We start from the raw sequence: 56,709 nt of genomic DNA on the forward strand, positions 1-56,709 counted from the left end.
TGGATCAAGCAATCACTGCGTTGCGTTGACAGGCGCACACACTTCCAATTTTACGAGCCTTCACTATGGCCTTACCTGAAACCCTTGCAGAGCTGCGTGACTGTATAGCGGCCCAGCACGAACAACTGACCGGTCGTCTGCGCGATGCTGCCCGATTCCTGATCGACAACCCGCATGAGATCGCACTCAACACGGTGGCCGAACTGGGTAAGCGCTCGAGCATCGCGCCTTCCGCCTACATTCGGCTGGCTCAAGCCCTTGGCTTTGCAGGTTTCAAGGATTTGCAGCGGCTGTTCCGTGCACCGCTGCAACAGGCAGCCGACACTCACAGCGAGCGTATTCGGCACTACGGCGGTGAGACGTTGCTGGAGGACCCGAGTGACGTCGGCGGGATTCTGCGTGAGTTCAGCCAGGCCAATATCGTTTCCCTGGAACACCTGGCCGAAGGCGGCGAGCAGGCCAATATCGAAGCCGCCATCGCCCACCTGCAAGTCGCGCGCACTACGTTCGTCATCGGCATGCGCCGTGCCTTTCCGGTGGCGGCGTATCTGAGCTACGCATTGAGTCGTGTCGGCCGGCGAGCCGTGCACATCAGCGGTGCTGGCGGCACGTTGCCGGAGCAGGTCAGCGCCATTGCCGATGATGATTTGTTGATAGCCGTCAGCTTTCCGCCGTACGCCAAGGACACCGTCGAGGCTTGTCGTCAGGCGCGGGAAGCAGGCGTGACGCTGGTGGCGATCACTGACAGCGTTCTGAGCCCTATCGGGCAAATGGCCGATACGGTGATTGAGGTCAACGACGCCGAATTACTGGGCTTTCGCTCGCTCACCGCTTCGTTCTGTATCGCTCAAACACTGGCCATGGGACTGGCCTTCAGCGAGTGGCAATCGGACAGCACCTTCAACCATGACCGGCTGAAAGATATCGACTGCTAAGTCGCGACTTTCGCCACGCACTTATAAAACCCGTCACTTCAGGAGAATATCCCGATGGTTTCACCTGCACGCGATTTAGTGGGTTACGGTAGACAACGCCCACAAGGCACCTGGCCGAATGGCGCACGTTTGGCCATCAGTTTGGTGATCAACTACGAAGAAGGCTCCGAACGCTCGCTCGCCATGGGCGACCCGGACCAGGAATCCATGACCGAATGGGGCAGCTATTCAATACCCGACGGCACACGCAATCTGGCGATGGAATCGATGTACGAGTACGGTTCTCGCGTCGGGATCTGGCGAATCCTGGATATTCTCGACCAGCAATCGGTTCGCGCGACTTTTCATGCCTGCGCAGTGGCCTTTGAGCAAAACCCTGATGTTGCACGCGCTGCAGTTGCAGGTGGTCATGAAATTTGCAGTCACGGCTATCGCTGGGAGGAAGTGTTTCGCCTGACCGAAGAACAGGAGCGTGAACACATGCGCCTGGCCATCGAATCATTCGAACGCACCTGCGGCAAGCGTCCGGTCGGCTGGTATTGCCGCTATGGCGCCAGCGTCAATACCCGTCGGCTGGTCGCTGAAGAGGGCGGTTTTCTCTACGACTCCGATGCCTACAACGACGATGTTCCCTACTTTGTCGAGGTCGAGGGCAAGCGTCACCTCGTGGTGCCTTATACCGCTGACGTGAACGATTTCCGCTACTGGAATTCTCCGGGGTTGTCGCAGGCATCGGACTTTTTCGAATACATGAAAGAAAGCTTTGAGGTCCTTTACGAGGAGTCGGCTGAAGGGCCACGCATGATGTCGATCGGGCTGCATCCACGCATGGTGGGCCGTCCCGGGCGGGTCAGGGCTATCAAGCAATTCATCGAGTATGCCCGGCAACACGGCGGTGTCTGGTTTGCTACGCGCGAAGAAATCGCCCGTGCCTGGCTTGAACGAACTTGATTGAAGACACGCGCCGCCTGACCGGCTGGGGCCGGTTACTTCTGCAAGAGGCCTGATATGCAACCTTTTGATACGGTGATTCGCAACGCCCGCGTGGTAACCGCCTCAGACACGTTCACCAGCGATATCGGTATTCGTGATGGGCGCATCGTCTCCCTTGGCCTGGACCTGCCGCAAGGTCACCAGGAAATCGACGCGGCAGGCCGGCATGTCACCCCCGGTGGCATCGACAGCCATGTGCACCTCGACCAGCCGACTGGCGACGGCTCGGTGATGGCTGATGACTTCTTCAGCGGCACGGTCTCGGCGGCCTGCGGCGGCACCACCACCGTCATCCCGTTCGCCTGCCAGCAGAAGGGCGAAAGCCTGCGCTCTGCCGTCGATGACTACCATCGCCGGGCGGGTAACAAGCCGGTGATCGATTATGCCTTCCACCTGATCGTCACCGACCCCACCCCGCAGGTGCTGCGTGAAGAACTGCCGGCCTTGATTGCTGAAGGCTATACATCGTTCAAGATCTACATGACCTACGATGCGCTGAAGCTGGGCGACCGGGAGATTCTCGAGACGTTGTCGGTCGCGCGCCGTGAGGGCGCCATGGTGATGCTCCACGCCGAGAACAGCGATTGCATCGCCTGGCTTACCGAGCGACTACTGGCGGCCGGGCTGACTGCGCCGCGCTACCACAGCGCGTCGCGGCCGATGCTGGTGGAGCGCGAAGCGACCCATCGTGCCATCGCCCTTGCCGAGCTGGTGGACGTGCCGATCCTGATCGTGCACGTGTCGGGTCGCGAGGCCGTGGAGCAGATTCGCTGGGCCCAGAGCCAGGGGTTGAAGGTGTACGCCGAAACCTGCCCGCAGTACCTGTTCCTGACCGCCTACTCTCTGGGGTGTGACGACAGCTTCGAAGGAGCCAAGTGCATCTGCAGCCCGCCGCCGCGCGATGCGGCAAATCAGCAGGTGATCTGGGATGGCCTGGAGAACGGCTCGTTCGAGATTTTCTCGTCAGACCACGCACCCTTTCGCTTCGATGGCCCGAATGGCAAGAAGGCCCACGGAGAAGAGGTGTCGTTCGACCAGATCGCCAACGGCATTCCCGGTGTCGAAACCCGCATGGCGCTGCTCTGGTCCGAAGGCGTGCGCACTGGGCGCATCACCGCGCAAAGCTTTGTCGCGCTGACCTCCACCAATGCCGCCAGGATGTATGGGTTGTATCCGCGCAAGGGCAGCATCGCCATTGGTGCCGATGCCGACCTGGTGATCTGGAACGAAGGTGAGTCGGTGCACCTGTGCAATGAAATGCTGCACCACAACGTCGATTACACGCCTTACGCCGGCATGACGCTGAGCGCCTGGCCGGCCATGACCCTGTCTCGCGGTGAGGTGGTCTGGGACGGCGCGCCGCGCGGTGAGGCGGGTCGCGGCCGGTTTCTGCCGTGCGAGCGCCCGGCGCCCGCGCAACTGCGCCGACGCAAGACTGAGTTGCAATGGTGAGTGCGGTCGCGCAGGAGGCCAGCCGAAGCCGTGGCGCGGCACTTTAAAGATCATCGTTTTTGTGAAATCACATCGCCCATGTATTGATTCAAATCGCGCAGATCCTTAACGCTCCATGCATGCGGCGATAGCTTTACACCATTCTCGCGCAAGGTTCTTGGAATCAAGTCGCCATTTGGGCGAAGTATTATCGAAGAGACAATCACGCCCGGATAATCATTCAATCGTTTCTTGAAAGCGGAGGTTGTCAGATCAGGCGTAGGCGGATTGCTTTTATTGGCCAGCGGGCCTGTTGCCTTGATATCTGTTCCGTGGCACATGCTGCATCGCTGTAGATAGAGATTTTTTCCATTGGCATTCTCCGCGAAGGCCAGTGAAGTTTGCGTCAGCGATAAAATTCCCAGCGAAGCGATGAATACTATTTTCATTGTTTTTATCTTCCTTGAAGGGTTCAGCGTCGATTGGACGCGATTTGGTGCGCGGGAAAGATATCAGCCGTCGCGTCGGCACCCAAGCGCACTGATCGACCCTTGGCCGGGGTCGATCAGGGGAGTTTCTCAGAAACTCCAAGTGAGCATACCCGGGATGAAAGTCATTTCATGCCTGCTCTCAGGCCCCATTGTGTGTCCCGGGCCGAGCGGCCAATGGCGAGCGGGGCGTCAAGATGGCCAAGGCAACCGCTACGATGAAGAGCGCCGGCACGTCACCTGCCAGGTGCTGGCATCGTAAAGTGCGATGCCAGGTATCTGGATTTATCGTTTGTCTTGTGAACACGAATAATCAAATCCAGACGTCGTTCAAAGCCGTCCGCTCACCCCCTTCGTGACCGGTATTCAGAACCCCTCGCGGCTCGATCATCATGATTTTCGCTTCTCCGTGCGCTGCTGTCCTGTGCTCCACGCCACGTGGCACTACATACAATTCGCCCGGGTGTACATGAACGCAGCCCTGCGGCAGGTCGATGCGCAAAATGCCTTCGAGCACCAGGAATGCTTCATCCGTCTGTGGGTGCGAGTGCCAGACGAATTCACCTTCGATTCGCACGACCTTGAATTGGTAGTCGTTCATTTCTGCGACGACCCTTGGGCTCCACTGTTGCTCGATCAGCGAAGCCTTTTGGGCCAGGTTCACAGGGTGTGATGCGCGTTGCTGAGTGAAGTCGGACATGACGGATCCTCTGTAGTTGAAGCCCTCAGCCTATCGAACCAAAAGCATGCAGTTCTTGTAAGATCCTGCAAGTCAGCAGGTGGAACGCAAGCGTTCAAGCCAGCGCAAAGGCGACACGCCGTAGCTGCGAGTGAAGTGCCGGGTCATGTGGCTCTGATCGTGAAAGCCTGCGGCCAGGGCGGCATCGACCAGGGTGAAGCCATCGAGGATCAGCCGACGAAAACTGTCCAGGCGCCGAAGCGTGACAAAACGGTAGGGACTGGTGCCGTACAGTGCCCGGAAGTCCCGTGACAGACTCCACTGTTCGCGTCCACTGGCCTGTTCCAGCATCTCCAGTGTAATGCCCTGGTGAAGGTGCTCCATGATGAACGCCCTCGCGCGCTCGGCCGAGCGGTAATCGAGACGTTTGCGGCCGCGTGGCTTGCCACCGACCGCACGCAACGCCATCGCCAGGTCGTATAAGGCGTCCTGCTCCTCAAGAATTTCCAGAGGATGATCCAGTGCCTGCACGAAGGCTTCACTGGCGCGGTACAGACGCAGGTCGCATGACAGTCCGCCAGCAATGAAGGGCAACGGCTCACCGCCGAGAACGTTTTGAATAAGCGCCGGATCGATGTAGGCCATGCGGTAGCGAAAACCCGCATCAGTGCCCGCCATGCCGTCATGGACTTCGTCAGGGTGCAGCACAAGTGTGTTGCCCGGCACGCCGTGGCACAGCGCACCCTTGTAGTGAAAACTCTGCACGCCAGCGAGGGTGCGGCCGATCGAGTAGGTATCGTGGCGATGTGGGTCGTAGCCATGGCTGCCGAACCACGCTTCGATGCGCTCCACGCTGCCAGGTTGAGCGCTACGTATGACCCAATCCGAGGTGGCTGGCCGACCTGCTTTTCCGTTCATGATCAGACTTTTCCGCTGGTGCGTCATCTTGAAGGGTATACGGCATCTAACTTGCGGAACTATACCGCTGCCTCAGTTCAATTGTCCTTTGAGCGTTCGTTACGGGTCGAAATCAGCTTCGTTGAGCAGTGCCTCATAATCACTTGCTGCAGCGTTTCACCTCTACTTGTATCCTTGTTCAAGGACGAATGGCTGCCGCTATCGGCTTGGCCCAATAGTCGCTGGAACGGAAAAGCGGACTTTCCATAAGGTAGTAACGTGAAGCGTGATACCCATCTTGTTGTGCTTTTGCTGTTGGTTATCGGTTGCTCCCTGGCGTCACTGACTGTCTGGAAGGTAGTTGCCTCTCGAGATAAAGCTCTGGAGGAAGTGGATGTCCATGGCTTGAACCTGACCCAGGCACTTGCGACTTACTCCGAAGGCATTGTCCGGCAAAGCTCGCTGCTGTTGCTCGGGCTTGTCGAACGCCTGGAAACCGAAGGCAGCGGCCCTGCGCAGATTGAGCGGCTCAGTGCATTGGTCGATCGCCAGGTGCCGCTGATGCCACAGCTCAGTGGTATCACGGTCTACGATAATCAGGGACGCTGGTTGATGTCTTCCAACCGGCCGATTCCAGCCGGGGCGAACAGCACTGATCGTGCCTATTTCATTCATCACCGCGACGATCCCTCCCGCGAGATCTTTATCGGTCCGCCCATCCAGAGCCGTACCAATCACGAATGGGTGATCACCGTCAGCCGTCGTTTCAATGGTCCTCGCGGCGAATTTGCCGGCGTAGTGGCGGTCACCCTGGGGGTGGAAAACTTCCTGCGCCTGTTTGGCAAGATCGACGTCGGGCAGGAGGGCGCTATCGGCTTGTCCTACACCGACGGTACGCTGCTGGTTCGTTATCCTTTTCGCGAACAGGACATGGGGCGCAACTTTTCCAGGTCACCCATCTTCGCCAAGTACCTCGTCGATCGATCAGTCGGCACCGCGTCGTTTACCTCCAGCCTGGACGGTGTGGAGCGGCTATACGCCTTTCGCAAGAGTGATCAGTTGCCGCTGGTCACGACCGTGGCACTCGGCAAGCACGAAGTTCTCGCCGCGTGGCGAACGGAGGCATTGCTGTCCGCGGTGGTGGTGACGGGGCTGCTGGGACTGACCGGTCTCATCGGTTGGTTCCTGATCCTGGATATCCGTCGGCGTACCCGGGCCGAGGATCAGTTGCGCGGGGCCCAGCAGCAGTTGCTCTCATCGAATCGGCAACTTGAGCTGATTGCGATGAAGGATGCCCTTACCGGTCTGGCCAATCGGCGCTGCTTCGATGAGAGCCTTGCCATGGAAGTCCGGCGAGCACAGCGTGAGGGGACGACGCTGGCATTGCTCATGATTGATATCGACTACTTCAAGCGCTTCAACGACTCGCTCGGGCATGTGGCTGGAGACGCCTGCCTGCAGACGGTTGGCAGGATTTTCGAGGCGTGCGTAAGGCGACCGTCCGATCTGGTGGCACGTTATGGCGGAGAGGAGATCGGCATCATCATGCCTGACACCGACAGTGACGGTGCCGCGGCGGTGGCGCAACTTATCCTTGACCGTTTGCAGCATGAGAATATAACGCACCACTCCAGCCCGTTCGGACGGCTGACGGTGAGCATCGGGATTGCTGCTGGCGCGGGTTCCCAGCTGGACCCTCTGCAAGGCTTGATCGAGGTGGCAGACCAGGCTCTGTATAACGCCAAGGCGCTGGGGCGTAACCGGTTTGTGAGGGGGGGAGGGTGACAGGTTAAGCGGGCGTCAGGCCGTTGCTCCCGTAGGAGCTACCGTAGGCTGCGATCTTTTGATCTGGCTTTTAAAAGATCGCAGCCTCGTTGCACTTGGCAGCTCAGGTTTTGCGGGTGTATGTCGGGTTTGCGGCGCGACACACATCTGTAGGAGCCGGCTTGCTGGCGATGCGAGGGTGAAGCTGATGCCGTCTTCGCTGGCAAGCCAGCTCCTACAGGTTTTGCGGATGTATGTCGGGTTTGCGGCGCGACACACATCTGTAGGAGCCGGCTTGCTGGCGATGCGATGGTGAAGCTGCTGCCGCCATCGCTGGCAAGCCAGCTCCTACAGGTTTTGCGGGTGTATGTCGGGTTTGCGGTGCGACACACATCTGTAGGAGCCGGCTTGCTGGCGATGCGAGGGTGAAGCTGCTGCCGCCATCGCTGCGATACGGCGACCGACAAGCCAGCTCGAATCAAAGCTGGTATTGGCAAATCAGAAGCTGTATTTGGCCGTCAGCATGTAGTTTCTCGGATTGCCGTAGGTATCGGTGGAGCCCCAGGTCACGTCGTAGCCAATGGCCGAGTAATACGTGCGGTCAAAGATGTTGTTGGCATTGAGTTGCAGGTCAAGGTGCTTGTTGACCTCATAACCGGCCATCAGGTCAGTCACCGCATAGCTGCCTTGTTCAATGCGATAGCTGCCATCGGTGAGCGCCACATCGTTGTACATACGGCTCTGCCAGTAAAGGTTGCCACCGACGCGAAGCTTCTCGAGCGGGCCTTGCAGGCGGTAGACGGTCGAGAGTTTGAACAGATTCTCAGGTTGGTCCGGAGTGAAGCGCTGGTTGTTGTTCGCCGGATCCGAATCCTTCTTGTAGCGGGCACGGGTATAGGTGTAGCCGGCTCCCACTTGCCAGTTCGGGGACAGGGCACCCTGCAATTCCAGATCAAGCCCTTGGCTGCGTACCAGGCCGGAGGATTCATAACAGGTCATTTCCGGGCAGCCCGCCTGATTGTCGACGACGCTGGCGCGGTTCTTCTGATCAATCTGGAACACGGCCAGGCTGGCGTTCAGGGCACCGTCGAAGTACTCGCCCTTGATGCCGAGTTCGTAGTTTTCACCCACGATAGGGTCAAGCACCTTGCCGGAAATGTCCTTTGAGGTCTGCGGGGTGAAGATGTCGGTATAACTGGCGTAGACCGAGTAGTTGTCATTGAGTCGATAGATCAGACCCGCGTAGCGCGTGACGTTGCGGGTGACTTTGTAGTCGCCTTCGCCCGTCCGGTTGTCATAGTCATACCAGTCCAGTCGCCCCCCGAGGATCAAGGTCAGCGGGTCGGCAAGGCTCAGCCGCGTGGTCAGGTAGACGCCGTCCTGGCTGGTGACTTCGTGGCTGTCGCCGCTATGCACGAAATCCGGTTTAGGCGCGCCAATGGGCCACGACAGCGCATAGGGACTGTATTCGCGGGTTTGCAGATTGACTTCGCGTCTGCTCGCACCCACCACCAGTTCATGGGTACGACCGAAGGCTTCGAAGGGGCCGCTGGCGAACCCGTCGAACGCCGTCTGGTCTTCTTCGGGTTTCGATTGGTAGGCCGTGGTCGCGAGCGAGCCGGAGTAGCGCGACAGATAAGTGCCGGAGAACACGGCGTCCTGCCAGGATTTGGTAGCCGCCAGGTTCAGGCCCCAGCCATTGTCGAAGCGATGTTTGACTTCACCGTACAGGGTGTTGATTTCCTGTTTCTTGTTTTCCCAATCGGTGCCCGGGTAGGTGGAGCGTGGCAAATCCAGATGGTGGCCGTCAGTACCGATAGGAAGGCCGCCCCAGAAGAAGTTGGTCTGGTCTTCCTGACGGGAAAAGCTCAGGGTCGCGGTGGTGTCTTCGCTCAGGTCGGCCTCACCGATCGCATAGAACAAACCGTGATTGGATTCTTCCTTGTCGCGAAAACTGTTCGCATCCTGATAGGTGCCTACCACGCGACCACGCAGAGTGCCGTTTTCGTTCAGCGGGCCCGAAGCGTCAATCTGTCCACGATAGTCATCCCAACTGCCAGCCGCGCCGGTCAAGGTTACTTGCGGGGTCGCGGTCGGGCGTTTGCGCACCATGTTGATGGCCGCCGATGGATTGCCGCTGCCGGTGACCAGGCCTGTCGCGCCACGAATGATCTCGACCCGGTCGAACATCGCCAGGTTTGGCTGCACACCGACGTTCCATCCGGTGTACGAACTGGGCAGGCCGTCGTACATGATGTTGTCGATGTCGAAACCGCGCGAACTGTAGGTCTGTCGGCCAGGGCCACTCGACTGATTGAGGAACAGCCCCGGAGTTGCCTTGACGACATCGTTGACGCTGGTCATCGCCTGATCGTCCATGCGCTGGCGTGTGATCACTGTCACTGCCTGTGGGGTTTCTCGCATGGACAGCGGCAGCTTGGTAGCGGTCGACATTTCACCCGTGGTGTAAGAGCCCGTGCCCTCGGTGGTTTGACCCAACTGGTCGGCGCTGACGTTCACTGCGCCAAGCGTCAAGACATGCTGATCGCTGGATGGCTCATCGGATGCTGCAGTGGTGGTCGCTTCTTGTGCGACTACAAAAGGCGAGGCGCTTGCCAGGGCGACGGCAACGGCGAGAGGGCGGGGCCAAAAAAGTTGCACGCAGAATTCTCCTTACAAAAGGGATTGCAGTTCGTTGAGCAGGAAGTGGAATTTCAGCAGCGGCGGGTGAGCCGTTTTGCGCTACAAGGCGGAGGTGGGGCTTGCACAAAAGCTGATGAGATTACTTGTGATAATCATTCTCAATAGTGTGCCAGATTGGATCCTTGGAAAAAAGCCCTGCTTACCAATTGGTTAACGAAATTTTCACATTCGCAGGGTTTGTTGCAGGGGAGCGGCGAGGTCCAACACGTTATCTACAGGGGCGTGCGTCCTCATCTGTAGGAACTGCCGGAGGCTGCGATCTTTTGATCTGGCTTTTTAAAAGATCGCAGCCTCGTTGCACTCGACAGCTCCTACAGGAGGGAATGCGTATTCACCTGTAGACGGGAAAGTACGCGAGGGGAAAGAGGACCGGGAAAGCGGGAAAGAGGGGGAAAGGGCACGGATTTATTTTCCCGCTAGCCTAGCGGCGTTTCATGCAGGTAGATCCATTGGGCGTTGTGGTGATGCATGCCAATGATCGCCACCGAAACCCGTGAGCTTTCGTGCTGGCCGAGGCGATGGGTTTCCTTGTAGCGAATCGCCACGCTGTTGCCTTCCTGCCAGACCGTCTGCAGCTCGCTGATGACGATCTCCAGGCCTGGCTTGGCGCCAACTGCACCTTTGAACATCTGCTCGACCGTCGCCCGGCTGACAATGTCGGCCGAGGTGGTGACCATGGTGAAGTGCTCGGCAAAGGCCGATATCAGTGGTTCCAGCGTGGCCTGGCCCTTACCGTTTGCGTCGGTGAACAGGGTGTGGATCAGCTCGTGCACGTGATGAATGCTGTGGTGCGCCTGTTCAACTATTTTGTTGTGCATGACAGTCCTTTTTTAGTGTTCAACTGACTCAGTTGAAAGAGTGGGCACAGGCCCAGCAGCGCGGCGACGGCAAAGGTCATGTGGTAGGCCTGGGTGGTATCGAAATGCTTCGAGAGCAGGTTGAAAACCATCAGGAAGAAGGCAGCGCCGATGCTGAATGACATCTGTCGGTTGATGTTCCAGATGACACTGGCCTTGTGGGTGTCAAAGCCCTCGAAGTCCATCAGCGACGTGGTTTGTGCTGTGTTGGCACCGATGCCGCCGCCGATCCCCATCAAGCTGTAGGCGATGACGATCACCAGAGAGTCTGCGGAATCGTTCACCAGTAACAGGGTGGCAATGCCGGCACTGTGCAAGAGCATGCCGAGGGCAAACAGCCGCTTGGCGCCCATCCGGTTATAGACCCGGCCACAGATCAGCATCGCGATGAATGCGCCGAAGGCGTAGAGGATCATGAACATCCCTGTCAGTCGGGCGCTGAAGTGCAGGGTGTTTTGCAGGAAGAAGATGCTCATAAGGTTGACCCCCGTGAACACACCGGGAATCGCGTAATAGATAAAGATGGAGGTGCTGAGTTTTTTGCTTTTGAGCAGGCTCAGTTCAATGATCGGATTTTTGCAGTTGCGGTAGTGCAACCCGTACAGCACGACGAACGTAAAGCCTGCCATGACGAAGAGGGCGGCCAACCATGCCGCAGCGTCACCGCCGTACAACGACAAGCCCATCAGCAGGCTGCCGAGCGCGGCGCTGACCAGTAGCAAGCCCTTGATGTCGGGTCTGGGCAAAGTCGTTGGTCGCGCTTCGTTGATCCAGAACCATGACAGCCATGCCGCGATCAGTGAGAACGGGATATTGCTGTAGAACACCCAGCGCCAGGAGCTGCTGTCGACGATGATGCCGCCGATGGTCGGTGAAATGGCGGGCGCAATCAGGGCAACGGCCATGACCAACGTGGATATTTTCGCCCGCTGCTCGCCCTTGAACAGGTTGAACGTCAGTGCCTGTCCGACAGGAATCAACAGGCCGCCGCCAATCCCCTGGACGAAGCGCCAGATCACCAGCTCGATGAAACTGTTGGCCAGCCCACACATCCACACCGAGGCGGTAAACACGATCATCGAGACGGTGAGGATTTCCCGACTGCCACAACGACCGGCCAACCAGGTGCTGACCGGAATGATCAGTGTCAGCCCCAGAATATAAGCATTAGCCACCCAGGCAACGTCTGAAGTACTGACGTGCAGCGCTGCCGATATACTCGGTAATGCGACCGCTGACATAAAGATGTTAGTGCAGTCTATAAAAAAGCCGATCAGAAATATCAGTGCAACTTTGTAGCGGTAGGTCATGTTGTTTCCCCTTTGCCGCAAAGCATAGGGTCGGTGGACTTGAACTGTCGATGCGATTATCCTTGAAACAATGTTTGACGGGATTTGACAGTGAGCCCATATTTCCATGCACACTCATCTTAATCGGGTCCAGACATTCCTGGCCGTGGTCGATTTTGGTTCTTACACCAAGGCCGCCAATTACCTGAACATCAGCAAGGCCATGGCCAGCCTGCACGTCAAGGCGCTGGAGGACGTGCTGTCAGCGACCTTGCTAATTAGAAATACCCGAAATATATCCCTCACGGAAATCGGTCAGGACTTTTATGAAGAATTCAAAGGCATTGTTGCAGACATCGATAATGCCTTCGATAACGTATTGAAAGGGCATGATCGGGTGTCCGGCAAGTTACGCTTCAGTTCCACCAGTGAATACGGCGAGGCCTATATTCTTCCGTTGATGCCGCAGTTTATAGAGCGCTACCCGGAAATAAAAATCTGCTATAACTTCAACTCGTCACTCAATGATCTGGTGGCGGAAAAATTGGACCTGGTCATCCGTCTGGGCAATTTGGCGGACTCGGCTTTCAAGAGCCGTAAACTGGCCGATTATGAAGTTGTCATGGTGGCTACCGAGGCGTTTCTTGCCCGTCACCCGGTGCAGAATCCTCAGGACCTGAACTCGGTGCCGTGGATCGCCAACAGCAACCTGCAGGCACCGACCCAGTGGACACTGCGCCATCCGCACTTGGGGACTGTCGAGATCAACGGGGTTAATCAGTTTGAATCCAACTCTTCCACGGCCATCCGTTCCATGACCTTGTCGTCCCTGGGTGTCTCGGTGCTGCCCGCTTGGGTGGTCAAGGATGACATCGCCAGCAAGCGGCTGATCCGTTTGCTGCCCGACTATTCGTTGCCCTCGCAGTCAGTCAACGTGGTATTCCCCAATAGCCCGCATTTGCCCCATAAATCGAGGGCGTTCATTGATTTCCTGTTGCTGCATCTGTCGCAGTAAAGCACCCGATAAAAGCCGCTGAATCGAGAGATTCAGCGGCTTTCGTTTACCCGAAACCCGCTTGCTGCGGGCTGAGATCGCCATCGCCGGCAAGCCGGGCTCCTACAGGTTTTGCGTCAACCCGAATTCCGAACGACGCGCCTCGATCCGTAGGAACCGCAGGTTGCGATCTTTGATCTGGCTTTGAAGATTCAAAAGTAATATCCAATATTGACGTTCGTCCGGTAGTACCACTCATTACTGCCCACCGAACTGGTATTGGTAAACCCCGTGCCATTCTCTGCGCCGCCATAGGGGTTGGCGTTTTTCGCCCAGGTGAAATCGACCCACGCCATGATCGGCATCGCCAGGAACTGTGCGCCCACGGTGTACATTTGCGAGTCGTCCCAGCCGCTCTCGTCTTTCATCATGCGGCTGTAGTCGTTGTACAGTTTGATCTTCTTCAAGGGCCCCAGTTTCGGCGTCGGGATGTCGTAGGCGACGTTCAGCGAAGCGATGGTGGCCTTGGCGGCAATCAGGTAGGCCGGCGTCAGGCCGTTGCTGCCCATCAGTATTGAATTGTCGCTGACGCCTGCCGGGTTTTTCGGGTCGTATTCGTAGCGAATGCCCTGGCTGCTGACGGTCCACTGGCCGGCGTTGATGATGGCGTGGATGCCGCCGGCCCAGTAGTCACCGTCGTCCCTGGTGGTGGCGTTGTAGAGCTGGGCGGTGGCCAGCGATGCGCCGAGTTCGGTCTTCCAGCCATCGTTGACAAAGGTTCGCGCTAAGCGGGCGTTGAGCTGGTTGTGTTTCTCGTTGTCCTGGCGCGACTGGGTGAAGGGGATGGCATTGTCCTTTAAGTCGGCATAGCGCCCGACTTCCGGCGAGTAGCGGATGTCGGACGGTAACATGCGCGGGAAGTAGCCTAGTTGCAGGTCCCAGTCCTTGTCCTTGTAGCTGTACTTCAAACCGGTGCCGGCGCTGACGCCGTAACCCATGAAGAACGGCAGGTGATAGCTCCAGCCGAATTGCGGATAAGGTTCCAGCCCGAACGGTTTGAACGGTGCGCCCACTTGCAGATTGGAATTGCTGTTGAGTCGATAGCCGACGAAGCCGCGATCGATGGAGCGTTTGCCATCGTCCTGGAACCAGTAGCCGACATCGCTGTAGAGGTTCTTGTGAGTCGCTTGCACATCGATGCGGAAGGTGTCGAACAGAAACCGCCCGTTGTTTTCGGTGGTGTCCCAATGCTCGTCGCGGTAGTTGGTGCGCAAGGCGCCGCCGATGTCCAGGCTGCTCTGGCCGTCATCGCTGCGCCAGGCGATATGCGGAAACGGCTTCTTACCGGTGGTCGAGGTCACGGGGGCGGCAGGGCCGGGTTCGCCGGCGAAACTGACGCAACTGCTGATGATCAGTCCCAGGCCTATAACGTACTTCTTCATGCTGACTCCCCTGCGATGTTGAGCACTGCAAAGTGACCGGCAACACTTTCCCGCTCGCCTTAAAGTGGCAATAAAGGGAAGGCTCATGTGTTGCTCTTATGCAGTGTGTTTTTTTGTTTGGGCTGTTTAGTAGGTAATACGGTGTCTGACCTATGAACCTGACAGGGATAGAGCAGAAACCATGCCAGTACCGGCCTGGATCGTTGCTTAGTAAAAAATCCAGGTAAAACAATTGTTTATATGGGAAACGCGTTTTTATGTATTGCATGCGAAACAGCGCGTTCAGGGGGTAACCAAACTGCACGTTAGTTGTGCGGCGATTACTTTCCGCGCATTAAAAAGGCCGACTAAAAAGCCGGCCTGTTCAAGGGATGAAATAACGCAAAGTGACTACAGGTCGAGTACCAGTCGCCGGCTCTTGCACCCCGATACACAGACCATCATGGATTTGTTCGCGGCACGTTCGGCTTTGGTCAGCACGCCGTCACGGTGGTCGACATCACCTTCCAGGACGCGTGTTTCACACGAACCGCACACCCCCTCGCGACAGCTGTGCTCGATGTCACAACCGGCCTCGAGCAGCACGTCGAGCAAGCTCAGACCCGGCTCGATGGACAACGTCTTGCCGGACTTTTTCAGCTCCACGCTGTAACTGCTCTGTGCGTCTTCGGACGGCGGCAGTTCAGCCGCGGCAAATCGCTCGATGTGTGCATGGGGATAGCCGAGGCCTTCGCAGGTGCTTTCGAACGCGTCGAGCATCGGCGTCGGACCGCAGCAATAAAAATGCGTGTCGTCGGGCTGGCCAGCCAGGTAGGCGCTGAGGTCTGGCGGCATGCCTTTTTCGTCGTTGAAGTGGTAGACCACCTTGGCGCTCAAGCCGCTGAGTTCTTCCACCAGTGCGGCTTCCTGGCGCGAACGGGCGCAGTAGATCAGCTCGGCGGATTTTCCCAGGGCCAGTAGCTGGCGGAACATGCAGTAGATCGGCGTGATACCGATACCACCGGCCACCAGCACGCTGTGCCTGGCGCTCAGGTCGAGCTGGAAGTTGTTGCGCGGCGACGAGATCGGCAGTTGCATGCCGACCCGCAATTGCCCGTGCACATATTCCGAACCGCCACGGCTGTTGCGATCACGCAGTATGCCGACCACGTAGCGGCCACGGTCGCTCGGCGAGTTGAGCAACGAGTAGCTGCGCACCAGGCCGTTGGGCAGGTGCAAGTCGATATGCGAGCCGGCTTCGAACGGGGCGAACACGGTGTCGCCGTAGGGCCGCAACTCGACGCTGATGATGCCTTCGGCTTCGTAGCGCAAGGTGTGCACGAGCGCGGTGATAGGGGAGGAATGGGACATCGGTCACCTCTTTTCGACAGTTCGCAAATCGACACACACGCCGGCCTGAACTCGATGCACGATCAGGTTCATGGCAACTGCTTCGCGTCGATCAGCTCAAGCTGAGCCTTGGCAGCGTTTTTCAGGTAGCGACGCAGGCGCACCACACCGAGGTCATGCTGGTAGAGGTTCTCCCGCTGGTTGGCGTCCGGTTCCATGAATTCGAGCAGCACCCGATCCTGTTCCAGCACCGCCCAGTGGCGGGCTTCCAGACGGTTTTTGTAGAGGAAGCGCCAGGTGTCGCGCTGCCAGCCGGTCAGTGGCCGGCAACGCCAGTGGAACACTGCCGACAAGGAGGTGCTGCTCGGCGTGTAGCTACCGATGATGGTGAAGTTGCCGCCCGGGCCGCCGGTTTTCGGGTAAGGGATTTCCAGGCGCAGCCAGTGGCAGCTGTCGTCCATGAATTCGGTCCAGTCGAAGTTCACCCCGCGCTGGCCTTCTTTCTCGAAGAAGAAACCCTTGTCGGTGTCACGGGTGACGAATTTGGCGGTGGCTTCGCCTTCACTCATGGAGTGCGACATCTTGTGCAGGTAAGTGCCGTGCATCGGGTCCATGACGTTGTCGATGACATAGCGGTAGTCGCCTTGCCACTCGGCGTAGCACAGGAAGCTGCTCCACTCCGGGGAGCTCAGTTGCTCGGGCAGCACCAGTTCCGGCGGATTTTCAACGTGCGGTTCGACGGCGTTGTAGAGAAAGATTGCGCCGGCGGCTTCACGGGTGTGGAACATGCGGGTCGGGCGGCTGCCTTCGAGTTTGCATCCGGGGCTGCCGGGGACCTTGGTGACGGTGCCATCGCAGCGCACTTCGACGCCGTGGTAAGGGCACTGCAGGCGGTCGCCCAGCACCGGTCCCTGGGACAACGGCGCGCCGCGATGCGGGCAGTGGTCTTCGAGGGCATGCACGCTGCCGTCATTGTCGCGCCACAGGGCGATCTTGTAGCCCAGTCGACGGATCGACACCGGCTTCTCGCCCAGTTGGTCAGACGGCAGGACGGGGAACCAGAGGTTCTTCAAGCCGTTTGCCAGGAGGTGTTCTACAGGATCGACGGTTGTGTTCATGTTCATTTTTTATTTACCTCCGGCGGGTCATTCGCCCAGCCGAGCCATCAGGGTTTTATAGGCGTCTGGTGTCCACTCACCGGTGGTCAGCGGGCAGGGCGGCCCGGCCAGGTTCAGGTGCGCGAGCAGCTCGGGCAACTCGGTCACGCCGTTGCCGAAGGCGCGTTCGATGGAATCGCCGAGCAGATCCTCGAACTGGGTATTGGGGCGTTTACGGGCCTGATGCGGCTCCAGGCAGGGTTCGGTATTGCGCATCTCAAGGACCTCCATTGCGTACCCGTTCGCGGATCATTTCGCGCACGGGAATAAAGTCATACGAGGGCATCGGCAAGTTTTCACCGAGGCCCGTGTCACGTTCAGGCCGCGTTCGGTGTCGGCACTGTCCAGGCGTCATAGCCGTAAACCCAATCGGCGTTGCCACCGTCTTTGAGCCATTGATTGCCACGCGAGCCGATCTGGATCTGGCTGGTGCGTTGCAGTCTCGCCTGCTGGTAAGCCTGCAGAGCATCAGCAATCCGAGCCTTACTGTTCAGCCCCTGCAGATGGCGCGCGAGCACCACGGCATCTTCGATTGCCTGGCCGGCACCTTGAGCCATGAACGGCATCATCGGATGGCAAGCATCGCCCAACAGGGTCATCGAACCTTTGGACCAGAACGGCAACGGATCGCGTTCATACAGCGCGGTCTTTAGCACGTCGCTGCAGGCATCGAGCAAGGCACGGGCATCCGGATGGAAGTCCCGATAGTGGCTACGCAATTCATCGGCATCCCCGGCGCTGGTCCAGGACTCTTCATGCCAGCTGTCCTGTGCGGTGGTGGCGAAGATGAAAATGTCCCGGCCTTGATTCAGCGGAAAGGTCACGATCTGGCTTTGCGGGGTCGGCCCCCACCATTTGGTGAACGCCTGAATGTTGGGCACATGCGCGACGCTGTCGGCCGGCACGACGGCGCGGTAGGCGACCACTCCGGTAAAACGTGGTTGCTCATCACCGAACAACGCATTGCGCACCACCGAATGAATGCCGTCAGCGCCGATCAACAGATCGGTGAGGTGGCGGCTGCCATCCTTGAAGTGCAATTCGATACCGTCGGCGGTTTGCAACACGCGCTCGGCGCGCTTGGCAAACTGCACTTGTTCTTGCGGGAAGACATTGGCCAGTGCGGCCAACAGGTCGGCGCGGTGGATGGTCAGTTGCGGCGCGCCGTATTTCTGTTCGGCGGCATCGGACATTTCCAGGCGCGAGGTTTCCACGCCGCTGTCCCACATCCGGCTGATCCGGTGAGTGGGACGAGCAGCGGGAATACGCACTGCTGGGCCGACACCCAACCCATCCAGGGCATGCACGGCGTTAGGTGTCAGGTTGATGTCGGCTCCGACCCGCAAAAAGGCTTTGGACTGTTCGAACACGGTGACGTTATGGCCGACACGGTGCAGGGCAATGGCGGCGGTCAGTCCACCGATCCCGGCGCCGGCAATGGCGATATTCAGCGAAGACATGTACGACTCCTGCTCAGGACTTGGGTTTGTCGGTGAGGAACTTGCCCTTCGGCGCCTCGACGTTTTGCTGGCGGCGGGTATTGCCGTCGATGCCGCCGGCAATCGCCCATTCGGCGAAGACGGTCGGCCCGGGTTCGAAGGTGCGTGGCTGCCATTCGCCGGTCAGTTGGTCTTCGTCGGCGTAGTACTCGACCAGCGCGCCGGCCGGGTTCTTGAAGTACCAGAAGAACGCCGACGACACCGGGTGGCGCCCCGGGCCGATTTCCGTGGCCCAGCCGCTGCGGGAAATGTGCATGCCGCCACCGAACACTTCGTGCACATCGCGCACGGTGAAGGCGACGTGGTTGAGGCCGGCGCGCGGGGCGGGCAGTTGCAGCATGAACAGGTCGTGGTGACCGCCTTCTTCAGCGGTGCGCAGGAACGCGCCGCGATCCGGGTAGCGATCCGAGGCCTGGAAGCCGAAGCGCTCGTGATAGAAGGCTTCGCAGGCGTTGACGTCCTTGACGAAAAACACCACGTGCCCGACTTCGATCGGCGTGGCGCGGTCGTAGATCGGCGCAGCCTTGTTGATCCGGCCCTTGGTTTGCCAGGTGTTGTGGCCGCTGCACTCGATGTCCAGTTCGCGCTTGCGGGTCACTTGCAGACGGATCGCCAGGCCATTAGGGTCGGTGCAGCCGATACGGCCGTTGGCTTCGATGAAGCCCGGGTCGTTGGCGATGCGCTCGCTGTAGAGCTTGAGGTCGGCGTCGCTTTCGACGCCCCAGACCACTTCGCGCACGGTCGAACCGGGTTCGATGGCCGGCGGCAGGCCAGCCTTGTCGATGTCGGCGAGCACCACGCGGCAACCGTTGAGGGTTTCGAAGATCACCTCGTCAGCTTGCTCGCTGACTTTGCTCAGGCCCCAGTCACTGAAGAACCGTGCGCTGGTCTCCAGGTCTTCGACACCGTAGGTGACTTCATCAATGCCTAAAACGCTCATAACCCCACCTCACGTTGCACACCGGCCCAGGCCAGTGGCTGTTCATTCATGCCCCAATAAAGGCTTTTCTGTTCCATGTACTGCAGGATGCCCAGGCGTCCTTTTTCACGGCCCAGGCCGCTGTCGCGCCAGCCGCCGAACGGGGTGGAAATCGAGAACTGCTTGTAGGTGTTGATCCACACCGTACCGGCCTGGATTTTTCGACCCAGGGCCCAGGCGCGCTTGTAGTCGCGGGTCCAGATGCCGGCGGCGAGGGCGTACAGGCTGTCGTTGGCCTGCTCGAGCAATTGCGCTTCGTCGTCGAACGGCATGGCCACCAGCACCGGGCCGAAGATTTCTTCCTGGCACACCTGCTGGCTGTTGTTCAGACCTTCGAGGATGGTCGGCGGATAGTAGTAACCCTGATCAAAAACACCGCCGCTCGGACGCTGGCCTCCGAGCAGCAGGCGTCCGCCTTCAGCCAGCCCGAGTGCCACATAACGTTCCACAGATTCACGGTGAGCGGCGCTGATCAGCGGGCCCATTTGCGTGCGCTCGTCCACCGGATCACCGATCCGCAGCTCGGCCGCCGCCGCCACCAGCCGCGCCATGAACGGCTCGTACAGCGCGCGGGCGACGAACAGTCGCGAACCGGCGATGCAGGCTTCTCCCGAAGAACTGAAGATGCCGTACAACACACCGGCCACCGCGTGGTCGAGGTCGGCGTCTTCCAGGACGATGGTCGGCGATTTGCCGCCCAGTTCCAGGGACACTGGCATCATCTTGTCGGCAGCGATGTGGGCAATGTGCTTGCCGGTCCTGGTGCCGCCGGTGAACGACACGCGCTTGACCAGCGGGTGACGAGTCAGCGCATCGCCAAGCAGCGAACCCTTGCCAGGCAACACGCTGAGCAGGCCTTTGGGCAACCCGGCGTCTTCGCAGATGCGCGCCAGCTGCAAGGCCATCAGCGGAGTGATTTCCGCCGGCTTGATCACCACCGCGTTGCCGGCCGCCAGCGCCGGGGCGACTTTCTGCGCTTCGCTGGCAATCGGTGAGTTCCACGGCGTGATCGCGGCGATCACGCCCATCGGATCAAAGACGCTCATGCTGACGAAGTCACCCCGGGACGGCGTGATGGTTTCCTCGAGGGTCTCACAGGCCGCAGCGAAGAACTGGAAGGTGCCGGCCGCGCTGGCCACCAGGGCCCGGGTTTCGTTGATCGGCTTGCCGTTGTCCTGGCGCTGCAACTGCGCCAGTTCTTCGCTGCGCTCACGGATCAGCTCGGCGATGCGATAGAGCACGCTGGCGCGTTCATGGGGTTTGCGCTGCGCCCAGCCGCTGTGCAGAAACGCCTGGTGGGCGCCTTGCACGGCGTCTTCCACGTCTTCGACACTGGCGGCGTTGAGCCAGGCCACGGCTTCGCCGGTGGCCGGGTAGCAGGTGGCGTAACGCTCACCGCGCCCCAGTCGCCACTGGCCGGCAATGCAGATCGGTAAAGTCTGTTCGAGAGTCATCGCAGTTTCCTAGATCGAAATCGCGTGGGCGTGGTTGCCCAAGGCGCGGACGACGCTGTAGACGGTCAACGCCGAGGTCTTTGGGTTGGCCAGCAGCGGTTTGCCACGCAGGCTCAGTTCGAACCCGCCAAAGGCGCCACGGGCTTCGAAGTGATGCACGTTCTCCTCGCTGAGCGGGTCGGCGATCAGGGTCACATGGGTGCGATCCAGGCCGAGCCCGGCCAGCGACAAGGTCGCGGCGACGTTGGCGTTTTTCGGGTAGAGGCGGGCCGCTTCGCGGGCGCTGCCCTGGAAAATCACCGTGGCTTCGGTGAGGCTGTCCAGGTCGAATGCCTGCTCCGCCGGGGTGTTTTTCCAGGCGCGCGCCGGTTTGCGTCCGGTGTAGTCGACCGAATCCAGGCCGCCGACCTTGGCCGCCGACAAGGCGTCGATGCCGCCGATGGCGCCGGGCAGCAATTCGATGCGGGTCTGACCGCGTTCGGCGGCCGCTTCCAGGCGTTCCACCAGGCCCACTTCGGACAGCGCGCCGACCGAGACGATCAGGCAGGCAATGCCCCGCTCCAGGGCCGGCAACACGTGTTCTTCGATGGCCTTGTGGCCGGCGCACTCGACCAGCAAGTCGGGGCGCGCGTCGGCCGGCAAGGCCGTGAGCACCTGCGGCGGTTGTTTGAAACTGGCCAGCCGCTGGCGTACCAGCTCTTCGGAACCGGCCGAGGCGATGACGTAGTCGACGCACAACTGCGGGTCTTTCTCCAGCAGTTCGAGTACGCCGACGCCAATGGCGCCGCAGCCGATCATGGTGATATGCAACATGGCGAAGTCCTCAGGCCGTGGCTTTCTGCGCTTTGGTTTCGCTGTTGGGCGGACCGGCGAACTGGGTGGCAAAACTGCCGACGCTGAGCATGTCCACTTCCAGCAGGAACGGGCCGGGTTGCGCCAGCGCACCGTCGACGACCTTGCCGAAATCCTTGAGGTCGGTGACCAGCCCATGGCGCAGGTTCAGCGATTCGGCCAGCTTGGAATAATCCGGGGTGTGCAGGTCGACGTAGCAATGGCGACTGCCGTACACCGCGTCCTGGATGTTGCGGATCACCCCGTAGCGCTGGTCGTTCATCAGCAGGATCACCACGTTGGCGTTCTCTTGCACCAGCGTCGCCAGTTCGCCGAGGTTGAGGATGAAACCGCCGTCACCGGCCAGGGCGAACACCTTGCGCTCAGGCGCGGTTTCCGCTGCCGCCACGGCCGCGCCGATGCCCATCGACAGACCCTGGCCAATGCCGCCACCCAATGCATGCACGCCAGCGCGTGGGTGGTACAACGTCAGCAGGCGGTTGCCCCAGATGCTGTTGGACAGCGTGACGTCGCGCACCCAGGAGAAGTTGCGTCCGGTGAGCGCTTGCAGCTGTTCGACCATGGCCGAGTACGGGCCGAGGTCGGCGATCAGTTGCGTGCGGGATTTTTCACGCACTTGCTTGAGCTCGGCGAGGAAGGTCGGGTCGATCTGCAGGCGACCTTCCAGGCGATCGGCCAGGCCTTCGAGCGCCAGCGCCGAATCACCGCAGATGAACAGCTCGCTGTTGTAGCTGCGCCCTTCGATGGCCGGGTTGGCGTCGATGCGCAGGGTATTGCGTGGCAGCTTCAGCGCGTACTTGAACGTCTCGTTGCTGCGCAGGCGTGAACCAGCGATCAGCAGGGCGTCGCAGCTTTGCAGGAACTGCTCGACCAGTTTGTTTTGCGAGAATGCACCGAGGCAGCGTTCGTCATCTTCATTGACCACACCGCGACCCTGGGTCGAGGTGATCACGCCGACGCCCATGTCCAGCAGGCGCTTGACCTGCGGGCCGGCATGCCGCGCGCCGCCGCCGAGCCACAACAGCGGGCGGGTGGCCGTGGCCAGGCGCTCGGCCACCAGGTCCAGCGCTTCCGGTGCAGGCACGGCCACCGGAATCGGCAACGGCGACAGGTCGGTGGGCATCGGGATGAAGGTCGACTGGATGTCGATCGGGATTTCCACGCTCACCGGGCCGGTCGGCGCGGTCAGGGCGGTCTGCACGGCCAGCTTCATGGTGCTGAGGGCGGTTTCGACGCTGCGCACGCGGAACGCCGCCTTGGACACCGCCTTGAGCATGGTCAGCTGATCCCGGGCTTCGTGGATGTAGGCGAAGTCCTGGTCCAGGTACGGCGTTTCGATCTGCCCGGTGATGTGCAACAGCGGCGTGCCGGCGGTCAGCGCTTCGACCATCGCCCCCGCCGCGTTACCCGCCGCAGTGCCGGTGGACGTCAGGCACACACCCAGGCCACCGGTGGTGCGGGCGTAGGCGTCGGCCATGTTGGTCGCGCCGGCTTCACCGCGGGCCATGACGAAGCGGATGTTGCCGCGCACGGCGAACGCATCGAGGATCGGCATGTTGTGGATCGAGATCACTCCGAACGCGGCCTTGACCTCGCATTGCTCGAGAAACGCGGTGATGGCAGCGCCAACGGTGACAGTATTTTCATTACGCATGGCGGGACAGGCCTCCAGAAACATCGATATGGCTGCCTGTGGTGTAAGCCGACAGAGGCGAGGCCAGGAACAGGATTGCGCGGGCCGCTTCGATCGGCAGGCCCAGGCGCCCCAGGGGAATATGTTTGCGTTGTGCCAGCTGGGCGGTCCATTGGCCCCAGTCCAGCTCCCGTTCTTCGCGGGCTTCGAAACGCCGGCGCCATTGCCCGGACTCGACCAGGCCAATGAGGATGCCGTTGACCCGAATGCCATCGACGGCAAATTCGGTGGCCATCGAGCGCACCAGGTTCATCACCCCGGCGCGCGCGGCCGAGGTGGCGACCATGTGCGGTTCCGGCTGGCTGGCCAGCAGCGAGTTGACACAGACGATGGCGGCGTTGGCCTGGCTTTGCAGCTGAGCCTTGAAGGCGCGGACCGGGTTGATCACCGAGAAGAATTTCAGGTTCAGTTCTTCGGTCCAGGCGCTGTCGGTGGTGTCGGCGAAGGTCGACACGCGACCTTGTCCGGCGTTGTTGATCAGCACGCTGGCGGGTCCCAGGGCAGCAAGGCTGGCGGCGGCGAAGGCATTCACCGAGTCGGCGTCCAGGACGTTGCAGACCTGGGCGAGCAAGCGCGCCTGGGGAAAACGTTCACGCAACTGGTCTTCGGCGCTGCGCAGGCGATCTTCGTCGCGACCGCAGAAGGCCACGGCCGCGCCGGCTTCGAGCAGCAGCTCGACACAGGCCAGGCCGATGCCCGATGAGCCGCCGGTGACGATCGCGGTAATGTCCTGCAGTTGATAGAGACTCATTTCAATCCCTCATCAGGGCCGTTACGCGGTTGTGGCCGTCGTGGCCAGTCGCGCTGTTGTAGTCGAGCAACCGCGACAGTTCGTCGGCGCTGCGCCGTACCTGCAGGAGCAATTCGTTGAAGTTGACGTGGGCGATCTGCGTAGTCGGAATGGTCACCCCCAGCGCCGCGACGATCTGCCCGGATTGATCGCGCACCGGCGCGGCCACCGAGGAAATCGCCGACTCGAAGAAGCCTTCGCCGCTGACAAATCCGCGTTGGCGGTCGGCCTGGACCATGTCGAACAGCTCCATCACGGTCTTTGGCGTGCACGGTGAAAACTGTTCCAGGTGATCTTCCGGGTAGAGTTCGCGCAACTCGGCCAGCGACAGGTCTTCGAGCAGGATGCGCCCGAGCACGGTGGCGTGGGCGGGCAGGCGCGTGCCGACGTTCACCGCGCTGGAGAACACCGACGGCGGCGAGACCTTGGCCACGTAGACGATCGAGCGGCCGTCGCGCACCACCAGGTTGCTCGGGTAGTTGAGGCGGTCGCACAGGCGGGCCAGCAGCGGCTGGCCGAGCTCGGTCAGTTCCAGTGAGGCAAGGTATTCGAAGCCCAGGCGCAGCACCGACATGCCGAGGCGGTATTCGTTGCCGCTGCGGGTGACGAAGCCCATGGTTTCCAGCGTCGTCAGCAGGCGAAAGATGGTCGAGCGCGGCAGCGACAGACGCCGGGCCAGTTCCGGCGCGGTCAGCGTGCGGTTGCGCCGGCTGAATTCGCACAGCAGCAGCAGGCCGCGCTCCAGGCCCGGCACGATGTATTTGTCCTGAGCGTCCTTCAGCAGATCTGAATCGTTCATAGCGATGCACCTGTCAGGGATTCTTCGATGGCGCAGGCCAGGCGGCCCGCCACCACACTAGGTTGTTCGATGGGACTGGCGTGTCCGGCATCGTTGATAAGCTCGAAAGTGCCGCCCAGGGCCTTGGCCAGGGTCTCGCAGCTTTCGGGAACGGTGATGCCGTCGGCGTCGCCGCAATGCACTTCGCAAGGCATGGTCAGCGGTGCATGGCGCAGCAGGTCGTCACCGCACAGCAGCTCGATGGCCTGGCGATAACCCTCGGGATTGAGTCGTGCCATGTTCCATTGCACCCAGGCCTGTGCCTGAGGGCTGGCAGCGGGGGAGAGCATGTGGGCACTGCGTTGCTCGGCCATCTGTTCAATGCCCAGCTGTTCCAGGGCCTGCAGGCGTTTGTCGCGCACTTGCTGGCGCTGCACGGCGCGCGCTGGATGCCCGTAGCCCTGGGCCGGGCTGATCAACACCAGGCGGCTGATACGCTGTTGCTGCACGCCGCTGGCGAAAGCGACGGCGGTAATCGCCCCGAGGGAGTGCCCCACCAGCACGCAGCGCTGGATGCCCAGGGCGTCGAGCATCTGCAGCAGCCGTTCGGCGTAGTCCGACGCATCCGGAGCCAGGGCTCGCAGTGGCGTGGAGTCGCCGTAGCCCGGCGCGTCCCAGGCAATCACCCGGGCGTTGCGGCCCAGTTCCTGCGCCACCGCCAACCACGACGCCGAGCCCGAGCCGATCCCGTGCAACAACACAATGGCCGGCCCGCTTCCGCATTCGCGAAAGGCCTGGCGAGCACCGGCGAGCTCAAGCAGGCGCTGCGGGAAGTGCAGGGCCAGCTGCGCCTGGAGATCGGCGGTGAGCGACGGAGCGTGATGATCGATGGCGTGCGACATGGGCTTATCCGCGCTTGATCGAGGCCAGGGGGTGTTCTGGCGGGTAGGTCGGGGTCAGCGGTTTTTTCGCGCCGAGCATCACGCACATCAACGCGTCTTCATCGCCGATGTTGATCTCTTCGCGGTACACGCCGGGCGGCACGGAAATCACGTCGCGGTCGGTGAGGATGGTTTCAAATCGCTCGCCGTCCTTCTCGATCACCACCTTGAGTTTGCCGCGCAGCACGAAGAACACCTCTTCGACGTCGGTGTGCAGGTGCGGCGGGCCTTCGTGACCGGCCGGAATCACCATGGTCGAAAACGTGAAGTTCTCCGACGGGATGGTGTTCATGTCCGAGGTCACGCCGGTGCCGCCGGTGCCGATGTAGCGCATTTGCGCGCGGCGGAATTTCGGGTCGTAGTCGGCCTGGAACTTCAGGGCGTTCCAGTCGTACTTGCGGGTCTCATAACGGGCGATGCGGGTGTTCATCCAGCTTTCCAGATCACTGCCGGCGGGTTGTTCCCAGCTTTTCGGGGTTTGTTGCTGTGCTGATAAATCGGTCATGGCTGTCTCCAGATCAAGTCAAGGCATGACGAACCCGCCGTTGACCGGCAGGGTTTGTCCAGTGATGAAGCGGGCGAGGTCGGACAGCGCGAACAGCACGGCGCCGCTGACGTCCTCGGGAAGTTGTGGGCGTTGAATCGCCCGTTGATCGTTGTACAAACGGTGGCGCGCCTCGGGCACATAGGCCGTGGCTTCGACCAGCACCAGGCCGGGCGCGATGGCGTTGACCGTGATGTTGTCGGTCCCCAGTTCACGGGCCAGGCTGCGGGTCATGGCGATGATTGCGCCCTTGCTCGCGACATACGCCAGCAGGTTCGGCGCGCCCCACAGCGGGGTGTCGGACGCCAGGTTGACGATGGCGCCCTGGCCGCTGGCGCGCAGGGCCGGCAGGCACGCCTTGGTCATCAACCAGGTACCGCGCACGTTGACTTGCATCACCTGGTCCCAGGTGTCCAGGGTCAGCTCTTCGCAGGTCTTGCCACCGGAATTGGTGATCGAGGCGTTGTTCACCAGTCCGTCCAACCCTCCGAGCAAACGGGTAGTTTCGGCGATGCAGGCATCGATCGAATCCGGCTGCGCCAGGTCGACCGTGACGCCATGCACGTCCAGGCCTTCGGCGACCAGTTCGGCGGCCGATTGCTGCACGCGTTCGGCGAGGATGTCGGCGATCACCACCTGGGCACCGGCGCGGCCGATGGCCTGGGCAAAGGCGTAACCCAGTCCGCGGGCGCCACCGGTGACCAGCACGCGGCGGCCTTCGAGCAAGCGATTGAGGGTGGTCATCATTGGGTACTCAACATGGCTTTGGGCATGTAGTGCAGGACGCGTTTTTCGCTCCAGACCACCGCGCCGTAGGCGAGCACACCGATCAGCGTGAGCATGACGATGGCGACGAACACGCCTGCGGTATTGCCCTGGCCTTCGGCATCGACCAGCAGGAAGCCCAGGCCCTGGTTACCGCCGACCAGTTCACCGACGGTGACGCCGATGACGGCCAGGGTCGAAGCAATGCGCAGGCCGGAGAACAGCGCGGCCATGGCCGAGGGGAACTCCACCAGGCGGAAGATCTGCCAGCGGCTGGCGTTCATGGTCCGCACCAGGTTGATCATGTCCGGGTCCACGGTGCGGATGGCCGACAGCACGTTGATCATCACCGGGAAGAACACGATCAGGATGGCGATCAAAATCTTCGGGTAGATGGTGTAGCCCAGCCACATGACGAACAACGGGGCGAAGGCGACTTTCGGGGCGATCTGCAGCGCCAGGATGTACGGCGACAACATGGCCTCGGCGGCGGGCGAGAGGCCCAGCGACACGCCGATCACCACGCCGAGCAGGGCACCCAGGCCAAAGCCGACGATGATTTCGAAGGCGGTGATCAGGGTGTGTTGCCAAAGGCCGCCGCTGTGCCACATCACCAGGCCTTCCTGGGCCACGCGGCTCAGCTGCGGCATGACGAATTCGGGCATGCCGAGCAATCCCGGGCCCCACTGCCAGAGCACCAGGAACAGGATCAGCAGGGCGACGCTGCCGAGCATGGAATTACTGAGGTTTTTCATCGTGTCGTTACCTTGTTGTCACTGGCCGTCATTGCGCGGCTGTTTGGGTGTCGATGAACTGGTTGGTGTACAGGTCGTCGAGCTTGGGCTCCTGGGTGACGATGCCTTCGCTGACATAGAACTGGCGGACCGCTTCGAGTCGCGCCGGATCGATTCGACCCAATACGGTCTGGTTGGCGTAGACATGCTCGACGTAGAGCTTGAAGATCTTCTCCAGCGAGTCTTCCTTGCCGGCATAGGCGGGTACTGCCTTGGCAAAGGTCACGGCGGCAGCCCGTGGGTCGGCAATGATGTCGCGCATGCCCTGCAGGGTTGCCTGGACCGCGCCGCGAACGATATCGGGGTGATTCTTGATCGCGTCGTCGGAGGCGAGGATCGACTGGGCCATGCTTTCGAAAATCTGCGACTGCGGTATCAGCTTGATCTTCAACCCGGCTTCTTCGGCGTTGACCACCCAGTCCGGCACACCGGCCATCGCCTCGGCTTTGTTGGCCGAGAACAATTGCCAGACACCGGCCGGGCCGGCGGCCTGGATGTTCACATCGTTCTTGCTCAGGCCAGCTTTGCGCAGGGAGGCGAGCAGGGCGTAGTAGGTGGTGTCCGAGTAGGACATCACCGTCATGGTCTTGCCCTTGAGGTCGCTGATGGAGTTGATGTTTTGCTCGGCATTGGTGGCGATCATGGTCACGCCGCCGGCACCCAGCACCGCGACCGCGCGCACCGGAATCCCGTTGGCCCGCACCACGATCGGGGTATCACCCAGGGCACCGCCGAGCATGGCGTTACCGGCGCCGATCTGTTTTGCCACGTCCACGCCACCCTTGGCGGCGATGAACTTCATGTTCAGGTTCTGGGCGGCGTAGTAACCCTTCTGCTGCGCGATGATCCACGGAGCGAAAGCCGGCAGGTTCGGTGGCGCCGGCAACAGGTAAGTCACGTCGGTCGACTGCGCCTGGGCGGCGAAGGCCATGCCCAGGCCGAGCGTGATGGCGGTGACCTGGCTGAAGCGTTGAAACAGAGACTTGAACATGCGTACTCCTAATCGGTTGCGTGCCTGCAGGCGTGATCAATGCAGTTCGGTGTGTTCGCTGACTTGCAGCAACTCCATCAGGCGACCCACCAGCGGGCCGATCTCCGGCAGCTTGCGGCGCTCCAGCGGGTTGTCGCGAAACGGCAGGTCGATGGTGATTTCTTCGATGATGGTGCCGGGGCGGGCGCTCATGACCAGCAGCCGGTCAGACATGGCGATGCCTTCGATCAGGTCATGGGTAATGAACAGCGCGGTTTTCTTTTCATCGAACAGCATCCGCGCCATGTCCTGTTGCAGGATCATCTTGGTCTGCGCATCCAGCGCCGAGAACGGCTCGTCGAGGAACAGCACCTGCGGGTCGACGGCCAGGGTGCGGGCCAGGGCAGCGCGCTGGCGCATGCCGCCCGACAGCTGGAACGGGTAGTGGTCGGCAAAGCCTTGCAGGTGGCAACGATCGAGCAGATCTTCAGCCACGGCCTGACGCCTGGCGGCCCCCACACCTTGGATTTCCAGGCCCAGTTCGACGTTGCGGCGAATGCTGCGCCACGGCATCAACAGGTCTTTTTGCAGCATGAAGGCGACCTGGCGGACCGGGCCGGTGACCGCTTCACCGCCGACGAACACTTCGCCTTCGGAAGGGCGGTAGAGGCCGGAACCCATATTGAGGATGGTGCTCTTGCCGCAACCGGAAGGGCCGATGATCGACACCACTTCACCACGGCGGATCTTGAAATTGACCCCGCGAATGGCGAACGGCGCTTCAGGTTTTCCCTTGGCCGGGAAACATTTGCCGACATTGCGGAATTCAATCTCGGTGGGCTCCAGATCTTCCTTGGGAGCGGGTTTGTTCCATTGCGGGGCGACGGCGTACATCTCTTTCACAGCCATTGGGAAGGGTCTCTGGTCTGTTTTATAGGTGATACGGCGTTTAGTGCATGAACAATGCCAGAGATTGGAAAGGTCCTTATTTTGTTTAAAAAGCGTTCTAAATTAATGAGTTAGCTATTAATTTGAAAATTATCGACGTTTCATATATGAAACGTGGTTTCTTGTATGGCACGAAATTGCACATCGATCGTGCGAGGCTCGGGGATTTGCGAGGAGGTGGTGCTTTTTCAGGTAACGCTGAGGGTGGGTAAATGAGGAATTTGTTTTAAATGCGAAACGGACACAGGCCACTGTCGCCCTGCATCGCGCTGGGCTCTGCAAGGCGGATCGAAGTGGTGTGGCGTTTTAGAGTTTGACATCCAGGCGAATCAAATCCGGCCCTTGCTGCCGTTCGATATACGCAGCCACGCCGTCACCGATTCTCTGGAAACAAAGGTCGACGCAGTGCTCATTGAATCTCAGCTTGCGCACTTCCAGGCGATCGATGCCAATGGGAAGATGGGGGTGTCGAATGACCACACGGCGGGCTGCAGCATCAATGGTAATCCCCAGGCAGGCGTGCAGGAGCATGAACACTGAGCCAGCTGCCCAGGCCTGAGGTAAACAGGCCACCGGGTAAGCGACGGGTGTCTCACCGGGGGCGCGCTTGAATCCGCAAAACAGCTCCGGTAATCGCATGCCGAAGAAGGCAGCCGCTTCGAACATTCCGCTCAGCAATCGGACAGCGCCAGTGTGTTCGCCGTATCGACTGATACCTGCTGCACACAGGGCGACATCGTGAGGCCAGACCGATCCATTGTGATAAGACATGGGGTTGAAGCGGATGGCCCCCGTTTCCAGCGTCCTGACGCCCCAGCCATTGTAGAAGGCGTTAGTGAGAAGTTGCTGTGCAACGGCCTTGCCTCGCTCAGCCGAAGGTAAGCCGGTAAACAGCAAATGACCCACGTTTGAGGCCCTCACTTCGCAACGCTCGCCGTTTCCGTCAAGGGCGAGTGCATAAAATTGCCGATCCTTCATCCAGAAGCAGCGTTCAACCGCCTCACGTAATTTGTTTGCACAGGTTTGCCAGTGTTCCGCTGCCTGGTTATCGCCTCGGCGCCTGGCCAATGTGCTCATGCTCAAATAAGCGCGCCAAGCGTAGCCCTGCACTTCCACCAACGCGATAGGCCCTTCAGGCGAGCGACCATCCTGGTGGAAAATGGAATCGTGGCTGTCTTTCCAGCCCTGATTGGCCAAACCGGTGAGTTCCCCTCGCTGGTAAGTGATAAAACCTTCGGCATTCCTTGATGCATTGTTTTCCATCCATGACGTTGCCAGTTCAAGTGCCGGCCATAGCACCTCGATGAGCGCCAGATCTTCGGTGCGTCGTACATAGGCGCCGGCCAACATCAGGAACAAGGGCGTTGTATCGACGCCTCCGTAATAGCGAGCAAAGGGTAATTCGTTGAGTCTCGACATTTCCCCCTGCCGCGTCTCATGCATGATCTTTCCCGGTTCGGCATCACGGAATGTCGAGGTTTCGGTGGCTTGATGCGCGGCCAGGTAGGCGAGTACTCCGCGCGCCAGGGAGGGGTTAAGCCACAGGGATTGATAGGCCGTGATGATGGCGTCACGTCCGAATGGCGTGGAGTACCAGGGAACGCCGGCATACGGATAGGGGCCAGTCGGAAGGTCTGCCGTCAGTAAGGCCAGGTCGGCACGGGATTTATTGAGCCAGGCCTGGAACAAGCGGCCTGAAGCTATGATGCGCGCGCCTCGTTGTTCTTTGTTGCGCATTGCACGGCAAGCCAGAGCGGCTGCGGATCGATAGCGCTGACGCCCCGGCTGCATGATGCTTGAACCGACCTCAATATAAAGCTCATGGCTTTTATGCGGGCCTATTTCAATTTGAAAGCTGGCATTGTCGCCGTTGATGTGCGTTGGCTCGGTGCAAAAGCTGATCGCCATGCTGCGCGGCTGTTTGTCCAGGCCCTCGTAGCACACGACGACCCCTTGTCTGGATACCTGCGGCTCGGAGAGTGTGCCGCGCAAAGGCCGGCTTTGACCGCGAACCTCGAACATATCCCGGAAGTCGCCGGCGAAACGCAAATTGATCGGCAACAGACTGGGTTGATCACTGTAATTGAACAGGCTGATGCACTCGAACATGCGTTCCTCCCAAAGGAAACGCTTGCGTCCGATGTGGATAACGCCCTGTGGCGTGGTTTCTTCGCCTAACAGGGGCAGGGGATGATTGGTTAAATGAGAGATGAAGTAGACGTTGTCCTGGCTGACTGACGCGGACAGCAGGGATGGACGTTGTCCAGCGACACTCAACTGGTAGACGGAAAGGAGTCGGGTGTCGTGATGGAATAACCCTACGGCACCAGGCTCGATGTCACCGAATGCGTTGGCCACCAGGTAGGTGTTATGGTCGACCAGCACAAACAGGTTTTGAGCGCCTGGCTCATTGACGAGGGGGACTTGTTGCGGGGATTCAGGTGAACCGGATGTGATTGTCATGGGATTGGCCTGAAGGCATCGCGAGTATCAACCTGCGGTCAGTGTTCGATACAGGTCGACATACCGCTGCGCCATTACCTTGGCGGAAAAACGATTGACGAAAACGTCACGTATAGCCTGTCGATCAAGTTCAAGTACCTGACGGGTAGCGACCACAGCCTCTTGTTCGCTATTGATTATGAAGCCGGTGACGCCATGTTCAACCACTTCGGGGACGGAACCACAATTCCAGGCGATAACCGGTGTACCGCAAGCCATTGCCTCTATCATGACTAATCCGAATGGTTCGGGCCAATCAATGGGAAATAACAAGGCTCTGGCGTTTCCCAGGAAGTCGGATTTCTCATGATCTCCTATCTCTCCGATATATTCGATGCCGGGAAGTGTAAGCAAAGGACATATGCGCTGTTCGAAATATTCACGATCAGCGGCATCGACTTTGGCGGCGATCTTTAACGGCAACCCGGCAGCAAGGGCAATGTTGATTGCACGATCGGGGCGTTTTTCAGGAGATATTCTCCCCAGAAACGCCAGATAATCCCCTGAACTTCGATGCAGGCTAAAGCTGGTATGAGACAAACCGTGATAGATCGTGTCGATCCAGTTTGCATCTGGCAGTGGCGTACGCTGATGTCGGGAGATGGATACAAGAGGATAGCGATGCCATCGCGAATAGGCACCCTCAAGATCTTTCATATCCAGCCTGCCATGAAGGGTGGTCAATACCTTGTGCGCAATATCTTCAAAAAAAGGGAAGTGCAGCAAGTCAACGTGAAAATGCAAGACATCGAACTCGCCAGCTCGGTGCTGTACTTCAGAAAGCAAGCTTAAATGACAGGCAAGTTCGGATTTCAGCGGCGTTTGATCCAGTCTCAACGCTTGATCGCGACCCGTCACCAGGACGCCAGCCGTGTGTGACCCATTGGCGGCGAACAAGGTGACTTCGTGTCCCAGTTCTACCAAGGCATCTGTCAGGTGTGCGACGACCCTTTCGGTACCCCCGTACAGCGAGGGTGGGACGGACTCATATAACGGAGCAATTTGCGCTATTTTCATGATGGCCGTCCTGCGGTTGATTCATGACCTTGCGTCACCGTGAAAGTTAGACCTTTATATTGCCGGGTTAAGTTTTACGGCTACGACAAGCGGATCCCTTCATAGGCAAGTTAACGATTATTTGCTGCCATGATAGATTCCCTGATTCACGTCGACTGGAAGACAGCCAGGGTAGCGCTGGATTGTTCTCGTCCGAGCCTCATTCAAAAGCGCTGATTTTCGAGTGCTGCCATCGATGGTGTTTTGCAGCTGCGGTGAGGGAAATTGTTCCTCCAGTAAAGTGATATGTTCCAGCGCCTCTCTAAACAGGTATTTAGCTTTTTCCTGCAGCTGCAAATAAATAAGAAACATTTCGCTGTCGAAATCACTGCGGTCAAGGAGATCGAGCGCTGACCGGTTGATGGCGTTCGCTTCCTCGAACAGCTTTCGGTTCTGCTCCATCGCTACGCGGCGGCAGGCAATAATCTGGTCGGCTGAATAGTTCGACATGATGGTTTCCACCTTCAAATCATCCCTGTCATTTAGCGGATCGCCCACATCCTGAAATGGGTGTCGGTTTCGGTTCACTAAAATTCAGACCGTGCGATCGGCAGGGATTATCAAAGAGGTTCTATTTAAAAAATCGATTATTTGCAGGGGCCGATTGCTGCCTGTGGCGACGTCAACACAACATGAGCAAGCCAGGGCGTAATACCCTGGCAGATAGCAGATGTCCTCGCCGTTACAGCCAGGCTTTGATTTGCGTGCACACGGCTTGAGTGGAGATGCCATAACGATCATGCAGCGTCGGCAAAGCACCGGCATCGAGGAACGCGTCGGGCAAGGCAATCTGCCTGAAGGTGGGCGTCACCCCGTTGCGCAGCAGCACCCCGGCAACGGCTTCGCCCAGTCCCCCAATAATCGAACTGTTTTCTGCGGTGACCACCAGTCGACCTGACTTCCTTGCCTCGGCAAGAATGGTTTGCTCATCCAATGGCTTGATCGTCGGCACGTGCATCACGGCGACATCGATGCCGTCCGCTTGCAGTTCCTTGGCCGCTTCCAGTGCGCGCATGGTCATCAGGCCTGTAGAGATGATCAGCACATCGTTGCCGGTGCGCAGGGTCTTTGCCTTGCCGATCTCGAACTTGTAGCCGTACTCGTCCAGCACCAGCGGTACATTGCCGCGCAGCAAACGCATGTATACCGGCCCCTGATGCGCGGCGATGGCGGGCACGGCCTGCTCGATTTCCAGGGCATCGCAGGGGTCGACGATCATCAGGTTGGGCATGGCGCGGAAGATGGCCAGGTCGTCCGTGGCCTGGTGGCTGGGGCCGTAACCGGTGGTGAGGCCGGGCAGGCCGCAGACGATCTTGACGTTGAGGTTTTCCTCGGCAATCGCCATGCAGATGAAGTCGTAGGCGCGGCGTGAGGCGAACACAGCGTAAGTGGTGGCGAAAGGTACGAAGCCTTCGCGGGCCATACCGGCGGCCGCACTCATCAGCAGTTGCTCGGCCATGCCCATCTGATAGAACCGGTCGGGATGGGCCTTGGCGAAGATGTGCAGGTCGGTGTACCTGGACAGGTCGGCGGACAGGCCGACGATGTCCTGACGCTGATCTGCCAGCGCGGCTAATGCATGCCCGAAAGGTGCCGATCTGGTGGCCTGGCCTTCCGAGGCAATGGAGGCGATCATCGCCGAGGTGGTCAGGCGTTTCCTGGTCGGTTCGGCAGTCGAAGTCGGAGTGTTGGCTGCATTGCTCATTGGTTTTTTCCTTCTTCAAGATTGTTCAGTGCCAGATCCCATTCGTGTTCTTCCACGCGGATGAAGTGCGTCTTTTCCCGGGTTTCGAGGAAGGGCACGCCTTTGCCCATTTTGGTGTCGCAGATGATCACCCGCGGCTGAGTGCCGGAATGATTGCGCGCGTCATCGAACGCGGTGACCAGCGCCTCCAGGTCATTGCCGTCGACGCGCTGGGTGAACCAGCCAAACGCTTGCCAGCGATCGACGATGGGTTCGAAGGACAGGATTTCACTGGAGTAGCCGTCAGCTTGCTGGTTGTTGACGTCGACGATGGCGATGAGGTTGTCGAGCTTCCAGTGCGATGCCGACATCACGGCTTCCCAGGTCGAGCCTTCATTCAGTTCGCCGTCGGACAGCAAGTTGTAAACGAAGGAAGGCGAGCCTTTGCGCTTGAGGCCCAGGCAGGCACCCACCGCGATGCCCAGGCCCTGACCCAGCGAACCACCGGTGATTTCCATGCCCGGCGTGTAGGCGGCCATGCCCGACATAGGCAGGCGGCTGTCGTCTGCGCCGTAGGTTTCCAACTCATCGAGCGGGATTATTTCGGCTTCGATCAAGGCCGCGTACAGCGCAATGGCGTAGTGACCGATTGACAGGTAGAAGCGATCGCGGGCTTCCCAATCAGGGTCTTCGGGCCGATGGTTCAGGGCATGGAAGTAGGACACCGCCAGCAGGTCGGCAGCGCCGAGGGCCTGGCCGACGTAGCCTTGGCCCTGGACCTGGCCCATGCGCAACGCGTGGCGACGAATGTTGTGGGCGCGCTCCGCCAGGGTCTTGGGTGTTACGAATGAAGGATGGGCAGTCATGGTAATACTCCTGTGAATCAACGATTGACCAAGGCGGCGGGAATGCGCAGCACCAGGGTGGCACCGGCGAGCAGCACGCCAGTAATCAGATACATGCCGATGGCGCTGGAACCGGTCAGTGTGGTTATCCAGCCAATCAGGTAGGGCGAACAGAAACCGGCGAGGTTGGCGAAGCTGTTCACCGCTGCGATGCCGGCGGCAGCGGATACACCACCAAGCAGCGTGGTGGGCAGCATCCAGAACATCGAGGTGGCGGACAGGATTCCGGAAGCGGCCAGGCAAAGACTCAGGATGGAGAGCATCACATTGCCCCCCATCAGGGCTGCCAGGCTCAGGCCGACGGCCCCGGCGATCATCGGCACGATCAGGTGCCAGCGGCGTTCGCGGTGTTTGTCGCCACTGCGTCCGGCATACAGCATGGCGGCAATCGCGCAGAAGTAGGGCAGGCTGGTCAGCAGGCCGATTTTCATCGGGTCGGACACGCCTGCATTACGCACCAGGGTCGGCAACCAAAAGGTGATTGCGTACTGTCCCATCACGACACAGAAGTAGATGGCTGCCAGTAACCACAGGCGACGGTCGCGGATGAATTCGCCAACAGAGGCATGCGTGACTTTTTTCTGGTCATCCTCGGCCAGCTCGCGGCTGATCAGCGCTTTTTCGTCGTCGTTGAGCCAGCTGGCTTGATGCACGCCATCCTTCAGATAACTCAACACCAGCAGTCCAACCACCACGGTGGGCACGGCTTCGAGCACGAACATCCATTGCCATCCGGCCCAGCCGTGCATACCGGCGAAGTGAGTCATGATCCAGCCGGAGATCGGGCCACCGACCATTCCCGACAGCGGAATGGCGATGAACCACAACACGGTCATGCGCGCACGCCGGTAGGACGGGAACCAGTAGGTCAGGTACAGCAGCAGGCCCGGTGCCAGGCCGGCTTCTGCGATCCCCAGCAGAAAGCGCAACGCATAGAATTGCCAGGCGGTTTCGACGAAGGCGAACAGGGCAGAGACGATGCCCCAGGTGATCATGATGCGCGCGATCCAGACCCGCGCCCCGACCTTGTGCAGGATGATGTTGCTGGGCACTTCGCAGAGGAAGTAGCCGATGAAGAACATGCCCGCGCCCAGCCCGTAGACCGTTTCGCTGAGCGCCAGGTCATTCATCATTTGCAGTTTGGCGAAGCCGACGTTGACGCGATCGAGGTAGGCGCACAGGTAGCACAGCATCAGGAACGGCATCAGGCGCCACGCGGTTTTACGGTAGGCGTTGGAGCGCACGGTCGAAACCGCTTCGAGCGACAGGGTAGTCATTATGGTCTGATCTCTTGTTTTTATTGACCGCCAGGCGATCAAGCCCGGTTGCGTCGTCGATCCAGAACCGCACGGGCTTTGATGCCCGTCAGGTGTTGTCAGTGAATCAGCATGCCGCCGTTCACATCCAGGGTGATGCCGGTCAGGTAGGAGGATAGGTCGCTGGCCAGGAACAGCGCCGCATTGGCCACATCCTGCGCCTCGCCCAGGCGACCCAAGGGGATGCCGTCGATGATCGCGTGGCGGCGTTCGTCCTGCATCAGGCCGCCGGTGATGTCGGTGTGAATCAGGCCGGGGGCGATGGAGTTGACGCGCACCTTGTCCGGCCCCAGTTCCCGAGCCATGGCTTTAGCCAGGCCCAGCACGCCGGCCTTGGCGGCGCTGTAGTGAGGGCCACCGAAAATGCCGCCGCCACGTTGAGCGGAAACCGACGACATGCACACGATGCTGCCGCCCGCCTGCTGGCGCATCAGTGGAATCACTGCCTGGGACATGAGCAAGGTACCGCGCAGGCTGACGTCCAGCACCTTGTCGTAATCGCAAAGGCGGATGTCGAGCGTCTTGAGGGGTTGGGTGATGCCGGCGTTGTTGACCAGGATGTCGATGCGGCCGAAGTGCTCGATGATTTCTGCGACAGCCTGCTGCACCTGGGATTCGTCGGCGACGTTGGCGGCCAGGCCCAGATGGCCTTCGCCCAGGGAAGCAGCGGCATCGCGTGCGGCGGCTTCGTCCAGATCGAGGATCACGACACGAGCACCTTGTTGCGCGAAGGTGGTCGCTGTAGCGCGGCCGATGCCACGTGCGGAAGCTGCACCGGTGATGATCGCGACTTTGCCTTGAAGAAGCATGGAAGAGTACCTCTGATTGTTTTTATTGGGTCGATCCACGAAGAACCGATGACTCAGCTTGTGCTCCAGACAAACCCTGAGCAATAACGCGAATGTCACTCGATGCTGAAAAAAATTCAGCACTCGCCAACCAACTCTGCCAATGTTTGAATAGCTGGACGCCCGGCCCAAGCCACTTGCAGCGGAATAACAATAATCATGAGTTCACCTGGCGATGCACCCCCGATCCTTCCACCCCTGAAAGCCATTCAGGCCTTTGAACAGACGGCACGCTTCGGCAACGTCGCCCGCGCCGCCGAACTGCTTGACCTGACGCCCTCGGCGGTCAGTCACCAGTTGGCCAAACTCGAGGCCATGATCGGCCGGCAGCTGTTTCTCAGAACGGCCAGGGGCGTGACCTTGACCCCGGTGGGCGAGCAATACCTCACCGAGGTTTCCGGCATCCTGCACAGCCTCGCCGTGGCCACCGAACGGGCCACCAGCGATGTCAGCCTCGACTGCCTGCGACTGCACTCGTCGCCCAGTTTCGGCCTGTTGTGGCTGATGCCGAGACTGGAGCAATTTCGCCAGAGTCATCCCGATATCCAGCTCAATCTCTCGTGCTCCTACGAATCCCTGCATTTCAGCCGCGACAAGATCGATGTAGATATCCGCCACGGCATGCCCAACTGGCCCAGCTATGAAGTACGGACGATACGCAATGAAAAGATTGCCGTGCTGGCGTCCCCGAAGCTACTGGAAAAACGCCCCATCCGGGCCGTCGCGGATTTACTGGACTGCAATCTGATCCTTTCGGAGGCCACGCTGATCAAGTGGCCGCAGCTGTTTGCCCAACATGGCCTGTCACGCCCGGAAAAACCCTACACGCTCAGCTTTGACCGCTCCTACATGACGCTGGAGGCAGCCAGCCACGGGCTTGGGTTTGCCTTGGAAAGCACGCTGCTGGCGCAGGACTATCTGGCGCGTGGCGCGCTGGTCGAGGTAGCGCCGGATTTGAGTGCGTCAATCACTGCACACCATCTGGTTTTCCCGAGAGCCCATGCAAACTTCCCTAGGGTGAGAAGATTTCTGGAGTGGATGCAGAAGGAGTTGGGGCATGACTTCAATTACTGATCTCGATGTCGTGGTACACCACACCAGCATCTCGGCAGAGTGACTGCCGAGTGTCTGCTTCTGGCCGATGTATGCCTGTCGCCAACGTCAGCTCTCGCGATAGGAAGCAACCGGCCAGAACCAGTCGCATGAGAGGGGATAAAAATCTGGCCTCTATTCGCTGTGACTCTGTTCCTTGGACTCGCTTACGAATTACGACCAGGCAGCATGCTTTTCAACACCTCATCTTTTTCAACGAAGTGATGCGTGAGCGCCACGAGGGCGTGTCCTCCCACCAAGGCTCCGCATAGCCAAGCAACATAGGTATGAATCGATTTTGCCAAGTCATAAAGCGATTGGTCAGGACCGACCATAGGCGGTAACTGAAAAAGCCCGGCCACGAGGATGGGTTTATCTGCCACAGAGCTCCAATACCAGCCAGAGAGTGGTAGGCCGATCAGCGCCATTGCGTAAAGCATCAAGTGACCAAAGAAAGCCCCCCGCTTCATTAACGGGCTCATCGCCGCGGGCAATGCCGGCGCGGGGTGAGTGAGCCTCCATGCGATACGCACGACAATCAAAAACAGCAGCGTACTCGCCATCGCTTTGTGCAGGAATGTCAGCTCATGATGCGCATTGAACTCATCACGCCAGTGAGTGGCCAGAATGCCAATGAACCAGGCGCCTATCCAGAGCAACGCCATCCCCCAATGCAGCCACTTCGCGGTACTGGTGTAACTCTCTGCTTTTGCCATCCCGTTAACCCTTTCAGTTCAATCGTGGATGGATTATTGCCTCGATAACCTATCGAAAAAAAATGATAATTACTGCTTATAAAAATCGAATAGCTCGATGCATTCCACTCAGAACCCCCCGGCTGCCAAGCTTTCCCACCTTCAAAAGAGAGGGTACTTATGCTGGATAGCCGAGCAGGATGCTACTCGCCGTCCTGTCGCCACCAAGGGAGAAGTCAGAGGGCCTGGCCCTTGGCTATGAAATATGAGTTCACGAACGTTGCAGTGTGCTGCAAAGACTGACGTATATCCGGTTTGGCTATTCCATGCCTTTTGGAAAATTGCTCGACCGCCGCTGTATCAAAACGAGTGGTCTGGATAAAGTCCAGGGCTTCGGGTTTTGTATTCAAAAACCGCGCGACGGGAGGAATACTCAGAAGCAACTTCAGCAAGCGCAGTGAAATGTAATGCTTGGGAGACTTTAAGCCCAAAGGTTGGGCCACCTGCACCAGGAGTTCTCGCAAGTTGGGCGTTTGCTCATCAAGCGCCAGCAGTTCCTGGCCCACCATGGCAGGATCAAAAGCACAAACCGCCACCAGCTCAACCAGGTAATCCACGGTGACCAGTGGCAGCCAGTGCTTGGCGGTACCGGGCACTGCAGTCAGCTTTCCCTGCACAAGGTTGCGTATCAGCTCCACCAGCGGCTGACCATCAAGGATATGCCCCGTGCGGCTGTGGCCACAAACTGTCGCGGGGTGGACAACGGTAATCTCCCCGCCCTTGGCGGACATGACCTCCAGGGTCGCAAAATGCGCCTCCAGCTTGCTCCCCTCGTAACCACCGACATGTCGGTAGACCGCAGGCCAATTCGTCAGCTGCGGATATCGAGGATCAATTCCGATGCGTTGCAGATGTTCATGATTTTTCAGCATGTAGCCGCCGATCATCACTAATCGACTCTTTTGCTCAGCCGCCAACAGCGCCACGCGCTTTGCCCCATCCACATTCACCGCACGAGAATGCTCCACTGAAAGTCCCCATGCGAAGTGGGCCCCCAGGTGGAATATGACTCTGGCGTGCCTTAGCACTTCTCGGTCCGCAAGACTCAGCCCGAGGTTGTCCCGTTCCAGATCGCCAGCTACGGCAAATACCCGGGTTGCGCACCCTCCCAAATTGTCGACTTGCTCGCGCAGTGCTGCCAGTCGCTCCGGGCGACGCATCAACACCCGAACGGTGTGACCTTTGGCACTCAGGTACGCCACCAAATGTTGACCGATAAAGCCGGTCCCCCCCGTGACAAAGCACTCCACGCTCATTTCCCTGCTCCTTGTTGAAGGTGAAAAATCAAGCGTAAACTATCGACCCAACTCTATAGTCAAGCGGTGTTTTCATGAAAATCGGCGAACTCGAGGCCCGCAGCGGCGCCAGCCGCCATACGCTGCGTTACTACGAGCAAATCGGCCTGATCTCACCGCTGCGGCAAACCAACAACTATCGCGTTTACACAGTGCAAACTCTGCAGGATCTGGACTTTATCCAGCGCGCGCAAAGCATGGGGTTTTCCCTGGGGGAAATAGGCGAGATTCTGGATGCTCAGCGGAACAAGCTGATCGATTGTGCTGACGGCGCGAAGCTGATTGAAAAGAAGATGGCAGAAATCAAACAGAAAATCGCCAACCTCCAAAGCATTTATCGGTATCTGGATGAAGAGCGTGCAACCCTCGAAGCCAGTGCTGCCAGGCAACTTGAGCTTCAGCAGCTGAGCAACGCTTCCAACTGAACACTGAGGACTGGTAGGCCGAGCGAATCGGCTAAAGTTTTATCACGCAATTAGTTTGGCGGAGTATTTCTGCCCCTCTGCGCTGAGCAAATAGTCATCGCCTTGCTGGTTTATAAAGCGGTGTACGTAAAGCGCGCATAGACGACTGTTCGATACGCACATGCAAAAGAGTGTCCTCGCGCGCCTGCCCACACTACGCAGGAGTGAAATCGAGCAGTGCTTCTACATAAGTGACAACCGGTTCAATCACGCAAGACGTGATGCCCCGACGCATACGTTGCTCCGGATTTGCGGGACATACGATGTCTGCTTTGGTCTTTTTCTGATCCTGGTGACGGGCAAAAATCGACCAATAGCAGACGGTGCATGACGAGGCGGTTTTACATTAAGTGCTCGCGGAGAAAATCGATGAAGGCCATCGTCCGCGCTGAACGTCGCCGCTCACGACTGAGCACAGCGCTGACAGGCAGTGCGGTGGTCTGATAATCGTCAAGCACGGTACGAACGCTTCCCTGTTCGACGTCAGATGCGAACAGCCATTCTGGAGAAAGGGAAATACCCAAGCCGGAGAGAACCATTTCACGGATGGCCTCGCTGCTATTGCTGGTGACGTTGCCTTTGATGGCTACATCGAGCTCTTGCGCAATGTGCGTGAAATGCCAACTGTCGTAATGCTCCAGCAATGTGAAACCGATGCAGTTGTGGCCTGTCAGCTCATTGGGCTCGCGTGGCAGGCCGTGTCGATCCAGATAGGTGGGTGCGGCATAGACCCGCCGTGTGCTGGTACCCAGTGGCATTGCCACCAATCCCTCGCTCTTCACCGCACCAATCCGGATAGCCAGGTCGATGTTTTCCTTGAGCAGATCTTCGTTTTGATCGCTCAGCCGCAGGTCGATCCGGACATCTGGATGGCGCTGCAGGAAAGTCCCTATGAGCGGTGCTATGCACAACCTCCCATAGCTGACCGGTGCAGCGACTCGCAGAGGGCCGGCAATCTGCTCCTGACCGCTGGTAAAGCTGCGAGTGGCGGTTTCGAGGTGGCCGAGGATTTCCTGGCAGTGGCTGTAGAAGCGTTGCCCTTGGTCGGTCAGGGCCAGGTACCGGGTGCTGCGGGCGAACAATGGCCCGCCCAGATACTGCTCCAGAGCGCGCACCTGCTTGCTCACTGCCGGCTGCCCCATGTTCAGCTCGCGGGCAACTGCAGAAAACGACCCGCGCTCCACGACACGTACAAAGATGTGCATGCTGTCGAACAAGTCCATCGGCGATTAGACCTCGTTGTGGAATAAGTTATATGCAAATTTAGTTTCTTATCGGAATGATGAACGTGCGGCAATCTGTAAGCGTCCACTTAATCAGAGGTTCCCCATCATGAATCAGTCCATGCTCGCCGCTATCGCCGAGTCCGCTCAGGCCCCTCTGGCTGTCCGCCAAATCGATCGCCCTGTACCCGGTAAGGGGCAGGTGCTGGTCAGGGTTCACGCGGCAGGAGTCAACCCTCTCGATACCAAGATCGCCGCCGGCGCAGGGGCTCACGCCCGCCAGGCGCTGCCCGCAGTACTCGGCCTGGATCTCGCCGGCACGGTCATCGAGCTGGGCGAGGCGGTTGATGGTTTCACCCTGGGCCAGGAAGTCTTCGGTATGCCCGGCGGGATCGGTGGTGCCCAGGGTACTATGGCCGAATACATTGCCGTGGATGCCCGGCTGATCGCGTCAAAGCCGACCACTCTCGACATGCGTGAGGCGGCTGCATTGCCTTTGGTATTCATTACCGCATGGGAAGGTTTGGTAGATCGTGCCAATGTCCGTGCCGGTCAGCGTGTGCTGATTCATGGCGGCGCAGGTGGGGTCGGCCAAGTGGCTGTGCAACTGGCCAAGGCTCGCGGTGCCGACGTCTACGCCACCGGTTCGGCGGCGAGTCTGGACTTCATTCGCTCGCTGGGGGCTACGGCCATCGACTATCAGGCACAAAGCGTAGAGGACTATGTCGAGCATTATACGGCTGGTGAAGGTTTCGACATCGTCTACGACACTGTAGGCGGCAGCACGCTGGATGCGTCATTCAAGGCCGTGAAGCCTTATACCGGGCACGTGCTGAGCTGCCTGGGTTGGGGGCAACACAGCCTGGCGCCGTTGTCGTTTAAAAGTGCAACCTACTCGGGTGTATTCACCCTGGCGCCGTTGCTCACCGGCAAAGGACGCGAACACCACGGCGCTATCCTGCGCGAGGCCGCCGCGTTGGCCAATGCCGGTCAACTGACGATCCGCGTGGATCAACAGCACTTTGAGCTGCCAGAAGTCAACGAGGCGTTTCGCCAGGTCGCGGAAGGTCGCGGCAAGGGCAAGACGGTAATCCAGTTGGTGAATGAATAGTCCCAAGTGGTCTAAAAGCTCATTCAGTACAAACGGCCAGAAGCGTCCCAGAGTGTGTAAAAACGCTAGATCCCGTTTCGATCTTCAAGGCTGAGTGGCTGTCCGGCTTCGTAGCCTGATCAAGGCACGATGTCCCTTCCTGATGAGCTAAACCGCCCCAGCAACGAGCCAGATCATCGGGAGACGTAAAAACAGGCCGGTTTTAGGCCGTTAGCGCCTTCATCAAGTGATGGGTACCGATGATTTTCATGACCCGTTTCAAGTTGTAGGCGAGCACATTCAAGCTCATCTCCGCGCTCACCCCGGCCAGCTTTCGCGTCAGGAAGTGCGTTGCACCCATCCATTGTTTGAGCGTCCCGAAGGGATGCTCAACAGTCCGTTTTCGGACTCGCATCATCTCTGGTGCTTTGCTCAGCCGAAGCTGCATCTCCTCCAATACGTCCTCATGCTCCCAGCGTCGAACTCGTCGTTCCGTGCTCGGTGTGCACTGCAATTTCAACGCGCAGCCCTGGCATTTTGAACTCCAGTAACGATGCAGCTTCAAGCCTTTTTCAACGTAGGAATAGTGCCAGATCAGCGCCTCTCCAGCCGGGCAAATGTATTCGTTTTTTGCCGCGTCATAGACGAAGGCATCGTTATTGAAACGCCCGTCAGCCTTGGCTCCAGAGGTCATCGGCTTGGGCACATAGGCGGTGATGCCTGCATTGTGACAGGTCAGGATTTGTTCGCTTTTGAAGTAACCTCGATCAGCCACCACCGACAACGTATCTGACGCCATCGCCTCGCGGGCCTGCTTGGCCATCGAGTTGAGTTGATCTCGGTCGGAACCGACGTTGGTCACCTTGTGCGCAACGATCAAATGGTGCTGAGTATCGACCGCTGTCTGCACGTTGTAGCCGACGATTCCCGTGCCGCGCGTCATCATGGAGCGGGCGTCTGGATCGGTCAGTGAGACCTGTTTATCCGGCGATTCATTGAGCTGGATTTCGATCGCTTGAAGCTTCTTCATTTGAGTTTTGAGCTTGGCGATTTTCTCTTCCAGCCGCACGGCGCTGGGCTCGGAAGCTGTTGGTTCTTGCCGATCGGCAGCATCGAGTGCCGCCAGGTAACGGTTGATACTCGATTCAATTTCTTCCATTCGCCGCTTTAGTTTGGCGCTGGTGAAATTGCGGTCGCGGTTGTTGACTGCTTTGAATTTACTGCCATCGACGGCGACCAGATTTTCTCCAAACAATCCCAACTGCTGACACAGCACAACGAACTGGCGACAGACGCCTCGGATGGCCTTGCTGTTGTCTTTTCGGAAGTTGGCGATGGTCTTGAAGTCCGGCATCAAACGCCCGGTCAACCACATCAGTTCGACATTTCGCTGGGCTTCTCGCTCCAAACGTCGGCTCGACTGGATGCGGTTGAGATAGCCGTAGATGTAGATCTTTAGCAAGATCGCGGGGTGGTAAGCCGGCCGGCCAGTATCGGCTGGAATGACACCTTCAAAACCCAGATTGACCAGGTCGAGTTCGTCGACAAGACGTCGACTACGCGCACCGGATTGGTATCGCTGACGTAGTCGTCGGGGCTCTCGGGAAGTAAGGTGCCTTGGCCTCGATGTTCACCTTGGATAAAGCGCTTCATGGGCGATCCCTGCGATGAAATCCTCAGAAATCATAGCAAGTGTTCGCGAAGGCGTTTTTACACACTCTGGGCCGTTTTCTGCCCGTCTCTCAAGGCGGAAAACGACCCAGGCTGTGTGAAAACGTCCTAAATACTGTCGGGAGTTTCTTGCATTGGCGCTGGGAGGTCTCAGCGGTGCCCGGCAGCAGCGTGCCGAGAGCGGTGGAGCGGGAAGGGCAACCATCGACGGCGCTGGAGCCATCGGTGACGAATCACCTGCAGAGGCCGAAGCGGCCTGCTATCGATAGTTCGACTATTCTTCCATGGCGGCGAAACTCACCCCAAAAAGCCTGCGCAACTCCCGGGGCGATTCCTGATGAAAAGCTGCGACGTAGAAACCAATGTCCGTAGTCGCTACGGATTACGTAGGCAGGCCAGCGGAGATTGGTAAACCCCAGTTGATGAGGTTACGCGATGCATCGCATGGTGAGACACGTTCTCTCAGCAACGGCCATCGCAGCTGCGCTCGCCGGCTGCGCCTCCCAGCCTGCGCCAACGCCGAGCCTTGACTACAAGAGCCGCGCCGTGACGCGCAGCGATGGCGGCTTGCGCGTGTCGACCGCCGTACTGTCGGCCGCAGAAAGCGAGGCGGTCTACGGCGTGCCTCTGGCGAATAGATCGATACAGCCCGTCTGGGTCGAAGTCAACAATCAGGAAGATCGCGCCTACTATCTGCTTTCGCCGGGCCTGGATCCAAATTTCTTCCCCGCATCCGAGGCGGCCGAAGCATTTTTCTCAGGGACCCCTCAGGACGAGCGGACGGCGCTCGACCGGCACTTTCGTCGGCTGGCCTTGCGCAACCCTATCGCACCTGGCACGACAACCTCGGGCTTCGTGTTGACCAATCTCGACGAGGGGTTCAAGTTCGTTAACCTCGATCTGGTGGCAAACGGGCGGTCGAGGCATTTCTCTGTCCTGGCCCTCGTGCCGGGGCTGCGCGCCGATTACCATATCAGCGAAGTGTTCAGGCAGGGCATCGCGCCCGAAGACATTGTGAATTACACGGATGACGCCAGTTTCCAGGCGGCGCTGGAGGCGCTGCCGTGCTGCGTCACCAACGAGGAGGGTTCCAGCAACGGCGATCCGCTGAACCTGGTGGTCGTCGGCGGGCTCGATGATGCCTTCCCTGCATTCGCACGTCGCGGCTGGCGTGGGACCGAGGAGAAGTGGTCGGGGTCGATCATGAAAGTGGTCAATTCGGCGCTTTCCGGCGAGCGCTATCCCTATGCGCCAGTGAGCGATCTCTATCTGTTCGGGCGGGCTCAGGACCTTGCCTTGCAAAAGGCGCGTGACAACGTCCACCAGCGCAATCACCTGAGGCTGTGGCTGAGCCCGATGCAATATCACGGCAAGCAGGTGTGGGTGGGACAGATCAGCCGTGATATCGGCAGCCGGATGACCGTGCATACTGCGACGCTGACGACGCACAAGATCGACCCTGACGTCGACGAAGCACGCAGTGCCCTGACACAGGATATGGCGTATTCGGTGACGCTGGCCAAATTCGGCTTTGTGAAGGGGGTGGGGGCCGCGCCCCAGAGCGCGCCGCGCGAGAACCTGACGACCGATCCTTATTACACGGATGGACTGCGCTGTGTCCTGGTATTCGACCCCACGCACACCTCCCTGGGGCAAATCGAATTCTTTCTATCACAGGGCATCTACGAGAAGGGCGGACAACCACCGGGGCGGGTCAAGCCATGAGCCGCTTGCCGTCGGGGGATACTCTGCGATGTGCAATACGCTGCCTGCGCACCCTGGGTTGTGCAGCGATGCTTGCACTCGCCGTTGCTTGTTCGACCTGGCAGGCGCCTGCCGATTTCAGTACCTCCGGATTGCGTGAACGTGCGCAGACGGCCACCCATCACGAGATACGCGTCAGCGCCGCCGTGCTCAGTGCCGAAGACAGGCGGCAAATGCTGGGGGTCGAGTTGGACAGGACGCGTGTGCAGCCCGTGTGGGTCGAAGTCCAGAACCGGTCTGCCGAGCCGCTCTTGTTGCTGCGGCCGGGAACCGATCCCGATTATTTCTCGCCACTGGAAGTCGCCTGGTCCATGCACGGGTTATTCGCCCCGGCAGCGAACGCGCGCATCAATGCACACCTGGACCAACTGGGGTTCAAGAATCCCGTCCTGCCAGGCGAAACGAAAGCGGGCTTGCTGTTCATCAACCCGGAGCGCGCTACGCGGCTGCTGAATATCGATCTGCTGCAGAGAAAGACGCTGATCCCGTTCTCTCTCTTCTTGCGGGTGCCGGACGATGCCGGGGAAAAATGGTTTGCCGAAGGCTTGTTCCAGCATCAAGGTTCCGAGATCAAGGACTATGACGATCTGGTCGCGCTGCGTGCCGCGCTGGAGCGCCTTCCCTGCTGCGCCACTGACGCGAACGGCAGGGCGCAGGGCGATCCGTTCAATGTGATTCTCGTCGGTGAGTTCGCCGATATCGCCACCGCCTTTGTGCGGCGCGGCTACCGGCGTTCCACGCACCCCGCGGATGCGGCCGAACGTGCGTTCGGCCGCATGCCCGATGCCGTGGTGCGCAAGCAATCGCAAGCCGGAGCGCCGGCGACCTGGGTGCGTTTGTGGATCATGCCAATGCGCTTCGAGGGTCACTCCGTCTATCTCGCGCAGGTCGCACGACCAACCGGCGGACGCTTTGCACCGCGCGAGGCGCAAAATCTCGTCTTGCATGAGGACGTCGATGAGGCGAGAAATTTGCTGATCCAGGACATGATGTATTCGGCCGGCCTGGACAAGCTCGGGTTCGTCACCGGCGTCGGTCCCGCGTCCCAGGCACAACCGCGAACGACGTTCAGCGGCGCCCATTACTTCAGCGACGGTCTGCGTGCGGTCATGTTCTTTGCGACGCGACCGCTGAGCCTGTCGCAGGTGCAGATGCTCGATTGGGAACCGTATCTGGACTGGCGAGAATCGCCTGCACGCAAGGAGGTCGACAATGCCCGCGAGTAAACTGTTCGGCAGGCCGGATGACTCGGCCGGCCGTGTGTGCGGTGCCTACCCATTGTTGCGCAGCGCTGGCATGGCATGGCTGATGATCGCTGCCTGCCATGGGCTCACCGCCTGCGCACCCGCGCCGCTGATGGCCTACTCGCCGGACACACCGCCGCTGGTGCTGGTCCCCGCGTCGCAGGCCGGCGTGCAGGACAAGCGGGGGCGCTTTCGCGAGATTTTTTGCTCGATCCTCAATACGCGAGGAAGCGAGATTCCCGATAGCCGCCCTTGCGAGGAGGCACTGACACGCGTCGGCAGCGAACCTGCTGGCACTGGCAAGCCCGTCGATCTCGGTCAATCGAAACGCCGTCTGATCGGCGCTATGGTGGCCGGCGTCGGCTACGAATGCTTCGAGCAATGGCTGCAAGCGCCCGGCAGCGTAGCGGTTCATCTGCGTCAATTCGGCTATGACCTGGTGCAGATGAAGGTCGACGCCTTATCGAGTTCCGCAAAGAACGCTCGGCAAATACGTGACGCGATCATGGCGATGCCAGCCGAAGCCGGACCGCCGCGCCTCGTCCTGATCGGTTATTCGAAGGGCGCGCCCGACATTCTCGAAGCGATGGTCAATTACCCGGAAATCCGCGGCCGCGTGGCGGCAGTGGTCAGCGCAGCCGGCTCGGTCGGCGGCTCGGCGCTGGCCAACGATGCCGAGCAGTACCAGGCGGACCTGTTGCGACACTTTCCCGGTTCGACCTGCGATTCGGGCGACGGTGGCGCGATCGACAGCCTGCGACCCGCAACGCGCAAGAACTGGCTGGCGCAGCACCGGCTGCCGTCCGAACTGAACTACTATTCGCTCGTTACCTTCCCGCAGCCGGATCACATCTCGGCCATACTGAAATCGAGTTACAACAAGCTGGCGCAGATCGATGCCCGTAACGACAGCCAAGTGATTTTCTACGATCAGATAGTGCCGGGCAGCCGCCTGATGGGCTATATCAACGCCGATCATTGGGCACTGGCAGTGCCGATCGCCCGAACCCATTCGACCCTCGGATCACTGTTGGTGACACAGAATGCCTATCCGCGCGAGGCGCTGGCGGAGGCGATGCTGCGCTTCGTCGAAGAGGATCTGGCGGCATCTGAGCATTTGAGCATTAAGTAAAATAACAACAATGGGTGGAATCACGAGAACGGGAGAGGCGGCACAATATTTGGTGCCTAATCGGCAAGAGTGGTCTGCAGCAAAGCTCATTGGCGAAATCGACAATTAGGAATTAGTATGGATATTCAAGCGTTAAAACAGACCGCAATCGAATTGCGAAAACAACTGGAATTGTATAAGGACAAAGAGCCGGCAGCACTGGCTTTGTACGGGCAAATGGAATATTTGATATCCGCAGCTGAGCGTGGTGAGATCAATACCCAAGTTGAAGCAAGGGATATACCAGGCCATCGCATCATGGATGAGTCAAGCCTTCGGAAATATCGGGAACTTTCGGATGCTTATAGCAATTTTTATGTTGAACTTATCGAGGGTCGTGGCTCGGACACGCTTAAAATGATAGAGGAAATCATGAAAAAAGTCAGACCGTAAATTAGCTATTTCTCGGTTAAACTTGCACTGATATTCACCAAAAAAAAAGAATTAATCGGCGATGTGACAACTGCCCTTACTGTTGAGTGGTCAGCAGTACAGCTAATGGGTAACTTTCCGGGCATCCATAAGCAGTGCTTCGCGGCAGTTACTAGCTGACAACCTGTAGATCCATATCTTGCGCAGATCTAGAATGTGTTGGCCTTCCTCGCCGCCGATCCTGGTACGGATTCCATGACTGAGCACGCAAGTTACCACCACGTTAGTGAAGTTCCCGGCCTCGTGCTGGGCTCGGCGCGCCTGACGGATGCCGGTTTCGATCGCCATTACCACCTCGACTTCCACGTTGGCTTCGTGACCGAAGGCATCCAGCGTCATCGATCCAAAGGCGAGTCGTTTCTGCTGGGGCCGGGCAACATTGCCCTGATGCCGCCGGGTGAAATCCACGACGGCGTGGCCGAAGGCGGCGGCGCCTACACGCTCAAGACATTCCGTTTGTCCCAGGCGCTGGTCGCGAGCCTCGCAGAGGACATCAGTGGTCGGCCCAGTGAGCTGGAGCTGGCCGGCATGTTGCTCGAAAACACCGGGCTTGCCGGCCCCCTGCGCGGCTTGCACGAGGCCATGCAGCAGACCATCGGCCCTGGCGGTCTCGCGGTGCAGGCGCAATGGCTGACCCTTGTCGAGGGTCTGTTGCGTCAGTCGCGGGTGATCGTGCCCGAGGCGATTTCTGGAGCGCTCTCGCCCCTGCAATGGTCACGCCTCAGGGACTATTGTTTCAGCCACATCGATCAGCGCATTACCCTGGATGACCTCGCCGGTCTTTGCGGGTTGGGCCGGTTTTCGTTCCTCAAGCAGTTCAAACGGACCATCGGCATGACACCGCACGCATGGCTGCTGCGACTGCGTCTTGAACAAGCCTGTGGCCTGCTGTCGCGCAGCGAACTGCCGATCATCGATGTCGCCCACGCGGTCGGGTTTTACGATCAAAGCCACTTCAACCGTGCGTTTCGACACGCATTCGGCGTCGCGCCTTCACGCTACAGGCATTGAGTGTCGGCGTTTCGCTGGCCGTCAATTTTTTACAAGCCTGGGCACTGTCCCTCGCCCTAGGATGCGCAAAACCGGGCGACTCTTCTTCGCCCGTGCAGCCGAGGACAGGTAGATGAACGCTCAATCAAACCAACCGCTCGCATTGAGTTTTGCCAGCGACAACATCGCGGGGGCCTCAAAGGAAGTGGCGCAGGCCATGATCAGGCACAGCACCGGCCAGGCCAGTGCGTACGGCACGGACGAACTCTCCCTAAAGGTCAAGCTCAAGCTCAGCGAGATCTTCGAGCGCGACGTGGAGGTCTTTCTCGTCCCTACCGGCACCGCCGCCAACAGCCTGTGCCTGAGTGCGATGACGCCACCCTGGGGCAACATCTATTGCCATCCCGCCAGCCATATCAACAACGATGAATGCGGCGCCCCCGAGTTCTTTTCCAACGGCGCGAAGCTGATGACCATCGACGGCCCGTCGGCCAAGCTGGATGTCACCCGCCTGCGCGAACGGACAGGTGAAAAGGTCGGTGACGTGCACACGACCCAACCTGCCTGCGTCAGCATTACCCAGGCCACTGAAGTCGGTAGCCTCTACAGCCTGGACGAAATCGCCGCCATCGGTGAGGTGTGTAAGGCAAGCGCCCTGGGGTTCCACATGGACGGTTCGCGGTTCGCCAACGCGTTGGTTGCCCTGGGCTGCTCCCCGGCGCAGATGACGTGGAAAGCCGGGGTGGATGCGCTCTCGTTCGGGGCTACCAAGAATGGTGCGCTGGCCGCCGAAGCGATCGTCCTGTTCAACCCCACGCTTGCCACCGAGATGAGCTATCGCCGCAAGCGCTCCGGCCATCTGCTCTCCAAGATGCGTTTTATATCGGCGCAGATCGATGCGTACCTCACCGACGACCTGTGGCTACGTAACGCACGCCAGGCCAACACAGCCGCCCAGCGCCTGGCCCGTGGGCTGGCGGGTCTGCGAGGCGTTGAAGTCATGGCCGGCGCCGAGGCCAACATCCTGTTTTGCAAGCTGGATTCGGCAATCATCGAAGCTCTGCTGAAGGCCGGGTTCGGGTTCTACCATGATCGCTGGGGGCCAAACATCGTGCGCTTTGTCACCTCGTTCGCGACCACTGCCGAGGATGTCGATCATCTGCTGAGTCAGGTCCGGCGAGTGATCGATACGCTGAGCGCGTAAGCGATTGGGTAATGGCATTGATGGCTGAGCATGCGCCGGTGGTTGGTCGGGGTTGATGATGGAGGGGCGATGTAGCTCCACGCGATGTAGATTATATTTACGTCAGGTAAGTTTGGATCTGCGAAGGATCGACCGACGACTGGTGAAATAAATGCTTGAGTGGCAGTACGCCGTGCCGCTCGTCGAATTTGAAAAATCTTTAGAAAATTTTCTCAGGCCCTTCACCTTCAGATGACTGTGGGCGCCGCATTCAGTGAATCACCGAATGAGTATCGGCGCCTTTTTGGCCTGAGGAGATTCGTCATGTTCCTACATAACAAACGACTTCAATACACAGTGCGTGTTGCCCAACCCAATCCCGGTTTGGCGAACCTTTTACTTGAGCAGTTTGGCGGAGCCCAGGGGGAGTTGGCCGCTGCGTCCAGATACTTCACCCAGGCGTTGGCCGAAGAGGATCCAGGCAGAAAGGATCTACTGATGGACATTGCCACCGAAGAACTCAGTCACCTGGAGATCGTCGGTTCAATCATCGTGATGCTCAACAAGGGTGCCAAAGGCCGCCTGGCCGAAGGCGTGGAAGAGGAGGGCGAGCTGTATCGCGCAATCAATGGCGCCGGTAATGACTCGCACATCACCTGTCTGCTGTACGGCGCCGGTGCACCACTGACCAACTCCGCAGGCGTGCCGTGGTCGGCAGCCTACGTCGATACCATCGGTGAGCCCACGGCGGACATGCGTTCCAATATTGCTGCCGAGGCCCGCGCCAAGATCGTTTACGAGCGCTTGATGAACGTCACTGATGATCCGGGTGTGAAAGAGGCCCTGGGGTTTCTGATGACCCGCGAGATCGCGCATCAACTGTCGTTCGAAAAAGCCTTGCACTCGATCCAGCCGAACTTCCCGCAAGGCAAGCTGCCCGGCATGCCCGAGTTCACCAATGTGTACTTCAACCTGTCTCAGGGCGAAGGCAGCACGCGTGGGCCGTGGAACCAGGGTGTCGATTGGGATTATGTAGAAGATCCAAAGCCGGCAGTCGATGGCGGTGATGGCACTGCCAGCGTGGAGTTGAGCGCTGACGAAGACTCGCTGCTGATGGACATGAAAGCCCGCACGATGTCTGACCCCGAAAGCAATCCCATCACGGGTGCAGACCTGGGCTCGGGTGTCCAGGGACGTGATGAAGCCTGATAGATGTCACCGCACGCCGTCATGGCGTGCGGTGTTTCTCATTCAACGATGCGAAACAGGAGGTCTCATGTCCGAACCGTCCTGATTGCCGTTGCATCAGGCCTGATGGAGCCTTTAGGCGCTGTTGTCGGCCTCGGCATTTCAACCAGTTTCGCCCTGGGCTACCCCGTCGCTTTGGGCCTTGCAGCAGGGGGCGATGATCTTTGTTGTCTCCCATGAGGTCATACCCGAGGCACATCGCCATGGCAATCAAACGCCCGCGACGTTGGGGCTGATGCTGGGGTTCGGGGTCATGATGTTTCTCGATACGGCATTGGGCTGACCGCCTTACCCGTTCGAACCGGATAAGGCGCCTGAGAGGAGAAGATTTCAATGCACGAGATTATCAGTGCACAGGATTTGAATATTGACCTGCAAAGCGCAAATGAAGAGGGCTTGTTCAAATGGCTGGTCGCCAGTTTTTTAATGGGCAAAAGGATTCAGGCCCGAATTGCCGCGCAAGCGTATCGAGTGATTGTCGATAAGCATAAGCGTGACACACCGGGCAAGCTCGCCCACAGCACCCATCGGGAACTCGTCGCCATGTTGGGCGAGGCGCATTATGTGCGATATGACGAAACTACCTCTGCGCGTCTGTTGGCCTTGGCTCACAAACTCAACAATGAGTACGCAGGGAAGGTGAGTAATATCGTCAGCGCGAGCGCGGATCGCCGGGACTTTGAGAATCGGCTCAATGCCTTTGAAGGTATTGGTCCCAAGACGGTCGAAATTTTCATGCGCGAGGCGTCACGAGTGATCCTGTGAACGCGCAATAGCGCCGAGGGACAGGCCGAGCAGAGCAAGTCGTACAAAAAAAGCACCGGAGACAACCTCAACATGGCGAACTTTCTTTCGATCTACCAAGTCGATTAGCTATCAGCCTCGTGCGCAACAGTAGAGGGTGCGCAAGCCTTGGCTAGTGGCTCGCGATGGATCCAGAACAAATATTAAAAAATGGTGATCGCGATGAATTGTCTTATTTGTGTCGGTGTCGCACAGCGCATTCAATGCGACGGCCCATGGGAAGAAAGAGACTGTCCGGACTGTGGTCGCTACCGTGTTTCAGATGAGCTCATCCTGGCCTTGATTGATCAGGGGCAGATCTTCGACGTCAGCAAGACGAGGGATATGCTCAATAACCGGCGTCTGGAGGATGCTATTCCGACAATTGAAATCCATGAGGCGCTACTGGTGTCTTGATAGGGTCGCGCAAACCATGCCAACGCAAAAAATAACCGTTGAAGGCTTGCAGTTGAATGTTTCAATCCGCGGCCAAGGCTCACCGCTGCTCTTGCTCAACGGCCTGGGTGGTTTGATCCGTACCTTCGATCCCCTGCGCGATGAACTGATGGATTTCAGGACCATTACGCTGGACGTGCCCGGGGTCGGAAAATCGCAAATGCCCCGCTGGCCGATGCGTCTGCCGCGCCATGCCGACCTGATCGCCGGGATGACGGCTGTTCCGTCCGCACCAGCGGATGCTGATTCTCACCGGCGAACGCGACCCCCTGGTGCGTCTGTACAACGCGCACATCCTGCGCCGCACTATCCGCCGTGCCGAACTGCATGTCCTGCAGGGGCCCGATGCACGCGGCTATCGTTTCATCAGAGCTGCCAGCAATGCACTCATATCGCGCCAGTGCGACCCCTCCCAGTAAACCCGTTGGCAGGCGTCGCAGTGCAGGAAGTGCGAATGGAGGGCCGCAATGCGTGGCGGCACCCGTGGCCGAGCCCGTTCCGGGCTGAGCTCGTGCAGCGGCAGGTTGCAGTGAAGGCACAGGCTGAAGGGTCGCGCACAACGAGCCAGGTCGAGGCGCTCGAACAATTCGCGCAGCTGCAGCGATGGTTTAAGGGCATGCACATAACAGCCGTGGCTGATGATTCGGCGCTTGAGCAGGTCGCGGTCGCGCGTCAGCACGATACGGCCGTGCTGCGCAGCGATCTCGGCGATTTCGCCATCCTCGAAACCATTGTCGTAGAGGGTGTCGAAGCCGCTCATGCGCAGCAGCCGGGCCAGCCCGCCAAGGTGTGCGTCCGCGACGAAGCGCAGCACCCGTAAAGGTTGCGCACGCACCTTGAGCAGCGGGCTGATGTCCAGCGCTTCGAACTTGGGATACACCGCCAGCCGGTCGCTGTCGAGGATCACCCGCTCGAAGCCCACCGACTCGCCGTTCAGCAGCACCAGCTCGACCTCGGTGTGCGGTACCCCGAGGGCCTCGATCATGTGCTTGACCGTCGCCCCTCGCGCGCACTCGCAGGTAAAGGGTTGCCGCCGCCGTTCGGCGGGCAGGAAATCGTTGAGCTCCTCATAGAAGCGGAAGGTTGCGCTGGTCATGCTCAACAGTATGGCAGGGCTGCAGGCACACAGCCCTGCCAACCGATTCAGCGCAGGTGCACGTAGGTACCCGGCGCAGCCTCGGCGGCGGCATAGGCCCTGTTGCCCAGTTTGCGCGGAGCCTTTTTGTGATCGCCCGAGCGTGCCTGCAGCCAGGCCAGCCAGTGGGGCCACCAGGACCCGGCCTGTTGACTGGCAGTATCCATCCACTCCTGAGCCTCGACGGGCAGGTTGCTGTTGGTCATGAAGCGCGCCTTGGGGTTGCCCGGCGGGTTGAGGATGCTCTGGATATGCCCGCTGTTGGACACCACGAACTCGCCCTGGCCGCCAAACAGATGCATGGAGCGATAGCAGGCGTCCCACGGGGTGATGTGGTCGCTCATGCCTGCGATGCAGTAGAAGTCACTGGTGACCTGGCTGAGGTCTATCGGTGTGCCGCCGACCTCCAGGGCGCCGGCGCGAGCGAACGGGTTGGT

At 59.4% G+C, this 56,709-nt stretch carries 52 protein-coding genes and 4 pseudogenes (2 of these 56 only partly in view); 19 read left to right on the forward strand and 37 right to left on the reverse strand.

What is annotated here, in order from left to right; genetic code table 11:
* The 4 genes in view from SOP95_RS16840 to hydA are tightly spaced (at most 57 nt apart) and all read left to right on the forward strand, a layout consistent with a single transcriptional unit that may run on beyond the window.
* Positions 1-29, forward strand: the 3' portion of a protein-coding gene (locus SOP95_RS16840; RefSeq protein ID WP_323607693.1) for a cysteine desulfurase-like protein. Its footprint begins 1,207 nt before the window's first position; 29 of the gene's 1,236 nt are visible here — the last part of the coding sequence; its start codon lies off the left edge, out of view; it ends in the stop codon at positions 27-29.
* 36 nt (positions 30-65) lie between these two features.
* On the forward strand, positions 66-935 hold the full coding sequence (locus SOP95_RS16845) for a MurR/RpiR family transcriptional regulator (protein ID WP_274076405.1): 870 nt from the start codon (positions 66-68) through the stop codon (positions 933-935).
* A gap of 54 nt (positions 936-989) precedes the next feature.
* Positions 990-1,886 carry an allantoinase PuuE gene (locus tag SOP95_RS16850; protein ID WP_274076406.1) on the forward strand — a complete coding sequence of 299 codons (897 nt, stop codon included), beginning with the start codon at positions 990-992 and terminating at the stop codon, positions 1,884-1,886.
* Positions 1,887-1,943: 57 nt separating this feature from the next.
* On the forward strand, positions 1,944-3,380 hold the full coding sequence (hydA, locus tag SOP95_RS16855) for a dihydropyrimidinase (RefSeq protein ID WP_323607694.1): 1,437 nt from the start codon (positions 1,944-1,946) through the stop codon (positions 3,378-3,380).
* A 50-nt stretch (positions 3,381-3,430) separates the two neighbouring features.
* Here hydA and SOP95_RS16860 read toward each other — a convergent pair whose 3' ends face one another.
* The 4 genes and pseudogenes from SOP95_RS16860 to SOP95_RS16870 all read right to left on the reverse strand — a co-directional run bounded on the left by SOP95_RS16860 (position 3,431) and on the right by SOP95_RS16870 (position 5,444).
* Positions 3,431-3,808, reverse strand: coding sequence for a c-type cytochrome (locus SOP95_RS16860; protein WP_323607696.1), 378 nt, complete (start codon positions 3,806-3,808; stop codon positions 3,431-3,433).
* Between the two features lie 181 nt (positions 3,809-3,989).
* Positions 3,990-4,097 (reverse strand): annotated as a pseudogene (locus tag SOP95_RS32175) (DUF6632 domain-containing protein); the annotation flags it as partial.
* A 63-nt stretch (positions 4,098-4,160) separates the two neighbouring features.
* A complete protein-coding gene (locus SOP95_RS16865) occupies positions 4,161-4,547 on the reverse strand; it encodes a cupin domain-containing protein (protein WP_323607697.1) in 387 nt (128 codons plus the stop codon).
* Positions 4,548-4,619: 72 nt separating this feature from the next.
* Complete coding sequence (locus SOP95_RS16870) at positions 4,620-5,444, reverse strand: AraC family transcriptional regulator (protein ID WP_323607698.1); 825 nt, start codon at positions 5,442-5,444, stop codon at positions 4,620-4,622.
* A gap of 258 nt (positions 5,445-5,702) precedes the next feature.
* Here SOP95_RS16870 and SOP95_RS16875 point away from each other — a divergent pair, with 258 nt between their 5' ends.
* Positions 5,703-7,208, forward strand: a complete 1,506-nt coding sequence (locus SOP95_RS16875; RefSeq protein ID WP_323607699.1) for a sensor domain-containing diguanylate cyclase — start codon at positions 5,703-5,705, stop codon at positions 7,206-7,208.
* Positions 7,209-7,685: 477 nt separating this feature from the next.
* On the opposite strand, the gene SOP95_RS16880 is transcribed toward SOP95_RS16875, so the two are convergent.
* From SOP95_RS16880 to SOP95_RS16890, 3 genes and pseudogenes are all read right to left on the reverse strand, one after another.
* Complete coding sequence (locus SOP95_RS16880) at positions 7,686-9,806, reverse strand: TonB-dependent siderophore receptor (RefSeq protein ID WP_442967742.1); 2,121 nt, start codon at positions 9,804-9,806, stop codon at positions 7,686-7,688.
* A gap of 500 nt (positions 9,807-10,306) precedes the next feature.
* Positions 10,307-10,708 carry a DUF4440 domain-containing protein gene (locus tag SOP95_RS16885; RefSeq protein WP_323607702.1) on the reverse strand — a complete coding sequence of 134 codons (402 nt, stop codon included), beginning with the start codon at positions 10,706-10,708 and terminating at the stop codon, positions 10,307-10,309.
* Positions 10,689-12,057, reverse strand: a pseudogene (locus SOP95_RS16890) (MFS transporter). Before SOP95_RS16890 ends, SOP95_RS16885 begins: the two are co-directional and overlap by 20 nt.
* 106 nt (positions 12,058-12,163) lie before the next feature.
* Here SOP95_RS16890 and SOP95_RS16895 point away from each other — a divergent pair.
* Positions 12,164-13,051, forward strand: coding sequence for a LysR family transcriptional regulator (locus SOP95_RS16895; RefSeq protein ID WP_323607703.1), 888 nt, complete (start codon positions 12,164-12,166; stop codon positions 13,049-13,051).
* A gap of 191 nt (positions 13,052-13,242) precedes the next feature.
* Here SOP95_RS16895 and SOP95_RS16900 read toward each other — a convergent pair whose 3' ends face one another.
* From SOP95_RS16900 to SOP95_RS17015, 24 genes are all read right to left on the reverse strand, one after another.
* A complete protein-coding gene (locus SOP95_RS16900; RefSeq protein WP_323607704.1) occupies positions 13,243-14,472 on the reverse strand; it encodes a hypothetical protein in 1,230 nt (409 codons plus the stop codon).
* Between the two features lie 390 nt (positions 14,473-14,862).
* Positions 14,863-15,822, reverse strand: a complete 960-nt coding sequence (locus tag SOP95_RS16905) for a PDR/VanB family oxidoreductase (RefSeq protein ID WP_008054889.1) — start codon at positions 15,820-15,822, stop codon at positions 14,863-14,865.
* A gap of 68 nt (positions 15,823-15,890) precedes the next feature.
* Positions 15,891-16,925 (reverse strand): aromatic ring-hydroxylating dioxygenase subunit alpha, encoded by a 1,035-nt coding sequence (locus SOP95_RS16910; protein WP_323607705.1) that lies wholly within the window; start codon positions 16,923-16,925, stop codon positions 15,891-15,893.
* 21 nt (positions 16,926-16,946) lie between these two features.
* Entirely contained in the window at positions 16,947-17,174 is a 228-nt protein-coding gene (locus SOP95_RS16915) for a recombinase-like helix-turn-helix domain-containing protein (protein ID WP_274076418.1), read from the reverse strand.
* A 101-nt stretch (positions 17,175-17,275) separates the two neighbouring features.
* Complete coding sequence (locus tag SOP95_RS16920; RefSeq protein ID WP_274076419.1) at positions 17,276-18,418, reverse strand: FAD-dependent monooxygenase; 1,143 nt, start codon at positions 18,416-18,418, stop codon at positions 17,276-17,278.
* 13 nt (positions 18,419-18,431) lie between these two features.
* Positions 18,432-19,397, reverse strand: a complete 966-nt coding sequence (locus SOP95_RS16925; RefSeq protein WP_323607706.1) for a VOC family protein — start codon at positions 19,395-19,397, stop codon at positions 18,432-18,434.
* Complete coding sequence (locus SOP95_RS16930; protein WP_323607707.1) at positions 19,394-20,890, reverse strand: aldehyde dehydrogenase; 1,497 nt, start codon at positions 20,888-20,890, stop codon at positions 19,394-19,396. Before SOP95_RS16930 ends, SOP95_RS16925 begins: the two co-directional genes overlap by 4 nt.
* A gap of 9 nt (positions 20,891-20,899) precedes the next feature.
* Positions 20,900-21,703, reverse strand: coding sequence for an aspartate dehydrogenase (locus SOP95_RS16935; RefSeq protein WP_274076422.1), 804 nt, complete (start codon positions 21,701-21,703; stop codon positions 20,900-20,902).
* Between the two features lie 10 nt (positions 21,704-21,713).
* Positions 21,714-23,396: a thiamine pyrophosphate-binding protein gene (locus tag SOP95_RS16940; RefSeq protein WP_274076423.1), complete on the reverse strand. Its 1,683-nt coding sequence runs from the start codon at positions 23,394-23,396 to the stop codon at positions 21,714-21,716.
* Complete coding sequence (locus SOP95_RS16945; protein WP_323607708.1) at positions 23,389-24,186, reverse strand: SDR family oxidoreductase; 798 nt, start codon at positions 24,184-24,186, stop codon at positions 23,389-23,391. The genes SOP95_RS16940 and SOP95_RS16945 overlap by 8 nt, the downstream gene beginning before the upstream one ends.
* Before the next feature lies 1 nt (position 24,187).
* Positions 24,188-25,024 (reverse strand): IclR family transcriptional regulator, encoded by an 837-nt coding sequence (locus SOP95_RS16950; protein WP_008054905.1) that lies wholly within the window; start codon positions 25,022-25,024, stop codon positions 24,188-24,190.
* Positions 25,021-25,905, reverse strand: a complete 885-nt coding sequence (locus SOP95_RS16955) for an alpha/beta fold hydrolase (RefSeq protein ID WP_323607709.1) — start codon at positions 25,903-25,905, stop codon at positions 25,021-25,023. The genes SOP95_RS16950 and SOP95_RS16955 overlap by 4 nt, the downstream gene beginning before the upstream one ends.
* Positions 25,906-25,909: 4 nt before the next feature.
* Positions 25,910-26,449, reverse strand: coding sequence for a cupin domain-containing protein (locus SOP95_RS16960; protein ID WP_274076426.1), 540 nt, complete (start codon positions 26,447-26,449; stop codon positions 25,910-25,912).
* A gap of 18 nt (positions 26,450-26,467) precedes the next feature.
* Positions 26,468-27,235, reverse strand: a complete 768-nt coding sequence (locus SOP95_RS16965; RefSeq protein WP_323607710.1) for an SDR family oxidoreductase — start codon at positions 27,233-27,235, stop codon at positions 26,468-26,470.
* On the reverse strand, positions 27,232-28,008 hold the full coding sequence (locus tag SOP95_RS16970) for an ABC transporter permease (RefSeq protein WP_274076428.1): 777 nt from the start codon (positions 28,006-28,008) through the stop codon (positions 27,232-27,234). The genes SOP95_RS16965 and SOP95_RS16970 overlap by 4 nt, the downstream gene beginning before the upstream one ends.
* A gap of 28 nt (positions 28,009-28,036) precedes the next feature.
* On the reverse strand, positions 28,037-29,038 hold the full coding sequence (locus tag SOP95_RS16975; protein ID WP_274076429.1) for an ABC transporter substrate-binding protein: 1,002 nt from the start codon (positions 29,036-29,038) through the stop codon (positions 28,037-28,039).
* A 36-nt stretch (positions 29,039-29,074) separates the two neighbouring features.
* A complete protein-coding gene (locus tag SOP95_RS16980; protein WP_323607739.1) occupies positions 29,075-29,911 on the reverse strand; it encodes an ABC transporter ATP-binding protein in 837 nt (278 codons plus the stop codon).
* 360 nt (positions 29,912-30,271) lie between these two features.
* The gene (locus SOP95_RS16985) at positions 30,272-32,428 is read right to left on the reverse strand and encodes an amylo-alpha-1,6-glucosidase (RefSeq protein ID WP_323607711.1); all 2,157 of its coding nucleotides are present in this window, start codon (positions 32,426-32,428) and stop codon (positions 30,272-30,274) included.
* Positions 32,429-32,455: 27 nt separating this feature from the next.
* Complete coding sequence (locus SOP95_RS16990; RefSeq protein ID WP_274076431.1) at positions 32,456-33,484, reverse strand: glycosyltransferase family 4 protein; 1,029 nt, start codon at positions 33,482-33,484, stop codon at positions 32,456-32,458.
* A gap of 117 nt (positions 33,485-33,601) precedes the next feature.
* Complete coding sequence (locus tag SOP95_RS16995) at positions 33,602-33,973, reverse strand: hypothetical protein (protein ID WP_274076432.1); 372 nt, start codon at positions 33,971-33,973, stop codon at positions 33,602-33,604.
* A 232-nt stretch (positions 33,974-34,205) separates the two neighbouring features.
* Positions 34,206-35,228 (reverse strand): transketolase family protein, encoded by a 1,023-nt coding sequence (locus SOP95_RS17000; protein WP_274076433.1) that lies wholly within the window; start codon positions 35,226-35,228, stop codon positions 34,206-34,208.
* Positions 35,225-36,073: a transketolase gene (locus SOP95_RS17005; RefSeq protein ID WP_323607712.1), complete on the reverse strand. Its 849-nt coding sequence runs from the start codon at positions 36,071-36,073 to the stop codon at positions 35,225-35,227. Before SOP95_RS17005 ends, SOP95_RS17000 begins: the two co-directional genes overlap by 4 nt.
* A gap of 17 nt (positions 36,074-36,090) precedes the next feature.
* Entirely contained in the window at positions 36,091-37,389 is a 1,299-nt protein-coding gene (locus tag SOP95_RS17010; protein WP_274076435.1) for an MFS transporter, read from the reverse strand.
* A 98-nt stretch (positions 37,390-37,487) separates the two neighbouring features.
* The gene (locus tag SOP95_RS17015) at positions 37,488-38,237 is read right to left on the reverse strand and encodes an SDR family NAD(P)-dependent oxidoreductase (RefSeq protein ID WP_323607713.1); all 750 of its coding nucleotides are present in this window, start codon (positions 38,235-38,237) and stop codon (positions 37,488-37,490) included.
* Between the two features lie 198 nt (positions 38,238-38,435).
* Here SOP95_RS17015 and SOP95_RS17020 point away from each other — a divergent pair, with 198 nt between their 5' ends.
* Complete coding sequence (locus SOP95_RS17020; protein WP_323607714.1) at positions 38,436-39,350, forward strand: LysR substrate-binding domain-containing protein; 915 nt, start codon at positions 38,436-38,438, stop codon at positions 39,348-39,350.
* A 185-nt stretch (positions 39,351-39,535) separates the two neighbouring features.
* Here the strand turns inward: SOP95_RS17020 and SOP95_RS17025 are convergent, their stop codons facing one another.
* A complete protein-coding gene (locus SOP95_RS17025) occupies positions 39,536-40,084 on the reverse strand; it encodes a cytochrome b (RefSeq protein ID WP_274076438.1) in 549 nt (182 codons plus the stop codon).
* Between the two features lie 215 nt (positions 40,085-40,299).
* Positions 40,300-41,379 carry an SDR family oxidoreductase gene (locus tag SOP95_RS17030; RefSeq protein ID WP_323607715.1) on the reverse strand — a complete coding sequence of 360 codons (1,080 nt, stop codon included), beginning with the start codon at positions 41,377-41,379 and terminating at the stop codon, positions 40,300-40,302.
* Between the two features lie 74 nt (positions 41,380-41,453).
* Here SOP95_RS17030 and SOP95_RS17035 point away from each other — a divergent pair, with 74 nt between their 5' ends.
* On the forward strand, positions 41,454-41,843 hold the full coding sequence (locus SOP95_RS17035; RefSeq protein WP_323607716.1) for a MerR family transcriptional regulator: 390 nt from the start codon (positions 41,454-41,456) through the stop codon (positions 41,841-41,843).
* A 380-nt stretch (positions 41,844-42,223) separates the two neighbouring features.
* Here SOP95_RS17035 and SOP95_RS17040 read toward each other — a convergent pair whose 3' ends face one another.
* Positions 42,224-43,105, reverse strand: coding sequence for a LysR family transcriptional regulator (locus SOP95_RS17040; protein WP_274076441.1), 882 nt, complete (start codon positions 43,103-43,105; stop codon positions 42,224-42,226).
* 109 nt (positions 43,106-43,214) lie between these two features.
* Here SOP95_RS17040 and SOP95_RS17045 point away from each other — a divergent pair, with 109 nt between their 5' ends.
* Positions 43,215-44,216, forward strand: a complete 1,002-nt coding sequence (locus SOP95_RS17045; RefSeq protein WP_323607717.1) for a zinc-dependent alcohol dehydrogenase family protein — start codon at positions 43,215-43,217, stop codon at positions 44,214-44,216.
* Positions 44,217-44,418: 202 nt separating this feature from the next.
* Here SOP95_RS17045 and SOP95_RS17050 read toward each other — a convergent pair.
* Positions 44,419-45,848 (reverse strand): annotated as a pseudogene (locus SOP95_RS17050) (IS1182 family transposase).
* A 453-nt stretch (positions 45,849-46,301) separates the two neighbouring features.
* On the opposite strand from SOP95_RS17050, the gene SOP95_RS17055 reads away from it, so the two are divergent.
* The 10 genes and pseudogenes from SOP95_RS17055 to SOP95_RS17100 all read left to right on the forward strand — a co-directional run bounded on the left by SOP95_RS17055 (position 46,302) and on the right by SOP95_RS17100 (position 55,098).
* Positions 46,302-47,591: an LssY C-terminal domain-containing protein gene (locus SOP95_RS17055; RefSeq protein WP_274076443.1), complete on the forward strand. Its 1,290-nt coding sequence runs from the start codon at positions 46,302-46,304 to the stop codon at positions 47,589-47,591.
* Between the two features lie 68 nt (positions 47,592-47,659).
* Complete coding sequence (locus tag SOP95_RS17060; protein WP_323607720.1) at positions 47,660-48,856, forward strand: LssY C-terminal domain-containing protein; 1,197 nt, start codon at positions 47,660-47,662, stop codon at positions 48,854-48,856.
* Positions 48,843-50,006 (forward strand): hypothetical protein, encoded by a 1,164-nt coding sequence (locus tag SOP95_RS17065; RefSeq protein WP_323607721.1) that lies wholly within the window; start codon positions 48,843-48,845, stop codon positions 50,004-50,006. Before SOP95_RS17060 ends, SOP95_RS17065 begins: the two co-directional genes overlap by 14 nt.
* A 117-nt stretch (positions 50,007-50,123) precedes the next feature.
* On the forward strand, positions 50,124-50,438 hold the full coding sequence (locus tag SOP95_RS17070; RefSeq protein ID WP_274076447.1) for a hypothetical protein: 315 nt from the start codon (positions 50,124-50,126) through the stop codon (positions 50,436-50,438).
* A 234-nt stretch (positions 50,439-50,672) separates the two neighbouring features.
* Complete coding sequence (locus tag SOP95_RS17075; RefSeq protein ID WP_323607722.1) at positions 50,673-51,488, forward strand: AraC family transcriptional regulator; 816 nt, start codon at positions 50,673-50,675, stop codon at positions 51,486-51,488.
* Positions 51,489-51,600: 112 nt separating this feature from the next.
* Positions 51,601-52,671: a threonine aldolase family protein gene (locus tag SOP95_RS17080; protein WP_274076449.1), complete on the forward strand. Its 1,071-nt coding sequence runs from the start codon at positions 51,601-51,603 to the stop codon at positions 52,669-52,671.
* Between the two features lie 303 nt (positions 52,672-52,974).
* Positions 52,975-53,859 (forward strand): manganese catalase family protein, encoded by an 885-nt coding sequence (locus SOP95_RS17085; protein ID WP_274076450.1) that lies wholly within the window; start codon positions 52,975-52,977, stop codon positions 53,857-53,859.
* 87 nt (positions 53,860-53,946) lie between these two features.
* Positions 53,947-54,181: pseudogene (locus tag SOP95_RS17090) on the forward strand (ZIP family metal transporter); the annotation flags it as partial.
* Between the two features lie 50 nt (positions 54,182-54,231).
* Positions 54,232-54,663, forward strand: coding sequence for a DNA methylase (locus SOP95_RS17095; RefSeq protein WP_323607723.1), 432 nt, complete (start codon positions 54,232-54,234; stop codon positions 54,661-54,663).
* A gap of 201 nt (positions 54,664-54,864) precedes the next feature.
* Positions 54,865-55,098, forward strand: coding sequence for a hypothetical protein (locus tag SOP95_RS17100; RefSeq protein WP_274076452.1), 234 nt, complete (start codon positions 54,865-54,867; stop codon positions 55,096-55,098).
* A 394-nt stretch (positions 55,099-55,492) separates the two neighbouring features.
* Here the strand turns inward: SOP95_RS17100 and SOP95_RS17105 are convergent, their stop codons facing one another.
* Both SOP95_RS17105 and phaC read right to left on the reverse strand, forming a co-directional pair.
* Positions 55,493-56,233, reverse strand: a complete 741-nt coding sequence (locus tag SOP95_RS17105; protein ID WP_274076453.1) for a Mut7-C RNAse domain-containing protein — start codon at positions 56,231-56,233, stop codon at positions 55,493-55,495.
* Between the two features lie 47 nt (positions 56,234-56,280).
* Positions 56,281-56,709 carry the 3' portion of a class II poly(R)-hydroxyalkanoic acid synthase gene (phaC, locus tag SOP95_RS17110; protein ID WP_323607724.1) on the reverse strand. It continues 1,248 nt past the right edge of the window, so 429 of the gene's 1,677 nt are visible here — the last part of the coding sequence; its start codon lies beyond the right edge, outside the window — the gene reads right to left on this strand; it ends in the stop codon at positions 56,281-56,283.

The organism is Pseudomonas sp. YuFO8 (genome assembly GCF_035065025.1).
GTDB classification, from domain to species: Bacteria; Pseudomonadota; Gammaproteobacteria; order Pseudomonadales; family Pseudomonadaceae; genus Aquipseudomonas; species Aquipseudomonas putida_AE.

What these genes read in the sequence shown, in the direction of transcription:
- SOP95_RS16845 (WP_274076405.1), top strand. Translation starts at nt 66, where the DNA reads ATGGCCTTACCTGAAACCCTTGCAGAGCTGCGTGACTGTATAGCGGCC.
- SOP95_RS16850 (WP_274076406.1), top strand. Translation starts at nt 990, where the DNA reads ATGGTTTCACCTGCACGCGATTTAGTGGGTTACGGTAGACAACGCCCA.
- hydA (WP_323607694.1), top strand. Translation starts at nt 1,944, where the DNA reads ATGCAACCTTTTGATACGGTGATTCGCAACGCCCGCGTGGTAACCGCC.
- SOP95_RS16860 (WP_323607696.1), bottom strand. Translation starts at nt 3,808, where the DNA reads ATGAAAATAGTATTCATCGCTTCGCTGGGAATTTTATCGCTGACGCAA.
- SOP95_RS16865 (WP_323607697.1), bottom strand. Translation starts at nt 4,547, where the DNA reads ATGTCCGACTTCACTCAGCAACGCGCATCACACCCTGTGAACCTGGCC.
- SOP95_RS16870 (WP_323607698.1), bottom strand. Translation starts at nt 5,444, where the DNA reads ATGAACGGAAAAGCAGGTCGGCCAGCCACCTCGGATTGGGTCATACGT.
- SOP95_RS16885 (WP_323607702.1), bottom strand. Translation starts at nt 10,708, where the DNA reads ATGCACAACAAAATAGTTGAACAGGCGCACCACAGCATTCATCACGTG.
- SOP95_RS16895 (WP_323607703.1), top strand. Translation starts at nt 12,164, where the DNA reads ATGCACACTCATCTTAATCGGGTCCAGACATTCCTGGCCGTGGTCGAT.
- SOP95_RS16900 (WP_323607704.1), bottom strand. Translation starts at nt 14,472, where the DNA reads ATGAAGAAGTACGTTATAGGCCTGGGACTGATCATCAGCAGTTGCGTC.
- SOP95_RS16905 (WP_008054889.1), bottom strand. Translation starts at nt 15,822, where the DNA reads ATGTCCCATTCCTCCCCTATCACCGCGCTCGTGCACACCTTGCGCTAC.
- SOP95_RS16910 (WP_323607705.1), bottom strand. Translation starts at nt 16,925, where the DNA reads ATGAACATGAACACAACCGTCGATCCTGTAGAACACCTCCTGGCAAAC.
- SOP95_RS16915 (WP_274076418.1), bottom strand. Translation starts at nt 17,174, where the DNA reads ATGCGCAATACCGAACCCTGCCTGGAGCCGCATCAGGCCCGTAAACGC.
- SOP95_RS16920 (WP_274076419.1), bottom strand. Translation starts at nt 18,418, where the DNA reads ATGTCTTCGCTGAATATCGCCATTGCCGGCGCCGGGATCGGTGGACTG.
- SOP95_RS16925 (WP_323607706.1), bottom strand. Translation starts at nt 19,397, where the DNA reads ATGAGCGTTTTAGGCATTGATGAAGTCACCTACGGTGTCGAAGACCTG.
- SOP95_RS16930 (WP_323607707.1), bottom strand. Translation starts at nt 20,890, where the DNA reads ATGACTCTCGAACAGACTTTACCGATCTGCATTGCCGGCCAGTGGCGA.
- SOP95_RS16935 (WP_274076422.1), bottom strand. Translation starts at nt 21,703, where the DNA reads ATGTTGCATATCACCATGATCGGCTGCGGCGCCATTGGCGTCGGCGTA.
- SOP95_RS16940 (WP_274076423.1), bottom strand. Translation starts at nt 23,396, where the DNA reads ATGCGTAATGAAAATACTGTCACCGTTGGCGCTGCCATCACCGCGTTT.
- SOP95_RS16945 (WP_323607708.1), bottom strand. Translation starts at nt 24,186, where the DNA reads ATGAGTCTCTATCAACTGCAGGACATTACCGCGATCGTCACCGGCGGC.
- SOP95_RS16950 (WP_008054905.1), bottom strand. Translation starts at nt 25,024, where the DNA reads ATGAACGATTCAGATCTGCTGAAGGACGCTCAGGACAAATACATCGTG.
- SOP95_RS16955 (WP_323607709.1), bottom strand. Translation starts at nt 25,905, where the DNA reads ATGTCGCACGCCATCGATCATCACGCTCCGTCGCTCACCGCCGATCTC.
- SOP95_RS16960 (WP_274076426.1), bottom strand. Translation starts at nt 26,449, where the DNA reads ATGACCGATTTATCAGCACAGCAACAAACCCCGAAAAGCTGGGAACAA.
- SOP95_RS16965 (WP_323607710.1), bottom strand. Translation starts at nt 27,235, where the DNA reads ATGATGACCACCCTCAATCGCTTGCTCGAAGGCCGCCGCGTGCTGGTC.
- SOP95_RS16970 (WP_274076428.1), bottom strand. Translation starts at nt 28,008, where the DNA reads ATGAAAAACCTCAGTAATTCCATGCTCGGCAGCGTCGCCCTGCTGATC.
- SOP95_RS16975 (WP_274076429.1), bottom strand. Translation starts at nt 29,038, where the DNA reads ATGTTCAAGTCTCTGTTTCAACGCTTCAGCCAGGTCACCGCCATCACG.
- SOP95_RS16980 (WP_323607739.1), bottom strand. Translation starts at nt 29,911, where the DNA reads ATGTACGCCGTCGCCCCGCAATGGAACAAACCCGCTCCCAAGGAAGAT.
- SOP95_RS16985 (WP_323607711.1), bottom strand. Translation starts at nt 32,428, where the DNA reads ATGACAATCACATCCGGTTCACCTGAATCCCCGCAACAAGTCCCCCTC.
- SOP95_RS16990 (WP_274076431.1), bottom strand. Translation starts at nt 33,484, where the DNA reads ATGAAAATAGCGCAAATTGCTCCGTTATATGAGTCCGTCCCACCCTCG.
- SOP95_RS16995 (WP_274076432.1), bottom strand. Translation starts at nt 33,973, where the DNA reads ATGTCGAACTATTCAGCCGACCAGATTATTGCCTGCCGCCGCGTAGCG.
- SOP95_RS17000 (WP_274076433.1), bottom strand. Translation starts at nt 35,228, where the DNA reads ATGAGCAATGCAGCCAACACTCCGACTTCGACTGCCGAACCGACCAGG.
- SOP95_RS17005 (WP_323607712.1), bottom strand. Translation starts at nt 36,073, where the DNA reads ATGACTGCCCATCCTTCATTCGTAACACCCAAGACCCTGGCGGAGCGC.
- SOP95_RS17010 (WP_274076435.1), bottom strand. Translation starts at nt 37,389, where the DNA reads ATGACTACCCTGTCGCTCGAAGCGGTTTCGACCGTGCGCTCCAACGCC.
- SOP95_RS17015 (WP_323607713.1), bottom strand. Translation starts at nt 38,237, where the DNA reads ATGCTTCTTCAAGGCAAAGTCGCGATCATCACCGGTGCAGCTTCCGCA.
- SOP95_RS17020 (WP_323607714.1), top strand. Translation starts at nt 38,436, where the DNA reads ATGAGTTCACCTGGCGATGCACCCCCGATCCTTCCACCCCTGAAAGCC.
- SOP95_RS17025 (WP_274076438.1), bottom strand. Translation starts at nt 40,084, where the DNA reads ATGGCAAAAGCAGAGAGTTACACCAGTACCGCGAAGTGGCTGCATTGG.
- SOP95_RS17030 (WP_323607715.1), bottom strand. Translation starts at nt 41,379, where the DNA reads ATGAGCGTGGAGTGCTTTGTCACGGGGGGGACCGGCTTTATCGGTCAA.
- SOP95_RS17035 (WP_323607716.1), top strand. Translation starts at nt 41,454, where the DNA reads ATGAAAATCGGCGAACTCGAGGCCCGCAGCGGCGCCAGCCGCCATACG.
- SOP95_RS17040 (WP_274076441.1), bottom strand. Translation starts at nt 43,105, where the DNA reads ATGGACTTGTTCGACAGCATGCACATCTTTGTACGTGTCGTGGAGCGC.
- SOP95_RS17045 (WP_323607717.1), top strand. Translation starts at nt 43,215, where the DNA reads ATGAATCAGTCCATGCTCGCCGCTATCGCCGAGTCCGCTCAGGCCCCT.
- SOP95_RS17055 (WP_274076443.1), top strand. Translation starts at nt 46,302, where the DNA reads ATGCATCGCATGGTGAGACACGTTCTCTCAGCAACGGCCATCGCAGCT.
- SOP95_RS17060 (WP_323607720.1), top strand. Translation starts at nt 47,660, where the DNA reads ATGCTTGCACTCGCCGTTGCTTGTTCGACCTGGCAGGCGCCTGCCGAT.
- SOP95_RS17065 (WP_323607721.1), top strand. Translation starts at nt 48,843, where the DNA reads ATGCCCGCGAGTAAACTGTTCGGCAGGCCGGATGACTCGGCCGGCCGT.
- SOP95_RS17070 (WP_274076447.1), top strand. Translation starts at nt 50,124, where the DNA reads ATGGATATTCAAGCGTTAAAACAGACCGCAATCGAATTGCGAAAACAA.
- SOP95_RS17075 (WP_323607722.1), top strand. Translation starts at nt 50,673, where the DNA reads ATGACTGAGCACGCAAGTTACCACCACGTTAGTGAAGTTCCCGGCCTC.
- SOP95_RS17080 (WP_274076449.1), top strand. Translation starts at nt 51,601, where the DNA reads ATGAACGCTCAATCAAACCAACCGCTCGCATTGAGTTTTGCCAGCGAC.
- SOP95_RS17085 (WP_274076450.1), top strand. Translation starts at nt 52,975, where the DNA reads ATGTTCCTACATAACAAACGACTTCAATACACAGTGCGTGTTGCCCAA.
- SOP95_RS17095 (WP_323607723.1), top strand. Translation starts at nt 54,232, where the DNA reads ATGCACGAGATTATCAGTGCACAGGATTTGAATATTGACCTGCAAAGC.
- SOP95_RS17100 (WP_274076452.1), top strand. Translation starts at nt 54,865, where the DNA reads ATGAATTGTCTTATTTGTGTCGGTGTCGCACAGCGCATTCAATGCGAC.
- SOP95_RS17105 (WP_274076453.1), bottom strand. Translation starts at nt 56,233, where the DNA reads ATGACCAGCGCAACCTTCCGCTTCTATGAGGAGCTCAACGATTTCCTG.